Source organism: Candidatus Microthrix subdominans (genome assembly GCA_016719385.1).
In the GTDB taxonomy this organism is placed as follows: domain Bacteria; phylum Actinomycetota; class Acidimicrobiia; order Acidimicrobiales; family Microtrichaceae; genus Microthrix; species Microthrix subdominans.
In genome coordinates, this window is the sequence record JADJZA010000007.1 from 288,358 (window position 1) to 346,028 (window position 57,671).

General features: G+C 67.5%; 47 protein-coding genes, 1 tRNA gene and 2 pseudogenes (1 of these 50 running past the window's edge). 28 read left to right on the forward strand and 22 right to left on the reverse strand.

Annotated elements, in window-relative coordinates; genetic code table 11:
* The 6 genes and pseudogenes from IPN02_11440 to IPN02_11465 all read left to right on the forward strand — a co-directional run.
* A pseudogene (locus tag IPN02_11440) lies at positions 1-242 on the forward strand (rod shape-determining protein) (it extends 742 nt beyond the left edge of the window).
* A gap of 274 nt (positions 243-516) precedes the next feature.
* Positions 517-1,275, forward strand: coding sequence for an ABC transporter ATP-binding protein (locus tag IPN02_11445; GenBank protein MBK9297423.1), 759 nt, complete (start codon positions 517-519; stop codon positions 1,273-1,275).
* Positions 1,272-1,985, forward strand: coding sequence for an ABC transporter ATP-binding protein (locus tag IPN02_11450; protein MBK9297424.1), 714 nt, complete (start codon positions 1,272-1,274; stop codon positions 1,983-1,985). Before IPN02_11445 ends, IPN02_11450 begins: the two co-directional genes overlap by 4 nt.
* A gap of 60 nt (positions 1,986-2,045) precedes the next feature.
* Positions 2,046-2,969 (forward strand): branched-chain amino acid ABC transporter permease, encoded by a 924-nt coding sequence (locus tag IPN02_11455; protein MBK9297425.1) that lies wholly within the window; start codon positions 2,046-2,048, stop codon positions 2,967-2,969.
* Entirely contained in the window at positions 2,966-4,183 is a 1,218-nt protein-coding gene (locus IPN02_11460; GenBank protein ID MBK9297426.1) for a branched-chain amino acid ABC transporter permease, read from the forward strand. The genes IPN02_11455 and IPN02_11460 overlap by 4 nt, the downstream gene beginning before the upstream one ends.
* Positions 4,180-5,520, forward strand: coding sequence for an ABC transporter substrate-binding protein (locus IPN02_11465; GenBank protein MBK9297427.1), 1,341 nt, complete (start codon positions 4,180-4,182; stop codon positions 5,518-5,520). The genes IPN02_11460 and IPN02_11465 overlap by 4 nt, the downstream gene beginning before the upstream one ends.
* Here IPN02_11465 and IPN02_11470 read toward each other — a convergent pair.
* Positions 5,517-6,188, reverse strand: a complete 672-nt coding sequence (locus IPN02_11470) for a HEAT repeat domain-containing protein (protein MBK9297428.1) — start codon at positions 6,186-6,188, stop codon at positions 5,517-5,519. The genes IPN02_11465 and IPN02_11470 overlap by 4 nt on opposite strands.
* A complete protein-coding gene (locus IPN02_11475) occupies positions 6,185-6,502 on the reverse strand; it encodes a hypothetical protein (GenBank protein MBK9297429.1) in 318 nt (105 codons plus the stop codon). The genes IPN02_11470 and IPN02_11475 overlap by 4 nt, the downstream gene beginning before the upstream one ends.
* Between IPN02_11475 and IPN02_11480 the strand changes: the two genes are divergently transcribed.
* The 3 genes from IPN02_11480 to IPN02_11490 all read left to right on the forward strand — a co-directional run bounded on the left by IPN02_11480 (position 6,501) and on the right by IPN02_11490 (position 13,398).
* The gene (locus IPN02_11480; protein MBK9297430.1) at positions 6,501-7,733 is read left to right on the forward strand and encodes a PDZ domain-containing protein; all 1,233 of its coding nucleotides are present in this window, start codon (positions 6,501-6,503) and stop codon (positions 7,731-7,733) included. The genes IPN02_11475 and IPN02_11480 overlap by 2 nt on opposite strands.
* 52 nt (positions 7,734-7,785) lie before the next feature.
* On the forward strand, positions 7,786-10,218 hold the full coding sequence (locus IPN02_11485; protein ID MBK9297431.1) for a hypothetical protein: 2,433 nt from the start codon (positions 7,786-7,788) through the stop codon (positions 10,216-10,218).
* Between the two features lie 282 nt (positions 10,219-10,500).
* Complete coding sequence (locus IPN02_11490; protein ID MBK9297432.1) at positions 10,501-13,398, forward strand: UPF0182 family protein; 2,898 nt, start codon at positions 10,501-10,503, stop codon at positions 13,396-13,398.
* Positions 13,399-13,649: 251 nt separating this feature from the next.
* Here IPN02_11490 and IPN02_11495 read toward each other — a convergent pair whose 3' ends face one another.
* A complete protein-coding gene (locus tag IPN02_11495) occupies positions 13,650-14,564 on the reverse strand; it encodes a DUF368 domain-containing protein (protein ID MBK9297433.1) in 915 nt (304 codons plus the stop codon).
* Positions 14,565-14,746: 182 nt separating this feature from the next.
* Between IPN02_11495 and IPN02_11500 the strand changes: the two genes are divergently transcribed.
* On the forward strand, positions 14,747-17,074 hold the full coding sequence (locus tag IPN02_11500) for a sodium-translocating pyrophosphatase (GenBank protein ID MBK9297434.1): 2,328 nt from the start codon (positions 14,747-14,749) through the stop codon (positions 17,072-17,074).
* Positions 17,075-17,115: 41 nt separating this feature from the next.
* Positions 17,116-18,102 carry a linear amide C-N hydrolase gene (locus tag IPN02_11505; protein ID MBK9297435.1) on the forward strand — a complete coding sequence of 329 codons (987 nt, stop codon included), beginning with the start codon at positions 17,116-17,118 and terminating at the stop codon, positions 18,100-18,102.
* 147 nt (positions 18,103-18,249) lie between these two features.
* Here IPN02_11505 and IPN02_11510 read toward each other — a convergent pair whose 3' ends face one another.
* Positions 18,250-19,917: a molybdopterin-dependent oxidoreductase gene (locus IPN02_11510; protein ID MBK9297436.1), complete on the reverse strand. Its 1,668-nt coding sequence runs from the start codon at positions 19,915-19,917 to the stop codon at positions 18,250-18,252.
* Positions 19,918-19,981: 64 nt separating this feature from the next.
* On the opposite strand from IPN02_11510, the gene IPN02_11515 reads away from it, so the two are divergent.
* Complete coding sequence (locus IPN02_11515) at positions 19,982-20,485, forward strand: hypothetical protein (protein ID MBK9297437.1); 504 nt, start codon at positions 19,982-19,984, stop codon at positions 20,483-20,485.
* Between the two features lie 67 nt (positions 20,486-20,552).
* Here the strand turns inward: IPN02_11515 and IPN02_11520 are convergent, their stop codons facing one another.
* Entirely contained in the window at positions 20,553-21,347 is a 795-nt protein-coding gene (locus tag IPN02_11520; GenBank protein ID MBK9297438.1) for an adenylate/guanylate cyclase domain-containing protein, read from the reverse strand.
* Positions 21,241-22,152 carry a hypothetical protein gene (locus IPN02_11525; protein ID MBK9297439.1) on the reverse strand — a complete coding sequence of 304 codons (912 nt, stop codon included), beginning with the start codon at positions 22,150-22,152 and terminating at the stop codon, positions 21,241-21,243. Before IPN02_11525 ends, IPN02_11520 begins: the two co-directional genes overlap by 107 nt.
* A 257-nt stretch (positions 22,153-22,409) precedes the next feature.
* Here IPN02_11525 and IPN02_11530 point away from each other — a divergent pair, with 257 nt between their 5' ends.
* Positions 22,410-24,002: a glucosaminidase domain-containing protein gene (locus IPN02_11530; GenBank protein ID MBK9297440.1), complete on the forward strand. Its 1,593-nt coding sequence runs from the start codon at positions 22,410-22,412 to the stop codon at positions 24,000-24,002.
* A 48-nt stretch (positions 24,003-24,050) separates the two neighbouring features.
* On the opposite strand, the gene IPN02_11535 is transcribed toward IPN02_11530, so the two are convergent.
* Positions 24,051-24,353, reverse strand: coding sequence for an antibiotic biosynthesis monooxygenase (locus IPN02_11535; protein ID MBK9297441.1), 303 nt, complete (start codon positions 24,351-24,353; stop codon positions 24,051-24,053).
* A 125-nt stretch (positions 24,354-24,478) separates the two neighbouring features.
* Complete coding sequence (locus tag IPN02_11540; GenBank protein ID MBK9297442.1) at positions 24,479-26,026, reverse strand: methionine--tRNA ligase; 1,548 nt, start codon at positions 26,024-26,026, stop codon at positions 24,479-24,481.
* A 127-nt stretch (positions 26,027-26,153) separates the two neighbouring features.
* Here IPN02_11540 and IPN02_11545 point away from each other — a divergent pair, with 127 nt between their 5' ends.
* Together IPN02_11545 and IPN02_11550 are read left to right on the forward strand one after the other, a co-directional pair.
* A complete protein-coding gene (locus tag IPN02_11545) occupies positions 26,154-27,149 on the forward strand; it encodes a TIGR03619 family F420-dependent LLM class oxidoreductase (protein ID MBK9297443.1) in 996 nt (331 codons plus the stop codon).
* 60 nt (positions 27,150-27,209) lie between these two features.
* On the forward strand, positions 27,210-28,703 hold the full coding sequence (locus tag IPN02_11550) for an aldehyde dehydrogenase family protein (protein MBK9297444.1): 1,494 nt from the start codon (positions 27,210-27,212) through the stop codon (positions 28,701-28,703).
* An 84-nt stretch (positions 28,704-28,787) separates the two neighbouring features.
* On the opposite strand, the gene IPN02_11555 is transcribed toward IPN02_11550, so the two are convergent.
* The 4 genes from IPN02_11555 to IPN02_11570 form a co-directional block, all read right to left on the reverse strand.
* Positions 28,788-29,714, reverse strand: coding sequence for a hypothetical protein (locus IPN02_11555; GenBank protein MBK9297445.1), 927 nt, complete (start codon positions 29,712-29,714; stop codon positions 28,788-28,790).
* Positions 29,711-30,100, reverse strand: a complete 390-nt coding sequence (locus IPN02_11560) for an acyltransferase family protein (protein MBK9297446.1) — start codon at positions 30,098-30,100, stop codon at positions 29,711-29,713. Before IPN02_11560 ends, IPN02_11555 begins: the two co-directional genes overlap by 4 nt.
* A 162-nt stretch (positions 30,101-30,262) precedes the next feature.
* The gene (locus IPN02_11565; GenBank protein ID MBK9297447.1) at positions 30,263-31,171 is read right to left on the reverse strand and encodes a methyltransferase domain-containing protein; all 909 of its coding nucleotides are present in this window, start codon (positions 31,169-31,171) and stop codon (positions 30,263-30,265) included.
* 71 nt (positions 31,172-31,242) lie between these two features.
* Entirely contained in the window at positions 31,243-32,661 is a 1,419-nt protein-coding gene (locus tag IPN02_11570; protein ID MBK9297448.1) for an NAD(P)/FAD-dependent oxidoreductase, read from the reverse strand.
* A gap of 51 nt (positions 32,662-32,712) precedes the next feature.
* Between IPN02_11570 and hxpB the strand changes: the two genes are divergently transcribed.
* Positions 32,713-33,399 (forward strand): hexitol phosphatase HxpB, encoded by a 687-nt coding sequence (gene hxpB / locus IPN02_11575; protein MBK9297449.1) that lies wholly within the window; start codon positions 32,713-32,715, stop codon positions 33,397-33,399.
* 64 nt (positions 33,400-33,463) lie between these two features.
* Here hxpB and IPN02_11580 read toward each other — a convergent pair whose 3' ends face one another.
* Positions 33,464-33,958, reverse strand: a complete 495-nt coding sequence (locus tag IPN02_11580) for a hypothetical protein (GenBank protein MBK9297450.1) — start codon at positions 33,956-33,958, stop codon at positions 33,464-33,466.
* An 89-nt stretch (positions 33,959-34,047) separates the two neighbouring features.
* A complete protein-coding gene (locus IPN02_11585) occupies positions 34,048-34,989 on the reverse strand; it encodes a crotonase/enoyl-CoA hydratase family protein (GenBank protein MBK9297451.1) in 942 nt (313 codons plus the stop codon).
* 271 nt (positions 34,990-35,260) lie between these two features.
* Between IPN02_11585 and IPN02_11590 the strand changes: the two genes are divergently transcribed.
* The 5 genes and pseudogenes from IPN02_11590 to IPN02_11610 all read left to right on the forward strand — a co-directional run bounded on the left by IPN02_11590 (position 35,261) and on the right by IPN02_11610 (position 39,304).
* A complete protein-coding gene (locus tag IPN02_11590; protein ID MBK9297452.1) occupies positions 35,261-36,256 on the forward strand; it encodes an isopenicillin N synthase family oxygenase in 996 nt (331 codons plus the stop codon).
* Positions 36,257-36,264: 8 nt separating this feature from the next.
* Positions 36,265-36,459, forward strand: coding sequence for a hypothetical protein (locus tag IPN02_11595; GenBank protein ID MBK9297453.1), 195 nt, complete (start codon positions 36,265-36,267; stop codon positions 36,457-36,459).
* Positions 36,460-36,524: 65 nt separating this feature from the next.
* Positions 36,525-36,764 (forward strand): ribbon-helix-helix protein, CopG family, encoded by a 240-nt coding sequence (locus tag IPN02_11600; protein ID MBK9297454.1) that lies wholly within the window; start codon positions 36,525-36,527, stop codon positions 36,762-36,764.
* A 429-nt stretch (positions 36,765-37,193) separates the two neighbouring features.
* Positions 37,194-37,270, forward strand: a tRNA-Met gene (locus IPN02_11605).
* Positions 37,271-37,698: 428 nt separating this feature from the next.
* Positions 37,699-39,304: pseudogene (locus tag IPN02_11610) on the forward strand (hypothetical protein).
* Positions 39,305-39,464: 160 nt separating this feature from the next.
* On the opposite strand, the gene IPN02_11615 reads toward IPN02_11610, so the two are convergent.
* Complete coding sequence (locus tag IPN02_11615) at positions 39,465-40,853, reverse strand: alpha/beta fold hydrolase (GenBank protein ID MBK9297455.1); 1,389 nt, start codon at positions 40,851-40,853, stop codon at positions 39,465-39,467.
* 75 nt (positions 40,854-40,928) lie between these two features.
* Positions 40,929-41,696, reverse strand: a complete 768-nt coding sequence (gene hdhA, locus IPN02_11620; protein MBK9297456.1) for a 7-alpha-hydroxysteroid dehydrogenase — start codon at positions 41,694-41,696, stop codon at positions 40,929-40,931.
* Between the two features lie 290 nt (positions 41,697-41,986).
* On the opposite strand from hdhA, the gene IPN02_11625 reads away from it, so the two are divergent.
* Positions 41,987-42,991 (forward strand): NAD(P)-dependent glycerol-3-phosphate dehydrogenase, encoded by a 1,005-nt coding sequence (locus tag IPN02_11625; GenBank protein ID MBK9297457.1) that lies wholly within the window; start codon positions 41,987-41,989, stop codon positions 42,989-42,991.
* Positions 42,992-43,050: 59 nt separating this feature from the next.
* Here the strand turns inward: IPN02_11625 and IPN02_11630 are convergent, their stop codons facing one another.
* Complete coding sequence (locus tag IPN02_11630; GenBank protein ID MBK9297458.1) at positions 43,051-43,869, reverse strand: SDR family oxidoreductase; 819 nt, start codon at positions 43,867-43,869, stop codon at positions 43,051-43,053.
* A gap of 116 nt (positions 43,870-43,985) precedes the next feature.
* On the opposite strand from IPN02_11630, the gene IPN02_11635 reads away from it, so the two are divergent.
* Positions 43,986-45,377, forward strand: a complete 1,392-nt coding sequence (locus IPN02_11635; GenBank protein ID MBK9297459.1) for an NAD(P)/FAD-dependent oxidoreductase — start codon at positions 43,986-43,988, stop codon at positions 45,375-45,377.
* A 78-nt stretch (positions 45,378-45,455) separates the two neighbouring features.
* On the opposite strand, the gene IPN02_11640 is transcribed toward IPN02_11635, so the two are convergent.
* The 4 genes from IPN02_11640 to IPN02_11655 form a co-directional block, all read right to left on the reverse strand.
* Positions 45,456-45,722, reverse strand: a complete 267-nt coding sequence (locus tag IPN02_11640) for a hypothetical protein (protein ID MBK9297460.1) — start codon at positions 45,720-45,722, stop codon at positions 45,456-45,458.
* 384 nt (positions 45,723-46,106) lie between these two features.
* On the reverse strand, positions 46,107-47,096 hold the full coding sequence (locus IPN02_11645; GenBank protein ID MBK9297461.1) for a ferredoxin--NADP reductase: 990 nt from the start codon (positions 47,094-47,096) through the stop codon (positions 46,107-46,109).
* A gap of 95 nt (positions 47,097-47,191) precedes the next feature.
* Positions 47,192-47,941, reverse strand: coding sequence for an SDR family oxidoreductase (locus tag IPN02_11650; GenBank protein MBK9297462.1), 750 nt, complete (start codon positions 47,939-47,941; stop codon positions 47,192-47,194).
* Between the two features lie 424 nt (positions 47,942-48,365).
* Entirely contained in the window at positions 48,366-49,790 is a 1,425-nt protein-coding gene (locus IPN02_11655; GenBank protein ID MBK9297463.1) for an amidase, read from the reverse strand.
* 163 nt (positions 49,791-49,953) lie between these two features.
* Here IPN02_11655 and IPN02_11660 point away from each other — a divergent pair, with 163 nt between their 5' ends.
* Entirely contained in the window at positions 49,954-51,027 is a 1,074-nt protein-coding gene (locus IPN02_11660; GenBank protein MBK9297464.1) for an aminoglycoside phosphotransferase family protein, read from the forward strand.
* An 87-nt stretch (positions 51,028-51,114) separates the two neighbouring features.
* The gene (locus IPN02_11665; protein MBK9297465.1) at positions 51,115-52,335 is read left to right on the forward strand and encodes a cytochrome P450; all 1,221 of its coding nucleotides are present in this window, start codon (positions 51,115-51,117) and stop codon (positions 52,333-52,335) included.
* Here IPN02_11665 and IPN02_11670 read toward each other — a convergent pair whose 3' ends face one another.
* The gene (locus IPN02_11670) at positions 52,336-54,255 is read right to left on the reverse strand and encodes a hypothetical protein (GenBank protein MBK9297466.1); all 1,920 of its coding nucleotides are present in this window, start codon (positions 54,253-54,255) and stop codon (positions 52,336-52,338) included.
* 270 nt (positions 54,256-54,525) lie between these two features.
* On the opposite strand from IPN02_11670, the gene IPN02_11675 reads away from it, so the two are divergent.
* From IPN02_11675 to IPN02_11685, 3 genes are all read left to right on the forward strand, one after another.
* The gene (locus IPN02_11675) at positions 54,526-55,437 is read left to right on the forward strand and encodes a hypothetical protein (protein MBK9297467.1); all 912 of its coding nucleotides are present in this window, start codon (positions 54,526-54,528) and stop codon (positions 55,435-55,437) included.
* A 162-nt stretch (positions 55,438-55,599) separates the two neighbouring features.
* Positions 55,600-56,430, forward strand: a complete 831-nt coding sequence (locus IPN02_11680; GenBank protein ID MBK9297468.1) for a patatin-like phospholipase family protein — start codon at positions 55,600-55,602, stop codon at positions 56,428-56,430.
* The gene (locus tag IPN02_11685; GenBank protein MBK9297469.1) at positions 56,427-57,455 is read left to right on the forward strand and encodes a 1-acyl-sn-glycerol-3-phosphate acyltransferase; all 1,029 of its coding nucleotides are present in this window, start codon (positions 56,427-56,429) and stop codon (positions 57,453-57,455) included. Before IPN02_11680 ends, IPN02_11685 begins: the two co-directional genes overlap by 4 nt.
* Positions 57,456-57,671 lie beyond the last annotated feature (216 nt).

A 57,671-nucleotide genomic window follows, 5' to 3' on the forward strand; every position in this document is an offset into this window, starting at 1 on the left:
AACCGGTCGGTGCCATGGTGGATTCGGTGATCACCTGCCTGGGGCAGGCGCCGCCGGAGCTTGCCCAGGACTTGATCACCCAAGGCCTGTACCTGGTGGGCGGTGGATCGATGCTGCGAGGCCTCGACCGTCGGTTGGCGCTGGAGACCGAGGTGCCGGTTCGTCAGGTGGCCGAGCCGCTGGAAACCGTCGTGCTGGGAGCCGGCCGGGTCATCGAAAGCTACGAGGCGCTGCAGGCGATGTTCGGACGCGGGGGGGTTGGGCGGGTCATTTCGGGTGGGGGGGGGGGGGGGGGTTTGGGGGGCCGGGGGGGGGGGCGGGGGGGGGGGGGGGTGGGGGGGGGGGGGGGGGGGTGGGCGCCCGGTGAGGGGTTTGAGCCGGGTCGTTTCGGTACGGCGGGCGTCGGAGGTTCATGGACGCCTGGCGGGGAGTTTGAGCCGGGTCGATCCTTCATGGTGATCGGGCGCTGAAGTAGGGTTCGCCCCACTGTTCCGGGGGAAGGGGAAGGGGGACGCTATGCCGCAGTTGGAAGCGAAGGATGTAACGCTGCGCTTCGGCGGTGTGGTCGCGCTCGATTCGCTGTCCTTTACCGCTGCGCCCGATTCGATCACGGCGTTGATCGGGCCGAACGGAGCCGGCAAAACCACCTTGTTCAACGTGGTGACCCGCCTCTATGAACCAAATTTAGGGTCGGTGCTGCTCGATGGGCAGGAGCTGCTGACGACCAAAGCTCACGACATCGCTCAGCTGGGCATCGCCCGAACCTTCCAGAACTTGGCGTTGGTACCGGGACTGACCGTGCTCGACAACGTGATGATCGGCGAACATTCCAGCACGACCGGCGGGTTTTTGATTTCGTTGGCAGGCCTGCAGTTTCTCGGTCGTGAACAGGCGGCCCGCCGGCGGGGCATGGAGCTGCTCGACCGCCTGGGGCTTGCCCAGTACGCGAAGTCGCCCGCAGCCGGGTTGCCCTTCGGCACCCTCAAGCGGATCGAGCTGGCCCGGGCATTGGCATCGAACCCCACCACGTTGCTGCTCGACGAGCCGGCGTCGGGCCTCACCCACTCCGAGGTGGACGAGTTGGGCGGCCTGATCCGATCGATCCGCGATGAGTTCAAGCTGACCGTGCTGCTCGTCGAGCACCACATGGGCATGGTGATGGAGATTTCGGATCGGGTGGTCGTGATGGAGTTCGGAAGGAAGATCGCCGAGGGCGACCCGGCGACGGTTCGGGCGGATCCGGTGGTCATCGAGGCCTACCTGGGGGCGTCGTGACCGATCCGCTGCTCGAAGTTCGTGACCTGACGGCCGCCTATGGGCCGGTGCAGGTGCTGTTCGGCCTGGATCTGGTGGTCAACCCGGGCGAGTTCGTCGTCATGCTCGGCGCCAACGGTGCCGGCAAGACGACCACGCTGCGGGCGTTGTCCGGCCTGGTTTCGGCCCACGGCACGATGAACTTCGACGGCTCATCGATCCTCGGCGACCGCGCCGATCAGGTGGCCAAGCTGGGCATCGCCCACGTGCCCCAAGGCCGGGGCACGCTGTCGGAGCTGACCGTCGAGGAGAACCTGGCCGTCGGGGCCTACCGGCGATCCGACAATGAGATCGACGACGATGTCGCCCGCTGGTTCGACACGTTTCCCCGCCTGGCAGAGCGCCGTCAGCAAACAGCCGGCTCGATGTCGGGCGGCGAGCAGCAGATGCTGGCGATCGCCCGGGCGATGATGTCTCGGCCCAGGCTGATCCTGTTGGATGAGCCCTCGCTGGGCCTGGCCCCTCTCATCACCAAGGAGGTGTTCGAGCGGCTCAGCGCCATCAACAAGGCCGAGGGCCTGGCGGTGCTGCTGGTCGAGCAGAACGCCAACCTGGCGCTCGAGGTGGCCGATCGGGCCTACGTGCTCGAGGCGGGGAAGATCACCGATCAGGGCACCGCTGCCCACCTCATGGCCAGCGAATCGGTCCAACGGGCCTACCTCGGAGTATAAGAACGATGAACCTGTTGTGTCCCACCGTTCCTCAGCTCGTGGCGGGAGTGTAGAGAACTCATGCACCTCCTCCTCGCGTTCGACACCGAGTTCTTCCTCCAGCGCGTCTTCGCCGGCCTCGAGTCGGGCGCGGTCTACGCCATGTTGGGCCTCGGCCTGGTCATCATCTACCGCAGCTCAGGTCTGCTGAACTTTGCCCAGGGCGAGATGGCCATGTTCAGCACGTACCTGGTGTGGGCGCTGGTGGGCAAGGACAATGGCGGCGGGCTCAACGTGTGGCTGGCCTTGGTGATCGCGATGGTGATCGCCTTCGTCGGTGCGGCGGCGATTCAGGCCCTGGTCATTCGCCCGCTTGGCGACCCCCACCTCAACCCGTTGGCGGTGGTGATCGTCACGATCGGGTTGTATTTGGCGATGCACGAGTTGCCGGCGCTTTTCTGGGACTCGGCCAACCACCGCCTGACCCCCCTGTTCGGCACCGGTTCGATCGACATCGCCGGCACTGCGCTGACCTATCGGGCGATCGGCGCGGTCGCGCTGCTGCTGATCCAGGCGGCGGCGTTCTGGGCGCTGCTGCGCTACACCAAGTTGGGTCTGGCGCTGCGGGCGGTGTCGACCAATGCCGAGTCGGCCAGCCTCAGCGGGATCCCCGTGCAACGCACGCTGATGTTCGGCTGGGGATTGGCCGTCAGCATCGGCGTGGTCGCCGGTGTCACGACGGTAGGGACAGCGATCTTCGACCCCAACTTCATGCTGGTCGTCATTATCTATGCCTTTGCGGGCGTCACCTTGGGCGGGTTCGACAGCCCGCTCGGCGCCGTGGTCGGTGGCCTGATCGTGGGCCTGATCACCGAAACCCTGCCGTACTACGTCGATGCCATCGGCGGTGAGTTCCAGCTGATGCCGGCATTCGTTCTCATCCTGGTCGTGCTGCTCGTGCGGCCCCAGGGATTGTTCGGCCGCAAGGAGGTGATCCGGGTATGAACGACTCCGATCCGATCACCGCCGCCGGAGCCCCGAAGGCCGCCGCCTCGTCCGGTTCACGCCCGGCGTCGGACGCAGCAGACCTCGACCGGCTGTTGGCGCCCGATCGCCGCAGCCAGCTGATCAAGGGCATCGTCGCCCTGGTGCTGGCGATCATCGTGTTGTCGCTGCCCTTCCAATACGCCGACTTCCAGCTCGACCGCTTCGCCAAGGTGATCGCGTTTGCGATCGCCGCCATGGGTCTCAACCTGTTGACCGGGTTCACCGGCCAGGTGTCGGTCGGCCACGCCGCGTTCTTCGGCGTCGGGGCCTACACCTCGGCCATCCTGGTCAACGACCACGGGTGGCCGCTGCTGGGGTCGGTCGTGATCGCCGGGCTGGCGGCACTCGTCGTCGGCGTCGTCGTCGGCCTGCCGGCGCTGCGCATTCGTGGCCTGTACCTCGCACTGGTCACGCTGTCGCTGGCCATGTTGTTCCCTCAGGTGGTGAAACGCCTTGCCTGGCTCACCGGGGGTTCGGAAGGCAAGCCGCTGCGTACCGGGGTCGACGTGGGCAACGGCGTGATCAAACTTCGCACCGTGCGCTTCGACGCGCCGTTCGGCAATCTGTCCTCCTCACAGTGGACCTTCTACGTCTACCTGGCGATTGGCGCCCTGGTGTTCCTCGTCTCGTCCAACCTGATCCGGTCGCGGATCGGGCGGGCGATGGTCGCCGTGCGCGACAACGAGATCGCCGCCACGTCCAACGGCATCAACCTGGCCTGGATCAAGGTGGTCACCTTCGGCCTGTCCGCTCTGCTGGCCGGGGTGGGCGGGGCAATGTACGCCCTGAACGAGGGCAACATCGTGCCGGACAAGTTCGGCGTCGAAGACTCGATCTACCTGCTGGTCGCCGTCGTCATCGGCGGCGCCGCCAGCCTGTGGGGCCCCGCGATCGGGGCGATCGCCATCGTGTTCCTGGCCGATCTGGTCCCCGAGAACCTGCAACCGGTCAGCCGTTTGATCCAGGGGGCGCTGCTGATCGCCCTGATCATCGCAGCGCCGGGTGGGATCACGGGGCTGGCCAAGCGGGCACGGGCTGCGGTGCAACGTCGGCTGAAGTCGTTGCGATCGTCGGCCTCCGACTCGTCGGAACCGACAACACCACCACCTGAGGAGCCGCTGAACACCCAGCGGTCCTCGCCAGAGATTTCCACCGAGGAGGAAACAGAATGACCAAACCACGTAACTGGCGACGTTCCCGGCTGCTGGCCGGCGCGTTGAGCCTCACGATGATCGCCGCAGCCTGCGGCGGACGCGACGATGGCGATAGCGCCAGCGATACCACCAGCGGCAGCGGCGGGGAGGAGGCCGCAGGGGGTGACTCGATCATCGACACCTCGATCTGCGCTGATTACCAGGCCACCGAAGGGGTCACCGACGACACGATCAAGCTGGGCACCTCGATGCCCCAGTCCGGCCCGTATGCCGTATTTGGCGGCATCCTCAACGGTCTCAAGGCCTACTACGACTACCAAAACTCCCAGGGTGGCATCGACGGCCGCAAGATCGAGCTGATCGCCTACGACGACGAGTACAAGCCGGACCGCACCTCCGACAACGTCAAGAAGCTGGTCGAGGAGGACAAGGTCTTCGCGCTGGTGTCGGTGCTCGGCACCCAGAACAACCTGGCAGTGCGGGACTACCTGGACGAGAACTGCGTGCCCAACCTGGGCGTCGCCACCGGCTCCCCGCAGTGGGGCGAAGCGGTGCAGTACCCGTGGCTGCAGGGTGGCATTCCCTCCTACGCGCTGGAGATGAAGCGGCTGGTCGACTACCTGGAAGAGGTGGAGCCCGACGCCAAGATCGCTCTGCTGCGCCAGAACGACGACTTCGGGGACGCCTACGAGAACTCCTTGGAGCTGTTGACCAAGGACAACGACATGGAGCTCGTCGCCACAGAGACCTACGACGCCCAGGCGTCGACGGACACCAAGGCTCAGGTGGACAAGCTGGCCCAGAGTGACGCCACCGTGTTCGTCAACGGCGCCTCCGGCTCGCAGTGCCCCAACACGCTGAAGTTCGTCCCCGACAACTGGGACGTGCTCACCTACGTGGGGATCACCTGCAACTCCAAGCTGGCCCTGTCGCTGGCAGGCGGCAAGGAAGAGGGCATCATCTCCACCCAGGCCACCCTCGACCCATCCAACACCGAGGACCAGAAGGACCCGGCGATGCAGGAGTTCCTCACCGAATCTGTGAAGCACGGCCTGACCGCGGACGAAGCCCAGCTGGGCGTTGCCGCTCTCGGCTGGAGCTTCGGCGCCATGACGACCGAATTGCTTGAGAAGTCCCCGGAGCTCACCCGTGAAGATGTGATGAAGACCGCCTGGTCGATGGACTCCGACGCGGTCGGGCTGATGTTGCCCAACTCGGGCCTCGTCACCGATGGCGGCAATGACCCGTGGCTGCTCGAGTCGCTGCGGATCGTGAAGCGCACCGACGGCCAGTGGGTCGAGGCGTCCCCGCTGAAGGACTACAACGGCGAGTCCAACGACTTCGTCGGCGGCTAGATCCCGCCTGGATCGTCGACCCCTGGATGCGGCTCCGCCGGTGGCGGAGCCGCATCCAGCAGGTCTTCGGCCCCCTGACGAACCTGCCAATCCCGGTCCTTGAGGGCTGCGACGAGGCGCCGTTCGACCTCCGGCCCCTCAAACGCTGCGAGCGCCAGCACCGCCCGACGTCTGACCGTCGCCACGTCGTCGTTGGCGGCGAGGACCGCGTCGGCCCCGGATGGATGTCCGATCGAACCCAACGCCGCCACAGCGGCCTCCCGAACCAGCTTGTCGGGGTGTTGCCCAGCGGCATCGGCCAGAGCGTCGACCGTGGCGCGAATCGACGGTGCGGCGGGGTCGCCTTCACCCAGCGCAGCCGCAGCGGCCTCGGCCACCAGGTGGTCGTCGCCGGCCAAGGCCTCCCGCAGCGCCTCGCTCAGCGCCTCGTCGCCGACAGCGGGATGGGCAGCGGCCAACCGTAACGAGCACAGCCGAACCCGCTGGTCGTCGTCGCTCAGCCCTTCGATCAGGTCGGCCGAGCCGAGCCTGTCGTGTCGACCCAATGCCAGTAACCGGGCGCTGCGCACCACGCCGGTGGGGTGCGTCGACGCGACGGGGGGATCGCCGAGGCCGTCCCAGCGCAACAGCTCGGCCCGCTGGGTATCGGCGTTTCGGCCGCCGCTCACCCGATGGTGCGGTCGGCGAACAGGCCGATCGTGAAGCCGATGACGCCGGCGACCACGGCCATCGCTGCCGCCAAACACGCAATCATCACGACGAGCAGTACTGCAGAGCGAACCCGGGAGCCCCATCCGTCCCCTCGACGCCGACCGGTCCAGAGTCCAAAGACTTCTCTCAGGGGCGGGACGGGGATGAAGCGCAACGTGGCTGCACCCGATCCCGAATCGGTGAGAGGCTTAGGCTTCACCCCGAACAGCAGGTAGCCCGCGACGAGTGCGGTCACCGCCACGGTTGCGAGCCCAACGATCAACATGAACATGACAGGCCCCAGCGTACCGCCCCCAGAGGGTGACCCCGGCGACGGTTCGCCGACCGTGGTCGAACCAGCCGATGCCGACGTGCAGCCCCGCCAAGGTCGGCGTGTGCCCCGCTGGGTGGGATGGGTTGTCGGCGTGGTGGTGCTGATGGTGATCGGTGGGGCGATCGGCGCCAGCGCTGCGATCCGGACCGACCAGGTGCTCTTCGAGCCCGGAAGCGTCCGCGGAACGGCCGGGCTGGTGGAGGTGTCCGGAACGAAGAGCTACCCGATGAAGGGCGATGTGCTCTTCGCCACCGTGTCGGTCCGCCAAGCGACGCTGTTCGATCGTGTGTTTCGGCGTCCCCTCGACGACACCCTGCGCTTCACCCCGATCGATGAGGTCTACCCGGACGGCGACAAGGCCGCTGTCGACGCAGCCAACGAATCGGCGATGGACGATTCCAAGACGGTCGCCAGCGTCGTGGCCCTGCAGCACCTCGGCCGCAAGGTGACCTTTACCGGCGACGGCGTTGCGATTGTCGAGGTGGCGCCCGAAATGCCGGCCGACGGCCTGTTGAAAGCCGGTGACCTGCTGGTCGGCGCCGATGGCCAGCGCTTGGAACTTACCGACGACCTGCACCGGATCCTCGAGGGAAAGAAGCCGGGCGATTCGGTGAAGCTCAGCGTGGTGCGCGGCGGCGCTCCGTCAAGCACCAGTCCCCACGGCGAGGATGGCAAGAAAACCGGTGGCAAGGACGACGGCAAGGACGACGGTGCTGACACCGACCCGCCCGCCGAGCAGTCGGCCGACGAGGAATCGGTGATCGTCCCGTTGGTCGCCGCCGACGATGGTCGTCCGGTGATGGGCGTGCAGGTGGCCGACTACAACCTCGATGTCGAGTTGCCGATCGACATCTCCTTCGACTCCGGCGAGGTCACCGGGCCGTCGGCCGGTCTCGCATGGACGCTGGCGATCGTCGACGAGCTGACCCCCGACGACCTGACGATGGGCCAGCGGGTGGCCGCCACCGGCACGATTGGGCCGGACGGTGCGGTGGGCCCCATCGGTGGCTTGCCCCAGAAGACCGCCGCGGTTCGACGGGCTGGGGCAGAGCTGTTCTTGGTCCCCGAGGGCCTGCCGAAGGAGGACCTCGTCCAGGCGAAGCAGATCGCCGGAGACGAGGTCGACCTGGTCGAGGTGGCCACCCTCGACGAGGCCATCGACGAAATCGAGGAGTTCGTCGGCGCCTGAGCCTTGAGGGCATCCACCGATGAGCCCATCGGTTGGTCGTACGATCGCTGGCATGGCTGAGCCCATGAGAACCCCAAGAGGGGGACAGATCGACGACCTCGAACAACGCGAGTTTTCGCGCGCCAGGAAGGGCTACGAGCCCTCCGAAGTACGCGCCACCCTCGTGCAAACTGCGGCTGAGCTGCGCCGCCTGCGCGCCGAACGCGGTCGTCTGAGCGACGAGCTGGCGGCAGCGCGCGCCGAAACCGAACGGGTCCGGCGTCAGGCGGAGTCGGCACCGGTCGTGTTGCCCGACGACGCTGAGCTGACGCGCGTGCTCGGCGAAGAGATGGTCAAGCTGCTCGACGATGCCCGCACCACCGCCGCCGGCATTGCCGAGCGCGCCGAGGAGGCTGCGCAAGGGGCCCGCTCCGCAGCAGAGGCCGAGGCGGCCGAGCGCTTGGAGGGGCTCGACGAGGAACTGGCCGAGCGCCGCGCCGAAGCCGAAGCTGACGAGCGCGAAATCTTGGAACGGGCCAACAACGTGCTCGCCGAGCGGACCGAGCTGGCGGACGAGGCCGCGGCCGAGCTGAAGGCGCAGGCCGAAGCCGAACTGGCCGAGGCCCGCCAAGCGGCCCGCGAACACATCGAGGCGGGTAAGGACGAGGGCCGCCGCCTGGTCGTCGAGGCCAAGACGTTCCGCGAGCGAATCCTGCGCGACCTTGCCGGTCGCCGAAAGCTGGCCCGCAAGCAGCTCGAGTCGATGCGGGCGGCCCAGGAACGGCTGCTCGGTGCGTTCACGGCGTGCGCGGTGGCGGTCGAGTCCGCCACCGGCGAGCTGCACACGGCCCTGCCTGAGGCCAAGATGGCGGCGGACGACGCCGCCAAACGAGTCACCGACGACATCGAGGATGTCGTCGTAGCGATGGAGGCGGCGATCGCCACCGGCGAACTGCCCGCTGTCGTGTTGGGAGAGATCGGGCGACCGGACCTGTCCGGGCGGACCGCGCTGACCTCCGCCGCTCTCCCCGTGCGCCATGATGAGGCCGAGCTCCCGAGCGGCGTCGCCGAGGCTGCGGACGACGACGGGACGATCGAGCCCCAGGACGAATCGGACGGCGTCGAGGCGTCGGCGAACGAGGACGACATCGACCACCCGACGGGTGCCGAGGACTCGGCCGGGTCGGCCGATGATGCGGAGACCGACGGGACTGCCAACGGCGAGCCCTTGGACGAGGTGACCACCGGCGAACACCCGATGGTCGGTTCCGAGCTCGAATGGACCTCCCTGGACGTGGCCGACCTCCTCGATGAGTCCGACGGCGCTGAAATGTCCGCGGCCGAGAGCCCATCGGCGCCGACCGGCCGGGAGCACCTCCGCCTCGTGGCCGGCTCGACGCCCCCACCGGCCGAGTCGGACGAAGAGCCGAATTCGGCTGAGCCTGCAGCGTCCGATGCGGAAGCAGCGGGTGGGGTAGGTCGTGCCGCTGACGCTGTGCAGACCGACGGCGGTGCGGTCGCCGTCGTCGATGACCCAGCCGACATCGAGGGCGCTGTCGGTGATATAGCCGACATCGAGGTGGGCGACACCGTTGAAGACGACATCGAGGCCGAAAGCGAGGAGCCGGCGGTCGTCGGCGACCTGTTCGCCCGCTTGCGGGCCGAGCGGGACCAGGCGGTCGCCCAGGCCCGAGAAACCTTGGGCGTGGACGACGCTGCCGATGCCGAGGCTGGGGGTGACCTCGACGGGCAGCTGACCGGCGACGATGACGAGGTGGACCCCCTTGAGGCCTTCGAACCCGCCGACGACGAGTCATCGTCAATCGTCGACGCAGAAGAGGCCGACGAGATCCTGGACCACCGCGACGACGCGATCGGTCCCATCGAACGGGGCGTTTCCCGACGGGTGAAGCGTCTGGTCGACGACGAACAGAACGAGCTGCTCGACGCGCTTCGCCGCAGCCGTCGCAACATCACCGTGAGCGGCCTGTTGCCCGACACGGACGAGCAGGTGGGTGCCCTGATGGAGTTGCTCGGCGCCGACCTGACCGACGCTGTGGCCGCCGGTGCCGCCTCGGTCGCCGCCCGCTCGGGTACGCCGGTGGCGCTGGGCAGGGCCAACCTCGAGCGTTTGGCAGGTCAGCTGGAGACGGCGATCGCTGCCCGCCTCGTCAACCCTTGGCGGGACGAGGTCGCGACGATGATCTCCGCCGAGCCCGACCGGGGACAGCTGTCCGAGCGACTGCGCAGCGCCTATCGGGAGCGCAAGACGGTGGCCCTTCCCGAGCTCGCATCCGGGGTGGTCGTCGTCGCCTACAACGTCGGTGTCGCCGCGGCCGCCAAGCCCGGCCCCGGGCTGGACTGGGTGCTCGACCACGGTGGCGAGCCCGCCGAGGCACACCTGGCCCGCATCCGGGGCGGGGATCCGGCCGGTCTGATCGAGGTGCTGTCAGCGCCGGAGGTACCCGTCGGGTGCCGCTGCATGCTGGTCACCCGTCCCGGCTGAGCCAACCCACCCCGCCAAGCCGTGGTCGATCGAGACACGTCGGTCGCCACGGCCGACGGCCGACGGCTCACGGCTTCGGCCCACGGCCCACGGCCCACGGCCCACGGCCCACGGCCCGGTGAAGCTGAGAGTCGCGGGTACGGGGCGCGCCCTGACCGAGATCCGCCCGGGCGTCTTGTAACCTCCGCCCATATGCGAATGCCCCGGGATATGCCCCGCCCTTCGTCGCGCGGCGGGCGTTCACCGTCGGTCGGTTTCAGGAAGACGCTCATCATCTCGGTGGTGGGCTTGATTGCGATCCTCGTGATTTTGCGCATCGCGGCTGAGGTGCACTTGGAGTACCTCTGGTACGACTCGCTGCTTCAGCCGGACACATGGCTGACGGCGACCGGAGCGAAGTTCTTTCTCGGCATCGTCTTCTCGCTCGTCTTCTTCTTGGCATGCTTGTCCAGCTTGACGGTGGCCGACCGGGTCTCGCGGCGCCAGGAGCTGTTGGGCGCAGACGAGTTCATCCTGCGCTATCACGAGCTGATCGGCACTCGACACCGCATCGTGCGGGTGGTTGCGGCACTGGTGCTGGCGTTGGCCGCCGGCCTGCCGGCCATCAACCAGTGGGATCAGTGGCTGTTGTTCCTCAACGGTTCGACCGTCGGCGTGACCGACCCCCAGTTCGGCTACGACCTTGGCTTCTACTTCTTCACCCTGCCGTTCCTGGAGTACGTACTCACCTGGCTGTTTGCAGCCTTGATCACGATCGCGTTGGCCACCGGCGGCGTGTACTACCTCAACGGCTCGCTGCGCCCCCGTGGCGCCCGAAAGGCCGGGTTTGGAACGCCTGCGGTCAAGGCGCACCTGTCGGTGCTGTTGGCGGCGCTCGCCCTGGTGAAAGCCGCCGAATACTTCTTCGTGGCGCGGCCTTCGCTCACCTTCGCCGAGGGCCGGGTCTTCGATGGCGCCGGATACACCGCGATCAACGCCCAGTTGCCGGCCACGCTGCTGCTCACGATGGTGTCGCTGTTCTGCGCTGGCCTCTTCATCGCCAACGTGAAGCGTCGTGGTTGGGGGTTGCCCGTGGTGGCCCTCTCGCTGTGGTTGGCGGTCGCGGTGCTCGGCGCCGGCGCTCTACCCGCCTTCGTGCAGCGCTTTCAGGTCGATCCCCAGAAGGCCGCACGGGAGATCGACTTCATCAAACGCAACCAGTCAGCCACCGAAGCGGCCTACGGGCTCGACACGCTGAAGACGGCCGATTTCGATTACACCGAGAACGTCACCGCGGCCGATGCTGAGAAGGCCTCCCCGGTGATCGAGCGGGTGCCCGTCCTCGATCCCGTGCTGATCGGCGACACATTCCGGGCCCAGCAGTCCAAGAAGCCCCAGTTCTCGATGGGCCAGGTGTTTCTTGACCGCTACGAGATCGAGGGGTCGTCGCAACCTGCCGTGTTGTCGGTCCGCGACCTGTCGCGCAAAGACCTACCCGGCCGCTCGTGGGAACAGGAACACCTCGTCTACACCGCCGGCGAAGGGGTAGCGCTGGCCGCCGCCGACCGCGTGGCCGCCGACGGTCGACCCGACTACCTGATCGAGGACCTGCCGGTCCGAACCTCCGACGAGTTCAAGCTGACCAAACCCCAGGTGTACTTCGGGCGGGGGCTGGCCGACTGGTACGCGATCGCCGGGACCTCGCGAGAGGACGGCGAGAAGTTCGACGGTTCGACCGGCATCAAGCTGGGCACCTTCTGGCGCCAGCTGGAGACGTCGCTGCGCTTCGGTGCGATCGATCCGCTGATCTCCTCGTCGGTCGACGAGAACTCCCGGCTGCTGATGCGCCGCGACCCCAACGAGCGACTGTCGGCCCTGGCCCCGTTCGTGTCCTGGTCTTCCGAAGCTCTCCCCGTCGTCTCCGAAGGCCGGGTGAAGTACCTCCAGATGGGCTACACGACCGTCTCCACCTACCCCTACGCTCAGTTCTCGCCCACCGACGACCTGCCGGAAGGCTCGGACCTGCGGTCGCGTCGGTTCAACTCGTTGCGGGCTGCGGTGGTCGCCACGATCGACGGCTACGACGGCTCGGTGAAGATCTATCGCATCGACCGCGAGTTCTCCGAGGGTGCCGCCATCGACGAGGATCCGATCATCGCCGCATGGGAGCGAGCGATGCCCCAGTTGTTCACGCCGCTCGACAAATTGCCGGAGGACCTCCGCACTCATCTGCAGTATCCCGACGAACTGTTGCGTGTGCAGTCGCGTATGTACGGCCGCTACCACGTGAAGGACCCCGAGACCTTTTACGACGGCTCGGAAAACTGGGTGGTCGCCCGCAACCCCGGGGATGCGGTGGCCGAGGCGTCTGGGGCGGGTTCGGGACCGATCCCTCCCACCCAGCTGATGCTGGACCGCGACGGCGCTCCCGGCTTCGTACGCACCCGGCCGCTGACGCCGGGCACCGAGGACGCGGCCCGCGCCGACCTGGCCGCCTATCTGGTCGGTGATTCCGACCCGGACCGCTTCGGCGACCTGACCTCGTACCGGATGACCACGGTTGAAGCCGACGGGAAACGCCGTGAGGGCGCCGAGGTGGAGAACCCAACCAGAGCCCAGGTGGCGATCAACAACGACGCCCGGATCTCCCAGAAGATCACGCTGCTGAACCAGAGTGGGTCCAACGTTCGCTTCGGCGCCATGATGCTCGTTCCCGTCGGCAACAGTGTCTTCTACATCCGGCCGCTCTACGTCGTCGGCAAGGGCGAGGACAGCTCGCCGGCGCTCAACCAGGTGGTCGTCGTGTGGAAGGGTTCGGCCTTCCTGGGCGACACCGCCGAAGAAGGTGTGCTCAACGCCATCCGCGGCAACAAGGTCGATGCGCCCGAGGCCACCGGCAGCACGCCCGACCCGGGGGCTGAGACACCGACGCCGACGACCACCCCAGAGGGTTCGACGCCACCCGCCGACGATGCCACCGCGGCCGAACTCGTGTCCGACGCGATCCGGACGATGGACGAGGCGGAGAAGGCCAAGGGTGGGGAGGGCGGCCTGGCCGAATACGAGAAGAAGAACGCCGAGGCGAAAAATCTGCTCGACCGGGCGGCAAAGCTGCTCGACCGACAGCCCGCCGATGGCGCACCGGCCTCGACGACCGTCGCTCCCTCGACCACCACGCCCACCTCGCCCGAGCCCGGGTAGCCACCCACCCGCAACTCGGGAGTTGAGAGCGCGGTCTGGCGGTCGTGTGGGCTCCCGAGTTCGGTAGTTTGTGTCTCACCACTCGGTAGTCGGGAGTTGAGAGCGCGGTCTGGCGGTCGTGTGGGCTCCCGAGTTCGGCAGCGTGTGTCTCACCACTCGGTAGTCGGGAGTTGAGAGCGCGGTCTGGCGGTCGTGTGGGCTCCCGAGTTGGCGGGCTCGTCCGAGTTGGCGAGCTCGCCGGCCGCCGTGTCTTAGCGGGCGGCGGTGCGCGCTTCGGATTCGGCGTCGAGCTCCTCGTCGTGATGCTCCTCGCCGGCGAGCATGCTCATCGCCACGACGGCGACCCCACCGATGATCGCCAGCAGGATCGGCACCCAGACGTCGCCGGACGGCATCGTCATCTCGTTGGTCTCGGTTCCGTTCGGCCAGGGCCACAGCACGCGGAGCGAACCGAGCATCAGGCCGGTCAACCCGGCGAGCACCAGCTGGTGATAGTTGTGCAGTGCCCAATGCAGGAAGGTGGAGAAGCCGGCCAGGCCGAGCACCGCACCCAGGCCAAACACGACGATGAGCGCCAGGTCGCGGTCGGAGACCGCCCCGAGGATGGTGTCGTAGAGGCCGAGCATCAGCAGTAGGAACGAGCCGGAGATGCCGGGGAGGATCATGGCGCAGATGGCGATGGCCCCGGCAATAAACACGTACCACAGCGCCGGATCGCTCACCGGGCCGGAACGCAGCCCGAGCACGAAGAACGCCACGACGGCGACGACGACCAGGGTGACCGCCCGAGCGGGGTCCAACTTGAGGCGTTGGGCGGTGACCACGATCGAGCCGACGACCAGGCCGAAGAAGGCGGCGGCCATGCGCACCGGGTAGTCCTCCAACAGGCGCTCGATCGTGTGGGACAGGGCGATGATCGCCACGCCGATGCCGAGCAGCAACGGAAGAAGAAAGGCCCAATCGACCGCCTTGAACTTCTCCACCGCCCCGGAGAAGTCACCCTTCACCGCAGCGCCGAGCACCGCAGCGCCCTCGCGCACCGTGTCGATCAGGTGCGTGTAGATGCCGAGAACCAGGGCGATCGTCCCGCCTGACACGCCGGGAACGATGTCGGCCGCGCCCATGAGGAACCCTCGTACGACCTGCATCGGAGCTTGTTTCAGCATCCGAGCACGGTAGTGGTTGGCCCCCGATGAGAGGGAGTTGACCCTGCGACGGCAGGCCGGGTCTTTTGACGTCGCAGGGGGCGAGCGGCTTCCATGTCCGGGTCCTGTGCAATCCGGCACGCGTGAGCAACGCGCGTGGCCTGCCAACTGGGGAGGCGCCCGAGCGCTTCCCGGAGGAACTCATGACCAACCTGTTCGCTTCTGAAGGCGGCTACCAACTCTTTGTGCTTGGCGGCGCCGAATGGTTTTGGCTGGTGTTCTCGATGGTGGTGGCGCTGCTGGCGCTGGTCGTCGGCGTGGTGAGCATGAAGGGGGTGCTGGCCAAGCCGACCGGCACCGCTGAGATGGAGGAGATCGCCGGCGCCGTGCAGGAGGGGGCGATGGCCTACATCACCCGCCAGTTCCGCACGATCGGCATCATCGTGGTTCCGCTGGCGGTGATCGTGTTCCTCACGTCCAGCAAGGTGATCGATGAAGGCAGCGGCGAGGGCCTGAACTTCGCCCAGTCGGGGGGCTTTCGCACCCTCGCGTTTCTCGTGGGTGGGCTGGCGTCCGCCTCGATCGGGTTCCTCGGCATGTGGCTGTCCACCCGAGCGAACATTCGCACCGCCACCGCCGCCAAGGCCCACGACATGAACGGTGCCATGCAGGTGGCGTTCCGCGCCGGAGGCACGGTCGGGCTGTTCACCGCCGGCTTCGGGCTTTTGGGCGCAACCGCAATCGTGATGTTGTTCCAGAACACCGCCTCGTCGATCCTGATCGGCTTCGGTTTCGGCGGTTCGCTGTTGGCCCTCTTCCTGCGGGTCGGTGGCGGCATCTTCACCAAGGCCGCCGATGTTGGCGCCGACCTGGTGGGCAAGGTCGAGGCGGGCATCCCCGAGGACGACCCCCGCAACCCGGCCACCATCGCCGACAACGTGGGCGACAACGTGGGTGACTGCGCCGGCATGGCGGCCGACCTGTTCGAGAGCTTTGGCGTCATCCTGGTCGCCTCGATCATCCTGGGTATCACCGCCTTCAACTCGGTGGGCATCGGCGTCGGTGGCGCCGCCAAGGGCATCATCTTCCCCCTGGCGATCATGGCGATCGGGCTGTTGGCCTCGGCCGTGTCGATCTTCTCGGTCAAGGCCCGCCCGGGCGAGACCAATGCCCTGCCCCCGATCAACCGCGGCGTGCTGTTGGCGTCGGTGATCACCCTGGTGGGCGCAGCGATCGTCGCGTTCGGCTACGTGGGCAACCCCGAGGGCTCCACGATGTCCAATTTGGGCCTGCGACTCTTCCTGGCGATCGTCGCCGGCGTCGTGCTGGGCCAGGTGGCCAGCCGCATCACCCAGTACTACACGTCCACCTCGTTCAAGCCGGTGCGTGACATCGCCGACGCCGGACGAACCGGTCCGGCCACCGTCGTGCTGTCGGGCATCTCCTCGGGCATGGAGTCGGCCGTGTGGGCCGTCGTCGCCGTTGGCGGAGCCATCCTGGTGTCGATCGGCATCGGTGGAGGTGACATCAAGTTCTCGCTCTACCTGGTGGCCCTGGCCGGCGTGGGCATGCTGGCGACCACCGGCATCATCGTGGCCGAGGACACCTTCGGTCCCATTGCCGACAACGCCCAGGGCATCGCCGAGATGGCCGGCGAGTTCGAGGGCGAGACCGAGGTGATCCTCGATGGGCTCGACACGGTTGGCAACACGACCAAGGCCGTCACCAAGGGCTACGCCATCGCGTCGGCGGTCATCGCCGCAGTGGCGCTGTTCGCCGCCTTCCGCGAGATCATCGCCGAGGAACTCTTCAACGGCGACTTCGCCGCCGCAGTGATCAACATCGCCGACCCGAAGATCTTCGTCGGAGCTCTGCTGGGCGGCGCCGTCGTCTTCTTGTTCTCGTCGCTGTCGATCCTGGCGGTCAGCCGCACCGCCGGGGTGGTCGTCGAGGAGGTCCGCCGCCAGTTCCGGCAGAAGCCCGGCATCATGAAGGGCACCGAGCGCCCCGACTACGGCCCGGTCATCGACATCTGCACCTCTGCGGCGCTGCGTGAGCTGGCCACCCCGGCGCTGCTCGCCGTGCTGTTGCCGGTCGCCGTCGGCTTCGGCCTGGGCGCCGAGGCGCTCGGTGGCTACCTGGCCGCTGCGATCGTCATCGGTGCGTTGATGGCCAACTTCCTGTCCAACGCCGGTGGTGCGTGGGACAACGCCAAGAAGTACGTGGAGGACGGCAACGTCGGCGGCAAGGGCTCCGACGTCCACACCGCCGTCGTCATCGGCGACACGGTGGGCGACCCGTTCAAGGACACCGCCGGCCCGGCGATCAACCCGCTGCTCAAGGTGATGAACCTGGTGGCGCTGCTGGTGCTGCCCGCCGTGTTCTCCCTGGCGGACAACGATGCCGCCCGTGCGATCATCACCGTGGTCGCCGCGGCCGTGCTGATCGGTGCCGTGGTGTTCTCCAAGGGCCAGGGCTCGGCCATCGCCGACGAGCCGGCAGTCGAGCGGACCGACTCGGCCCCGCTCTAGGCCCGCCAACCGACGTCTAACGTGTAGCGAAAGGCTCCAACATGTGCACCAAGGTCCTTTGGCATGACCCGTCCGGTCCGGTCCTCGTCGGCCGCAACATGGACTACCACCGCGACACCGGCACGAACCTGTGGTCGCTGCCGAAGGGCCTGGAGCGCAACGACGGGGTGGGTGGCTCGCTGAGTTGGACCGCCGTGTACGGCAGCGTGGTCGCAGCGGCCTACGACATGATGACCGTCGATGGCATGAACGAGGCGGGCCTGTCCGGGCACATTCTCTGGCTGACCGAATCTCACTACGGCGACCACGACCCGGAGCGCCCGGCGCTGTCGATGGCGGTGTGGCTGCAGTACTTCCTCGACAACTTCGCCACCGTCGCCGAGGCGGCGGCGTGGATTGCCGAGACCAAGGTGCAGGTCGTCCCGTTGAGTGATCCGGCCACCGGCGAGGTGCCGGCCGTGCACTTGGCGCTCAGCGACTCGACGGGCGACTCGGCGGTGATCGAGTACACCGACGACGAAGCGACCGTGTGGCACAGCCCCGACTACAAGGTGATGACCAACTCGCCGACCTACGACCAGCAGCTCGAGCTGCTGGCCACGATCGAGGGCTTCGGCGGCGATGCCCCGCTGCCGGGTTCAACCCTGGCGGCCGATCGCTTCGCCCGGGCAAACTACTACGTGGGCCGGCTGCCGACCCCGACCGGCCAGGTCGATGCGATCGCCTCAATCCTGAGCGTGATCCGCAACGCTGCCCAGCCGTTCCGCATTCCGGATCCGGATCAACCCCACGCATCCCAGACCCTGTGGCAGACGGTCGCGGACCTGACCAACAAGCGCTACGTGTTTACCTCGACCACCCGACCCAACGTCGTGTGGGTGGATTTCGCCGACCTGGACCTCACCGAGGGCGCCTCGGCGGGACGGCTCGACCTGATGGGCGACACCGCGCTGCAGGGCGGTCTGGCCGGCAACGTCGGAAAGCGTTTCGAGGAGCGGGCACCCCTGGAGTTCCTCAGCCTGGCCTGACAGCCAGCGGAACGCGTCACTCCACCCCCTTCACAACTGGCAAGGGAACGGCGCCCCACCTTCGAACCGGGGAGCCGAGAGCGCGCTCTGGCGGTCGTTTGGGCTCCCCGGTTCGTCGCCTCTCCGGTTCGTACCTGCTTCTGAACGTCAGCGGACGGTGACGACGACGGCGTGCCAACCGGTGGCGCCGTCGGGGTCCGGGCGGCTGGGCTGAGCGGTTTGGGTGACGCCGTCGCCGTCGGTGGCCCGCACGGTGAGGGTGTGTCGGCCGGGTGTGGCATCCCAGTCCAACCACCACTGACGCCAGGTGGCCTCGGACAGCTCGGGCCCCAGCGTGGCTGCGCGCCACGGGCCGCCGTCGACGCGCACCTCCACCTTGGACAGGGCCCGGATCCCGGCCCAGGCGACCCCGGCGATTGTGGCCGCCCCTGCGTTGACCGTGGAGCCTTCGGCTGGCACATCGATGCGGCTCTGGGTCTTGATCGGCGCCTCCTTCGACCAACCTCGCGGAACCCAGTAGCCGGTGAAGTCCTCCCACGTGGTCAGCTCGATCGTCTCGAGCCACTTACACGCGGAGACGTACCCGTAGAGCCCCGGGATGACGAGACGGGCCGGAAACCCGTGGATGAGGGGAAGCGGCTCGCCGTTCATGCCGACCGCGATGATCGCCGGCGGGGTTGGGTCTCCCGGGGGCCGATCGAGCGTCTCGATCGGGAAACCGCAGCTCCAGCCGTCGGTCGAGGTGGCGCCCACCTGGGTGGTGCCGTCGGGAATGCCGGCCTCGGCAAGGAGCGGTGCCAGCTCGACCCCCTGCCATCGAGCGTTGCCCACCAGGGAACCGCCCACCTCGTTGGAGACACAGCTCAGCGTGCAGTCGATTTCGATCTGCTCGCGAGCCAGCAGATCGGCGTAGCTGAGGGTGAGCGGACCGCGGCTGCCGCCGCCGATCGTCAGCTGCCACGTTGCTGGGTCGACGCTGGGCACGGTGAACGCAGTGTCGATGCGGTAGAAGCCGTCGTTGGGGGTGATCAGCGGCGAGAGGCCGGGCGTGGCGCCACCGCCGGAGCCCGCATTGGGCAGGGCCTCGAGCTGTTCGTCGACCGCGGGGAGCTTCACCTGTCGACGTGCGGCGGCGGCCTGGCTTTTTCCGCCGACAAACCGGATCGCCCCTGCGAGAGCCAACTGGGCGATCGCCACCATGCCGAGGCCCCTGACCAGGGTGCGCCGCCCAACGATCGAGGTGGGCGGGGGAGTGTCGGCCCCGGTGGCCGGCTCGTCGGCCGGCATGTCGTCGTCGGTTGCGGCCGCGGTCTCCGCGCCGAAGAGCATCCACAGGGCGACCGCCGACACGGCCCCGCCGACGATGGCCCCCAGCCCGGCGCCTGGCCCGCCGGTGCGCCCGGACCAGGCGGCGGAGGCACCGACGAGTGCCACCGCTGCGGCGCCCGCCGACGCCCAGGCGGCCTGGCGACGACCGCAGGCGGCGAGCCGGCCCAGTCCCGCCGAGATTGCGGCCAGGATCAGCAGGGTTCCCACGATCGTGGCGGGCTTGTCCAGGGTCCCCAGCGTCGAGATCGCCCACTCCCGCACACCGGTCGGGCTGAGGTCGACTACCCGATCGGCAATCGCCAGCAGCGGCGAGCTGATCGGTCCGATCAGTGCGGCCAGCAGCTCAGCGGTGCCGAGCCCGACCGCCCCGGCGAGGACGCCGGCGGTCGCCGGGTTGGCGACCGGAACCGCCCGGCGGGCGTCGGCCGAGTGGCCGTCCGACCGGGGGGTGGGGACGGTGGTGGGGTTGTGATAGGACCTCGACATCGCGCTTCACCCTTACACCCCGAACCGGCGCAGCGTCGCCGCGCGGCTGCGGCCGCTCTCAGCAGTGCGCCAAACCGGCGCTTTGCTGTTGCTGCCCGTCGCCGTCTCGATGGCCCTGTCCGGGTGCTCGAGCGGACCATCGATGGCGCAATGGGCCAAAGAAGCCGACCGGGTGTGTGCCGAGATCAACGCCGAGGTTGAGGCGCTGCCCAAACCCGGTAACGATCTGGCCACCTTCGATGCCTATATCGGGCGGATCCGGCAGTTGCTGACCACCGAGCAAACCAAGATTGCCGACCTCGACGGGCCGGACGGCGAAACGCCCACATCGATGGCCGAGTACCTCGATCGACAACTCGAGCTGGTCGCCGACCTCGAGGAGGCGGCCGGCGATGGGGACGGGATGCGGGTGCGCTCCCTGCTCGACCAGTCGGCGCGCGAGCTGGGGCCGATGGGCAGGGCCACCGCCAAGGCGACCGGTGTGACCGAGTGCGCCACGACGGGTCCGGTTGGCGGCTCGGCCGACACCACCGCCGCGCCGACGTCGAGCACCACGCCCGCCGGGTGACGCCCGATCGGTCGGGCAGCCCTGTTCGGCCGGTGTCGGGTTCGATCCGACGGGCAGGGCGGCCCGGTCAGCACCCCGGGGTGCCGTCGGAGCCACCCAGGAGCAACTCGTAGACCTCGGTCTCCTGCGTTCGCCCCCGCAGCTGAACGGTTTCTCGCAGCGCGTAGCACCCGCTGTCGAGCGCCCGTCGGCTGGCCGGATTCGCCCCCCCGTCGGCGGCCGCGATCGAGCCAGCGTCGGCGAGCACCCCCGACTCGCTGTGCTTGGCCCCCTCGCACAGGCGGGCGGCGATGTTCACCACGTCGCCGATCACGGTGTACTCGTGACGGTCCGGGGTGCCCACGTAGCCGGCGAGCGCTGTTCCTGTCGCCACGCCTACCCCGGCGCGGGGCGAGCCGGGGAGCTTGGCGAGGGCGCTCGGAAGCTCGGCGGCGGCGCCGAGGGCCCGAGCACCGTGGTCGGCCTGCGGGACGGGAGCCCCGAAGATGCACAGCGCAGCGTCGCCCTCGAACTTGTTGATCCACCCTCCGTGGGCGGTCACGACATCGGCGATCGCGCCAAAAAACCGGTTGAGCATCTTGACCACCTCGCGCGGGGCATGGGCCTCGCTGTAGGCGGTGAAACCGTCCAGGTCGACGAACAGCACGCTGAGCTGGCGCTCCTCGCCGCCCAAGTCGTGCTGATGGTCCATCGCCCAGCGGGCCACGTCACGGCCGACGTGACGTCCGAACAGGTCGTGGAGCACGGCTCGTTCCTCAAGGCCCTCGGTCATCGAGTTGAAGCCGGCCGCCAGGCGTCCCAGGTCGCCGCCGTCGTCGAGGGGTACCCGCACATCGAAGTTGCCCTCGCCCACCTCGCCCATCGCGGCGCACCCGCTCGATGCGCCGACCAGTGGAGGAAGCGGCCCCCCACATCACTGCTCCGCCCGCTCCCAGCCCGACGCCGAGCAGCGCCGCCAGCCGCCAGTGAGGCATCGCACGGCCGGTCGGGGACGTGAGTAATGCCAAGCCCACCGCGAGCAGCGGCAGCCCGCTGCCCAGTAGCCAGAATAGCCAAATGCGCCGCTCGACGTCCCTCTGGCGCCGGCCGAGAACCTGGCCGGCCTGAGCCAGGTCGATCAGGGGGCGGATCGGCCGGTCGAGCAGCAGGTAGATGGAGGTGCTGGTCACCAGGCCGACCACGGCGATGCCGATGCCCACCCGGGGCGAGTGGTTCAACCAGGCGAAGATCAACCCGGCCAAGGCCCACCACAAGTAGTTCTGCACCGACAGCGTCAGCGCCAGCCGCAGCACCAGACCTCGTCGGAAGCGACCGGGGAGGCGGCCCCGCTCGGCCCACCGCACCGCCAGGTTCATCAGCACGTTCTGAATGAGGAATGCGATCAACGTGACGACGATCAGGTAGGCGAGAAACACTCGCTCGTTCAGTGCGTCGTCGCGGGGGCGGCCAGCGTCGTTCCAAGGGAACAGGAAGCGGAGGTAGACCCACACCAGCATCCCGCCGACGACGTTGGCGGCCGCAAAGCGGATGCGGATTGCCCATCGCAGTCCGTCCGCCTGTTGGGCAGCTTGGACACCCCGAAGGTGTTGGGGCGCACGGGCCTCGGTGAGCTGAACCGTCGCGCCGCGGACCGGCGAGGCGTCGTCGAGCGTGTTGTCGGAGGTCACGGCACCTCCCGGCGTCGGGTTGGTCCCTGGTTTGGTGAGGTTCGGCATGCTCTGGCCCCCGCTTCTATCGTATCGGCGGGCCGAACCCAGGCGGTGGGGAACGCCTTGGCACACGCCAACCGGGCCCTCGACCGGACGTGACCGCCAACGTCCCCTATCCTGTCCCGATCGCCATGTCTTCTCCCCGCCGCGCATGGTCGGCCGCTCCATCTCGCGTCCGGTCATCCCTTGGTGCCGTCATCTCCTCCCGAACCTTGATGAACACGGGTCGTCCGTTGCGACGGTCGGCGCCCCGGCGCCCGCTCAGGACGCTGGCTCAGGCGACGGCTGCGGTCGTGTTGTTCGCCGTGGGTGTCGTCGCGTCGCCCGCAGGGGCCGCCCCCGCCCAGGACGACGTCGCACCGACCTCGGACCCGCCCGTCGCCACGGCGGCGACCGCTGTTCCCGCTCCCGCCGACACCCCTCCGGCGACGAACGATCCCGCCCAGAACGACCCAGCGGCCGATCCACCCTCCCCCTACGCCACCGCTTCGCCGACCGTGGTCCCTGGCACCGAGCCGAGCGACACCGGGCCGAGCGGTTCGGGATCGGGCGATGCGGGCCCCTCGAGCAGCCAGCCGTTGTTGTTGCAGCAGGCGGTCGACAAGGCCAAGGGCGAGGTCAGTCGGCTCACCTCGGCCCTGACGGCGGCGGAACAGGCCGATGTTGTCGCGCGCGAGGCGGCGGCCAAGCGGGACGGAGAACTCGCCGAGGAGGCCAAAGCGGAGGGCGAGCGGGCCAAGAAGGCCCGGGCCCTTGCCGGTGAGGCGCGCACGGACTCCGAGAAGCTGGCCGTGCGGCTCAAGAGCGCCGACGTCGACCGGGTCGACGCCAACGAGGGACTGCTGAAGACGGCCGGCAAACTGCGGACCTATTCGGTGGCCGCCTTCGTCTCCAACAGTGCGCCCGCCGGCCTGGATGGAATCTCCGACGACGCCGAGCTGCTGTCGTCGCGGCGGCGCGAGCTGCTGCGCAGTTCGGGTCGGGCGCACGTGTCGCGGACCAAGGAAGCCGAGATGTATGTCGCGGCCGCCGAGGTGCAGGTAGACGAGCTTGCCAACCAACGGGCCGGCAAGGTCGCCGAGGAACAAACGCAGCTTGAGATTGAGTCGGGCCACCTCGGACGGGTGGAGGCACTCGTGGAGGAGCGGGCCGCGGCCGAGCAGGCCGAGCTGGCCCGTCGCCAGAGCGCCGCTCAGGAACGCTTGACCGTGCGCAAGGACTTGGAGCGGGCCGGTACCGTCTCCGAGCGGTTCGTTGCGTTGGCCCTTGACCAGACGACATCGATCAACGGCGAGCCGTTGTTGGCCGCTGAGGACCTGTCCCGCTGGTTCGTCGCCGACGGGCGGCGGGCCAACACCACCGTGCCGATCGAGGAGCTCGCCCGGCTGTTCATCGAGGAGGGCCGCAGCGAGTCGATCCGCGGCGATATCGCCTTCGCCCAGTCGATTCTGGAGACAGGCTCCTTCAGCTACCCGAGCTTTGGTCAGGTCCGCGGCACCGACAACAACTTCGCCGGCATCGGGGCCTGCGACTCCTGTTCCAATGGCTTCGGGTTTCCCGATGCCCGAACCGGTGCCCGAGCCCAGATGCAGCTGCTGAAGATCTATGCCAATCCCGGCTTGACGTCGTCGCAGTTCGCCAACCCAAAGGTCCGCTGGGACCCCGAAAAGTTGGGTGTGCGGGGCTGTTGTTCCACCTGGAAGGACCTGGCGGGCGTGTGGGCGACCAACACGAGCTACTTCGGTCAGATCCAGACGGTGTGGAACGAGATCGTCACCTGGGTGGCCAAGGACTACGTCGCCTCGTAGTTGCCGGTGTGGTCTCGACGTCGGGTGGCCGAAGCCGCCCGGCGCGGATCACATGAATTTGGTCTTGTTCGAGGCCTGGTAGCTGTTCAGGTCGATGCCGGTGACGCCGAAGTCTCCGATGGCGCCCATGAAGGCGGCCATGTGGTCGGTGCTCATGTGGGCGTCGACAGCGTCCTGATCGGCCCATTCTTCGAAGATTCGGTAACTGCCGTCCTCGAAGGGATCGGCGTAGAAGCCGTAGCTCACGTTGCCGGCCTCGGCGCGGGTGGCCGTGACCAGTGGTGCCAGCGCTTCGTGAAACGCAGCGGTCTTGGCCGGGTCGAGGCTGACGGTGCCGGAGACGATGATCATGGGTGCCCTCCTTGAGATGCGCGCACCACGGCGGCGGCGCCGAGCGCCGAAGCTAGCGGAGCGGCTGCGTCGGTGGGCCCGCCAGGGGTGAGGGAATCGCAGCAGCCCGGGTGGGCCGACCGGGTTCAGCTGGTGGTGAGCCGAGGGAAGAGCGGGGTGCCCTTGTCGACGGGCACGCCGCCCGGGTAGCCACCCCAGGCCAGGCCGTCGGGGACGCGCACGTCGGTGGGGCGGTTGGGCTGGCCCTCGGCGTCGGTCAGGCCGATGCGGCGCCACAGCTCGTCGGTCGAATCGATGAGCGCCGGCGAGGCCAGCACGGCGACGATTCGCAGCACCTCGAGCGCATCGCCCAGCACCCGGTCGACCGCCGGGCCGGGCTCGGCCTTCCACGGCTCGTTGTTCTCCAGGTGGGCGTTGGCCTCGCGCACCAGCCGCCAGGTGGCCTCGAGGGCTTTGGGTGGCGAGGTCTCGGCCCACTCCCGGACCGCCTCGGCGACGACCTCGGCGGCGATGGGGGCCAGTGGGCTGTCCGGGTCGGGGGCCGGACCGACACCATCACACTTCTTGGCGACCACGGTGGCCACCCTGGCGGCCAGGTTGCCCAGGTTGTTGGCCAGGTCGGTGTTGTAGCGGACGACCATGCCCTCGTAGCTGAAGTCGCCGTCGGGCCCGAAGGGCTGTCCGCGCAGAAACTGGTAGCGAAAGCCGTCCACGCCAAAGTCCTCGACCAGTTCGGCAGGGGTGATCTGGTTGAGCGACGTCTTCGACATCTTCTCGCCGCCGACCAGCAGGTAGCCGTGCACGTTGAGCTGCCGGGGCGGTGCCTCGCCGGCGGCCATCAGCATGGCGGGCCAGTACACGCAGTGGAACCGCAGGATGTCCTTGGCCAGCAGATGGTTGACCGACGGCCACCAGTCCTCGAAGCGCTGGCGATCCGAGTTGTAGCCGATGGCGGTCACGTAGTTGATCAGCGCGTCGTACCAGACGTAGAACACGTGACCCTCGGCCCACGGCACGGGGATGCCCCATTGAACGGCCGATCGGCTGACCGAGATGTCCTGAAGGCCGCCACGGATCAGGCCGAGCGCCTCGTTGCGCTTGCCCTCGGGCTGCACGGCGTTCGGGTTGGTCTCGTACCAGTCGAGCAGCGGCTGGGCGAACGCCGACAGGCGAAAGAACCAGTTCTCCTCGGACAGCCACTCGACCGGCTTGCGGTGGATCTCGCACAGCGGCGTGTCGCCGCCCGAGGGGTCCTCGACGAGGTCGTCGTCGTTGTAGTAGGCCTCGCAGGGCACGCAGTACCAGCCCTCGTAGGTGCCCGAGTAGATGTGGCCGTTGTCGTGGATCCGCTGCATGAAGGCCTGGACGGTGTCGATCTGTCGGGGCTCGGTGGTGCGGATGAAGTCGTCGAAGCTGATCTGCAGCAGGTCCCAGGCCTGGCGGTAGCGGTCGGCGTTCAACTCGGCGTGCTCGGCGGGCGTGCGGCCAGCTGCTTCGGCCGCCCTCGCCACCTTCTGGCCGTGCTCATCGGTGCCGGTGAGGAAGAACACCTCGTCGCCGATCAAACGGTGCCAACGGGCCAGCGCATCGGCGGTGAGCGTGGTGTACGCGTGGCCGATGTGGGGGGCGTCATTGACGTAATAGATCGGGGTCGTGACGTAGTAGCGGCTCACACGCCGAGGTTACCGACACTGCCCCGACGTCCCGAATTGGCTTGGGGCGGCGGGAGCGAAAGGAGGCCCGGTAGTATCTGACGGGCCGTCAGAAACTCGGCGGGACCGATCGAAGGGGAGAGAGGCGATGTCGAGCATCATTGGGGAGGGGGAGCAGCTGCGGGGGATCCAGTTGCCGATCCAATCCAAAAGCCCGACGTTCGCCCAGCCCTGGGAGGCCCAGGCCGGTCCGGGCGATCTGGCCCGCATCGCCGCCGCTGCCGACGAGTCCCGCCTCGGGTACGTGGCGGTGTGTGACCACGTGGCGGTGCCGACCGATGTCGACATCAGCTCCACCTGGTACGACACGGTGGCCACGCTCGCATGGCTGGGCGCCCGCTGCCCCAACCTGTGGCTGCTCAGCCACGTGTACGTGCTCGCCTACCGTCACCCGCTCGTTGCCGCCAAGGGCTTCGCCACCCTCGATGCGCTGACCGGAGGCCGGGCGATCATGGGCGTCGGTGCAGGCCACGTTAGGGGTGAGTTCGAGGCGCTCGACGCCGACTTCGACGGTCGCGGTCCGGCGTTGGAGGAGGCGATCGGCGTGCTGCGCACCGCGTTCGAGGCGGCCAACCCGGGCGACGTCGATGCCGGATTCACCCTGGCCGGCGAACGCTGGAGCGCCGACCAGGTGCGGGTCGGCCCGCCCCCGACGCGCCCGGGGGGCCCGCCGATCTGGGTGGGTGGCTCGTCGCCGGCGGCGGTGCGCCGCGCCGCCCAGCTGGGCGACGGCTGGCTGCCCCAGGGCCCGCCGGAGGGCGGCATGCGGGCGGCGATCGAGCGGATCGGCCAGCTGCGCGAAGCGGCCGGTCGAGCGGACGAAGGCTTCGCCGTCGGGGTGCTGTGCGAGCCGGTCCGGCTGGGCGACCCGGTGACCGACCAGCCCTCGTACGCGCTCGGCGGCTCGGCCGATCATGTCGCCGAGCGGCTTGGCCGTTACGCCGAGCGCGGTATCAACCAGCTGCAGCTGAGCTTTCTGGCCACCTCGGTCGGGGACTACTGCGACCAGTTGCTCCGCTTTGGTGCCGAGGTGGCCCCCCACTTGCCGCCCCAACCGGCCCCGCCGGCCGATCCGATCCGCTGAGCCGAACCTTTCAAGCCAACCACCCGAGCCCGACCTCCCCGAGAAACGGACACCCTCATCATGACGAGCGACCAGCCCGCAGCGGACGCACCCAACCCCGATCACGAGTGGAAACTGATCATCGGCGGCGACCGGCCAGCCGGCGGAGCCGGCACCTATGACGTGATCAACCCGGCGACTGAGGAGGTGGTCGGGCGAGCCCCGGAGGCGACGACCGCCCAGGCCGCCGACGCCGCCGCTGCGGCGGCCGAGGCCTTTGACGCCTGGTCGCGGACCACCCCCGAGCATCGCTGCGAGCTGCTCAACCGGGCCGCCGAGCTGCTCGACGCCCACGCCGACGAGCTGGTGCCGCTGGTGCAGGCCGAAACCGGCGCCACCATGCGGGTGGCAAAGTCGATGCAGGTCCCGCAGGCCGCCGCCCGCTTCCGTCGCTACGCGGAGGGGGCCAAGGAACCGACGGTCACCCCGCTTCGCCCCCAGACCGTGCCGGCCACCGCGCTGGCGCCCGGAGGCGTGATCTCCGCCATCGCCAACCGGGCACCGGTCGGCGTGGTCACCGCCATCTCGTCGTACAACTTCCCGGTCGTCAACATGGCCGGCAAGGTGGCGCCCGCACTGGCGATGGGCAACACGGTCATCATGAAGCCCGCCCCGCAGGACCCGCTGGGCGTGATCCGCATGGCCGAACTGCTCGTCGAAGCCGGCTTTCCGCCCGGCGTCGTCAACTGCGTCGTGTCCGAGGACGTTGCCCCGTCCGAGGTGCTGACGACCCACGACGCCGTCGACATGGTGAGCTTCACCGGCTCGACAGCGGTCGGCCAACGCATCGCCGAGGTGGCCGGCTCCCGCATGAAGCGGTTGCTGTTGGAGCTGGGCGGCAAGGGTGCCTGCGTCGTGCTCGACGACGCCGACCTCAAGGCGGCGATCGGCGGCATCGGCTCGGTGTGGGGCTTCCACTCCGGCCAGATCTGTACCAGCCCCACCCGCGTGATCGCCCAGCGTGGCATCTACGACCAGCTGGTGGCCGGGCTGACCAAGACGGCCGCCTACATGCCGGTTGGCGATCCCCTCGAGCGGGGCACGGTGGTCGGGCCGGTGATTTCGGCTGCCCATCGCGAGCGGGTGGAGGGATACGTCGAGATGGGTCGCAGCGAGGGCGCCACGATCGCCGCCGGTGGCGAGCGTCCCGACATGGAGCGCGGCTTCTACGTTGCGCCCACGCTGTTGGCTGACGCCACCAACGACATGACGCCCGTGCGGGAAGAGATCTTCGGCCCGGTCGTGGCCGTCGTCCCCGTCGACGATGCGGAGGAGGCGCTGGCGGTGGCCAACGACTCCGACTTCGGGCTGTACAGCTACGTGTTTACCGCCGATACCGGCGTGGCGATGGACATGGCCAAGCGCATGCGATCGGGCAACGTCGGCCTCAACACGCTGCAGCGCAACCACGACGCACCCTTCGGTGGTTTCAAGCAGTCCGGCGTGGGCCGCGACGGTGGCTCCTACGGGCTGGACGCTTACGGCGAGCTGCAGTCGATTGTCTGGTCGAGCTGACCGGATCACCGCTGTTCGGCGGTTGTGGGCACGCAACGCAATCAGCTCGGTCGATCTGCGTGCCTACAACCAGATCCGTTGCCTTCAGGCGGGCTGCTCATCGAGTTCGATCGGTCCGGTGTGCTCGGCCGTTGACGCGGGTGCGAGCCAGCGGATGAGCACGGCCAGCACGGCGATGGCGATCGCTGCCCGGCCGACCGGCTGGAGCCCCTCGACGACCAGGTAGCCGATCGCTCCAACCCCGGCGACGGCACCCAACGCTGCGGCCCAGGTGTGAATTCCGGTCAGCTTGGGTGCCAGCAGGGACCGCACCTCCACCGGTGCGGCCTTGGCAAGGATCGGGAACAGGATCGCAATCAGCACCCCAAACCACAGGGGTCGGGTGGCCCACCACAGCGCGGTGCCTGGCGTGGGTTGGGCGACGCCGACCGACGCGCCGAGGGCCACGGCACACACTGCGATCGCCAAAGCGGTGAGGTGCCACAGATACAGGGTCATGCCGCCGGCGCCGACCTTGACGACCGGCCGCCAGTAACGGTCGTCGTCGAGGAGGCGCCGCAGCCGACCCCAACAGCCGAGGATCAGTCCCAGTTGCGCGCACCCGAGCGCCACCAGGGCCACGCTGGGCGGCGCCATGTTGGACACCTCGCCGGCAACGCCGACCATCGAGATGCTGTACGGCCCGATCCCAACCATCAGGACCAACGCCGTGTAACCGCCGGCGACGAGCAGCCACCAGCGATGCCGGTTGGCGACCAGACGCTCCCAGCTCATTCCGGCCTGGGCGAGCGCCGCCCACACGAACACGAAGTTGAGTCCGGCCAGCGCGGTGTCGTGGTCGCCGAAGCGGATCACGTCGATGAGCACGGCGGCGGCCAGCCACGGCGCAGCGGCCCACCACCCCAGCCGAGCCTGAAGGCGGACAAGCAGCGGTGTGATTGCGGTGACGACGAGGTAGACGCCCAGAAACCACAGCGGCTTGGAGACCAGGCGGTGCCCGGCATGGATCATGCGTCGTTCCAAATCGGCTGCGCAGCGACGACGATCAGCAACCACACGGCCAGCATGGGAAGGGTGGGGGCCAGCAGACGTCGCAGCCGGGTGGCGATCCAGTCCGCCCAGCGACCGCCTTCGTGCTGGGTGCGTTGCCAGGACACCGCGTTGGCGAAACCCCCGACGATGAAGAACAGTGGCATCACCTGCAACACCCAGGTGAGCCACTGGGTCCATGGACGCAGCTCCAACATGTTGGAGATCTGCAGGCGGTAGGCCCCGTCGCCGGTCGACTCGGTGCCGATCGCCGCCATCAGCCAATGGCCCGCCACGACGACCACCAGTGCACCGGCACGCACCGCATCGACCACGCGGTCCCGCTGGCCGAGGTCGGGGTTGGCCACGGGGTTCGCCGTATCCGCCGGGTTGACGATTGCCGGCGGACACCTCCGTGAGGATGCCGAGGGGTCGCTCGAATGGCTCATCAGCTCATCATGATGTGCGGTCAGCCTCGATCTCCTGACCGGGATCCCCCAGATACCGCTGGGGGATCCCCCAACGACGTGTCATGGACGCGTGGCGGTGACCAGGTGAGCTGCTGCCCCATAGCGAACCCCCGTGCCGTCGTGGTGCGGGCTGAGCGCCTCGGTCAGGGCCTCGCGAACCGGCTGGAGCAGCGTCGGATTGGCTTCGATCACCGGTGCCATCGCCGAGCCGGAGGTGAGGAACTCCACCGCCGAGCCGATCGGCCCAGGCCCGCCCAGGTAGATGCCGTCGGTCAGCGTCCGGGCCGAGGCGTCGGCCCACCCCGATCGCTCGAGGATGGCGACCGGTTGGTCGGGATCGGCCATCGAGAACGGTCCGGGAGCATCGGTCGGCTCGGGCTTCTGCGGACCGGTGACCGACTCGAGGAAGGGTTGTGCTGCGGCGCGCGGCTCGGTGAACCAGGGGTTGAGGTCCGGCGCGGCCCAGCAGATGAAGGCCAGCCGAGCGCCTGGTGCGGCGGCGGCCGCCAGGTTGGCGAAGGCGGCGTCCGGGTTGGAGAAGAACATGACCCCGAAGCGGCTGGTGATCACGTCGTAGGGGCGTCCACCGTTCAGTGCGGTCAAGTCGGCCACCTGTGCGTCCGCAACCTGGAAGGTCGGTCGGTGGTCTCGTCCGAGCCCGGAGGCGTCGGCGGCGGCTCGTGCCCCGGCGATCATCGCCGCCGACAGATCGACGCCGACCGCTGCACCCGCTGCACCGACGGCGGCCGCGAGCGCCCTCGTGGTGAAACCGGTGCCGCAGCCCACGTCCAGGGCCGACTCGCCGGCGACCGGGGCGAGCTCGGCGACCAGCGCCTCGCTGTAGCCCCGCAGTTGGCCGTCGTAGGCGACGCTTCGCCGCACCCAGGATTGGCCGCGGCTGCCGGCCCAGAACTCCTGCATGGGGGCGTTGCCGGGATCGATCGTGGGTGGGGCAGCTCGGTCGGCCATGGCGCCAGTAGATCACGTCGACCCCGGTGTGTTGGAGCCCAGCCGATCGACGCCGCTGCTCCGCCGGAGGCCTACTTCTCCGGCGGGTGGATGCCGCCGCTGTCGCTGCGGAAGGCGGGCGTCACCTGCTCGGGCCCCACCTCGGCCTCGGGGATGATTCGGCTTGCTCGATCGTAGGTCACGTAGTTCCACGCCCAGTTGACCAACACGTTGGCACGGTTACGAAACCCGACCAGTTGCACCAGATGAAGGGCCAGCCAGGCCAGCCAGCCGAGCAGTCCCGAGAGGCGGATGCCGCCGGGCAGTTGGGCGACCGCCGAGGCCCGACCGATCGTGGCCATCGTGCCCTTGTCGGTGTAGCTGAAGGCCTCGGTCGCCTCGCCGTTGAGCCGCCGACCGATCATTGCTGCGGCGTGCTCGCCGCCCTGCATGGCCACCGGCGCCAGCTGGGGAAGGACCGAGCCGTCGTCGCCGTCGTGGGCAGAGGCGACGTCGCCGATGGCGAATATCTCCGGGTGCTCAGCGACCGACAGGTCGGCCCGCACCGGGATTCGTCCGCTCGGCCCGTCCGCCAACCCAAGCGCGTCGCCGAGCGGGCTGGCCCGTACCCCGGCCGCCCAGATCTTGGTGTGGGCGGGGATGGTCGCGCCCTTCCCGAGCAACGGACCGCTGAGCACCACCTCTTCGGCTCGCATCTCGTCGACGGTCGTGCCCAGCAGCACCTCGACCCCGCGTTGTTCCAACGTGGCCTTGGCCTTGGCGCCCAGCTTGGGGTGAAAGGACGCCAGCAGCGAGTCGCCCATCTCCACGAGCACCACCCGGGCCCGCCGGAGGTCCAAGCGGGGAAAGTCGTGGGCGAGCACGCGATCGATCAGCTCGGCCATGCCGCCGGCCAGCTCGACACCGGTGGGGCCACCACCGGTGATCACGACGTTGATCAGTCCGTCCTCGATCAACTCCGGCCTGGCGTCGGCCTCCTCGAAGCAGCTGAGCACCTGGGCCCGCACCGCCAGTGCATCTCGGAGCGATTTCAGACCAAAGGCATGCTGGGCCACGCCGGGGATACCGAACGTGTCGCTCACCGCACCGGCGGCGAGCACCAGATGGTCGTAGCCCAATGACGAGCCGTCGGCCAGGTCGAGCCGGTGTTCGTCGAGATCGCCCCCGATCACCCGGCCCATGCGCACCGACGCGTTGGCCTGGCGGTGAAAGATGCCCCGCGTGGCGTAGGTGACGTCGTCGCCGCCCAGGCCGGCGGTGGCCACCTGGTACAACAACGGCTGAAAGGTGTGGTGGTTGTGGGCGTCGACGATGGTGACGTCCACCGGGGCGTCGGCAAGCGCACGAGCGGCGGCCAGGCCCCCGAAGCCGGCGCCGACGATCACGACGTGATGGCGGTGGAGCCCGGGGCGATGCGCCCGGGGCTTGCGAAGCGAGGTAGGGCGGTTCACACGTTCAACATACGTCCGGCCCGGACAGGGGCACACCATGAGGCCACGGCACGTACGGCCTGCGCAGTTCGGCCCGTTACGGTCGACGCCATGGTCCCCTCAACACCTCCTTCGGCCGTCATCTTCGACCTCGACGGGGTGCTGATCGATTCCGAACCTGTCTGGGAGGCGGCCGAAGCCGAGGTGTTTGCCTCGGTGGGGGTGCACCTCGACGCCTCCGACACGGCGTCGACCACAGGCCTTCGCGTGGACGAGGTGGTGGCGCACTGGCTGGCCCGACGCCCCTGGGACGTCACTGCACCCGATGCGTCAGCGGAGGCGGTCGCCGCGACGCTCGTCGACGCAATGGTGGCGCACGCCCAAGACGATCCCACCGAGGTGCCCGGCGCGGTCGATGCCGTCGACCGACTGGCGAAGTCCGGTCGGCGCATGGCCGTGTGCTCGTCGTCGCCGCAACGGCTCATCGAGGCGTCGCTGGGTGGCTTGGGGCTCGGCGATCGTTTCGAGCTGGTGCATTCGGCCGAACACGAGCCGGCCGGCAAGCCCCACCCGGCCTGTTACCTGAGCACCGCCTCGATGCTCGGCGTGGCGCCGAGCGACTGCGTGGCCATCGAGGACTCGGTCAACGGCGCCATCGCCGCTGCCGCCGCCGGGCACGTCGTGGTCGCGCTGCCCGTATCGGAGCTCCGCAACGATCCGCGCTTCGACTTTTGCGCCCGGGTGCTCGACGGTCACCACCAGCTGGACGAGCAGCTGCTCGGCACCTTGTTGGCCTGACCGTGCGGCGTCAGGTGCTGCGGAACTAGCGCAGGGTGGGGGTCGCTGAAGAACAGCCGATCCTTCAACGCCGGATCTCGATCAACAGCACCCAGGCGGAGAGCACGGAGCCGATGATGATCAGGATCATTCCTGCCGCGATCCAATAGAGGCCCGAAGCATTCGAGGCAATGAGCAGGATGGAGCCGACCGCCAACGGGACGAGTTGCACAGCCGCGACGGCGGATCTGGCCACCAGGGTGGCGACGGGTCGCTTCGATTCGGATGTCATGCGCATGATGGCGGTGACGTGCTGGACGGTCGCCAAGAGGGTTCCGACCAAGATCTCGATGCCGAGCGTCGGGGCCGGTTCCCCTGGGATCAGACCGACACCGGCCACGACCACGACCAAGATCAACGAACCGATGGCTGCAGCCGCCCGGGCAGGCAACGAATGATCGGCGAGGATCTCTGTGAGGCTGACCGAGATGCCGACCATGACCAGCCCAGCGAGTGCCGCCCCGGCGCCACCGATGGCGACGTAGAAATCGCCCCAACCGGCCGTCAGGGAAGCTTCCATACCTCAAGCCTACGATCGAGACGGCAGCCGCGGAAGGGTAAGTCCGCCGGTGAATTCGGGCTCGCTTCAGGCTTTTGCCTACTCCCTGGTCAGGTGAAGCGGGGCTCGTCCCACCACGGGTACCAGTCGGGCAGATCGGAGGGCACCGACTGGGTCCAGGTCGGTGGCCGCTTCTCGAGGAACGACATGATGCCTTCGGCAACGTCGGGGCCTCGGCCCTGGGCGACGACGGCGCGGCTATCGATGCGGTGGGCCTCCATCGGATGGGAGGCGCCCAGGCCCCGCCACATCATCTGGCGGGTGAGGGTGGCCGATACCGGCGCCGAGCCGGAGATGAATCCCTTGGCCAGCGCCCGGGCATCGGCGATCAATGTTTCGGGTTCGTGCAGCGACCGCACCAGCCCGCCTTCGAGCGCTGTTTCGGCGGAGATCAGCTGGGCGGTGTAGCACCACTCGAGTGCCGTCGAGATTCCCACAATTCTGGGCAAAAACCACGACGAGGTGGCTTCGGGCACCAGGCCTCGGCTGTTGAACACGAACCCAAACCTGGCGTTGGGCACGGCGAGGCGGATGTCGGCCGGCAGGCACATCGTCACGCCGATGCCCACGGCGTCACCGCTGATGGCCGCGATCACCGGCTTGGTGCAGCGGAACAGGCGCAGCACCACGATGCCGCCGGTGTCGCGTATGGCGTCGGGATCGTCGCCGCGCATGTCGTCGATTCCGCCGTAGAACCGGGCGACCGGATCGTCGGTGGCCGAGTCGTCGGTGCCGAAGACCGAGTCGGCCCTGGCCTCGTAGTCGAATGTTGCGGTGCCGGCCGATAGGTCGGCCCCGGCGCAGAACGCCTTGCCCTCGCCGGTGATGATCAGGGCGCGCACACCGTCGTCGCCGTCAACCAGGTCGAGGGCCGACATGATCTCTGCCGCCATCAGTTGGGTAAACGCGTTCAACCGATCTGGTCGGTGCAAGGTCAGCGTGGCGATCTGGTCGGTCACCTCGTAGCGGATGGTCTCAAATTCGGTCCCCATCGCCGCAGTCTGCCAGAGGCGATCATTCGTGACGTGGGTGCGGGGAAAGCTGCGGTAGGGAGAGAGGGGCCCCCGCTGCCCTCTGAGCTGGCGGAAGCTCGAGTGAGGCTTGGCGGATTGAGCGGGGGCCCCTCTGCACCCTCGACTATCCACCTGTCACGGCCTCTAAACCTCGAGTCCCAGGTTTTTCGGTTCTGGGTGACGCCCTCGGAGGCGGTGGCGACGTGCGCCAGGCCGGGGGAGACTGGCCGCTCGCCACCGGAGGATGCCCATGACCGACGAGATTCTCGACGTTGACCTGCTCGCATTCGAGTCCGGCGATGCCGCCGCACGGCGAGCGGTGGTCGACGGAGTGATGCGGTCCCTCGAGACCGGCTTCGTGTACACCACCCACGATCTGGGCGAGGACTTCCTCGACGAGGCCTACGGGTACCTCGCTGAGTTCTTCGGCCGGGATGCCGAGGAGAAGGACCGGTTTCGGGCGCCGGGGTCGATGGGCCAGACCGGCTACACGGGGTTGCTGGTCGAGACGGCTGCGGTCTCGGACACGCCCGACTGGAAGGAGATGTTGAACTGGGGCGAGAACGTGCCCGAGGGTCATCCGCTGCGGCGCCGCTATCCACACCGCTACGCCGATCAGGTGTTGCCGGAGGCGGCCGTGCCGGGTATCACCGAGGTGCTGATCACGTTCCATCGGCGCATGGCCGAGCTTCAGCGGCGGCTTCTTCGCATCATCGCCCTGGGGCTCGGTGCGGCGGAGGGGTTCTTCGACGAGCTGGTCCTGGACGGGTCGACGCTCACACGGGCCATCCACTACCCGGCGATGAACCTGGCGCCGGGCGCCGACCATCTGTGGGCAGGCCCTCACGCCGACATCAACCTGATCACGGCGCTGCCCCGCGCCACTTCCAAGGGGTTGCAAGTGCAGGTGGGGGAGCGGTGGGCCGATGCTGCGCCGCCGGACGGCCACGCCATCATCAACACCGGCATCATGTTGGAGCGGCTTTCCAACGGCCGCATCCCGGTCGGCTGGCACCGGGTGGCCGCCGATCCCGCCGACTCGGGCGAGCGTTACTCGGTCGTGCAGTTTTGTCATCCCACGCCGTGGACCATTCTGGCGCCGCTCGAGTCGTGCATCACGCCGGACAACCCGCAGCGCTACTCGGGCATCGAGGCGGGCGACCTGCTCGACCAGGTGCTGTGGCAGATCAACCTGGTTGAGGACGGCCGCCGAGTGGCTGAGGATACGGAAGCAAGCTGTTATTGAGGCTGACGGTGACCGACGCCGACAGTGTCGGACGGGCCATGGAGGCGGGTGGAGCGCAGGTGATCGTCCCGATCGAGGCCCGGTACTACGGCCCGCGTGAGGGTCGCCTGCGCGATCCCTTCGGGCACCTGTGGATCGTCAGCCAGGGATGCGAGGGTCTCTCCAAGGAAGAAGTCCAGAAACGCATCGACCGGAGCAGCTAATCCGTCAGGGCCGATTGGAGGAGCTACGAGCATTCGTGTAGTTAGATTCGTGATACGTTGACGGTATGGCGCAAGCGATCTCAGTGCGGCTCGACGACGACGCAGAACGGGCGTTGCGGCTGCTTCAGCAGACCGGAAGCTCTCGTTCGGAGGCGATTCGGTCGGCACTGATCGACGCTGCGAATCGGCAGCGCCGTAGCTCGGAACTCGCGGCCGAGTCGGCTGCGCTCGAGGCCGATGAGAAGGATCGACGGGAAATGCTCGCCGTGGCCGAAATGATGGACTCGCTGCGTGCTCCGCGGTGACGTGTACCGGTTCCTGGTCCCGAAAGGAACCGGGCATGAGCAGCGGGGCAATCGCTACGGCGTCCTGGTTCAAGCGAACGAACTTCTGCCTCGGTCGGTCGTGCTCATGGCGCCGACCTCGCTGAGCGCTCGTCCTGCCTCCTACCGTCCCGAGGTCCAATGCGCGGAGAGCCGACCCCAGTTCTTGGCGCGCAGATGGCGGCCGTCGACGTTGCTCGCCTTGGCGAGTTGGAAGGTCATCTGGGGCCGGAGGAACTCTGGGGTGTGGACGAGGCGATCGCGACCGTCGTTGGACTTCGGGGACGCTCACGGTGACGCTGGCCGGATGAACCGAACGCCATGGTGGAGGCTGAGCCCGATGCGTCCGTAGCGATGCGTGGCAAATCGGTTTGTTGCGGAGAGCATCTCCCGGTATCATGTACAACACGCCGCGGGGTGGAGCAGTCTGGTAGCTCGTCGGGCTCATAACCCGAAGGTCGCAGGTTCAAATCCTGCCCCCGCCACCATCGTTAAGTAGTGCAACAGCAGGCCGTAGGGCCTGCTGTTGTGGTTTTCGGCAGGCCCGATTCGGACGCTGTCTGCCAGATTCCCGAAATCGAGTCGCTGGACGGCTGCCTGAAAACCCGACGAGTGGCACAGAGCGTCGAGTAGACGCCTGCTGAGACAGCTTCGACGGCGCCGAAGCGTTCTATCGGCCGTCGGCTCGGCTACATCGGTCGGCCACTCTTCAACAGACCCGCAGCGGCCCGAAAGGCGGAGCGGCGACGCGCCGTCGATCGCAGGCCAGCGACGACCACGGGTTCACCATTGACGAGGCCGAGGTCATCTACTGGGGCGTGTGCCCCGAATGTCGGGCGACCGGCGCCGACGCGACCTGAGCCCGACCACCCACCCGACCCGATCGCACCCATCCCGAGTACTCAAGGAGCACCAAATGAACGACGACACCGGCGCCACCGCCACCACCGACGAGGCGGTAGCGCCCTCTGCCCAGTGTCCCGTGTTGGGCGACTCGCACATCGCGATGGGTTCGATGGCGAACCAGCATTGGTGGCCGGAGCAGCTGAACCTGCGTCCGCTGGGGAAGAACTCGCCGTCGATCGATCCGATGGGCGCCGACTTCGACTACGCGACTGAGTTCTCCCGCTTGGACCTGGGCGCAGTGAAGGCCGACCTGGCTGCGTTGATGACGGACTCACAGGAGTGGTGGCCCGCCGACTACGGCCACTACGGGCCGCTGTTCATCCGCATGGCGTGGCACAGCTCCGGCACCTACCGCATTCACGACGGTCGCGGCGGAGCGGGCACCGGCACGCAGCGTTTCGCCCCGCTGAACAGCTGGCCCGACAATGCGAACCTGGACAAGGCCCGTCGGCTGCTGTGGCCGGTGAAGCAGACCTACGGCCGGGCGCTGTCGTGGGCCGACCTGATGATCCTGGCCGGCAACGTCGCACTCGAGACGATGGGTTTCGAGACCTTCGGTTTCGGCGGCGGACGCGCGGATGTGTGGGAACCCGAGGAGGACCTCTACTGGGGCCCCGAGGACACCTGGCTGGCCGACGAGCGTTACGAGGGCGACCGCGCGAGCTGGCCGATCCGCTCGGTGCGGTGCAGATGGCGCTCATCTACGTGAACCCCGAGGGCCCAAACGGCGAGCCCAGCGCGCTGGGTGGTACAAGCTCACCCATCGCGACATGGGGCCCGTGTCGCGCTACCTGGGCCCCGAGGTGCCCGGCGAGGAGTTGATCTGGCAGGACCCGGTGCCGACGGTCGACCACGACCTGGTCGACGCGCCGGCCATCGCGCCGCTGAAGGACACGATCCTCGCGTCCGACCTGACCGTCTCGCAGTTGGTGTCGACCGCCTGGGCATCGGCGTCGACCTATCGCGACAGCGACAAGCGCGGCGGCGCCAACGGCGCTCGTATCCGTCTGGCACCGCAGAAGGACTGGGACGCGAATGACCCGGCACAGCTGGCGTCGGTGCTCACCACGCTCGAGCGCATCCAGTCCGACTTCAACGCCGCGCAGACCGGCTCGATGCAGGTCTCGCTGGCCGATCTGATCGTCCTCGGAGGCTGCGCAGCGTTCGAGCATGCCGCTGCTGGCGCCGGCCAGAACGTGACCGTGCCGTTCTCACCCGGGCGCACCGACGCAACGGCGGAACAGACCGACGTCGCCGCGCTCGCCGTCCTGGAGCCGATCGCCGACGGTTTCCGCAACTACTCCCGTGCTGGCGACAAGCGCCGGCCGGAGGAGTTGTTGATCGACTGGGCAAGCCAGCTGACGTTGACCGCGCCCGAGGCCACCGTGCTCATCGGCGGGTTGCGCGCACTCGGGGTGAGCGCTGGCGGCGCTGGTCACGGGGTGCTCACCGAGCGACCCGGCGCCCTCACCAACGACTACTTCGTGCACCTGCTTGACATGGGCACCGATTGGGCGGTGTCGGGTGCCGAGCACGTCTATGAGGGCCGTGCCCGCGCCAGCGGCGAGCCACGCTGGACCGGTACCGCTGTCGACCTCGTGTTCGGACGACTCTGACCGGCATGCCATCGCTGATGGCCTATCCCGACTCCTCGCCGACACCTGCACCCTCTACCTCAAGACCCACCTATTGACCCAGCGCTTGCAGGTCCACGAGAAGACCGCCTGGATGCTGCGCAGCATGCTGGAGTAGCGGGCCAGGAGCGGCAACAATCGATCACTCGACCGGATGGTCTGTGAACACCACACTGATGACGCTGGTGTCCGACGGCCAGTTCGGGACGTTCAGGGTCCGGGGGCGCGACCGGTCGCCCCGAGCGATGCTGGTGACCGAGATGGTGCCGGTCCCTTCCGGGGAGGCCGGCATGAAGAGGTCGACCCCTTGCTGGAACGGCTGCTCCGAGAAGTAGGGGAGTGGGCCGAGCGTGGTTTCACCCGGGGTGGCCGCATCGTCGTGAATGTGCAGACCGATCGCATCGTCGGAGTCGAACCCGGCGATCACGTCGGTCGGGTCACTGCCATCGACACTGATCTCCAGCACGTCGGTCTGGTCGCCCGGCAGGTCGCCGTCGTCGGATCCGTACCACTCGCGCATTCGGATGGCGATGATCGAGGAGTGGTCGGCGTCAGCGTTGGTGTTGACGCGGGTGGAACCGTCGGGAGCCGACGACAGCAGGCGAACCAGTTGGCTGCTGCGCTCATAGGGCTGCAGGTACACGTGGTGCACGACCTCAGATCCAGGCTGGGACAGCGCGTACTCGTAGTGCGCCCCGGCGGTGGTGTCCACCGGTCCGAATGCTCCGTCGTCGCTCAACTCGAACGATGCGTGCGGTTCGGTGCCGACGCGGGCCCCGGTGTCGGCGTCGATCTCCCAGATCTCCAGGGTCGCGCCGGCGCGTCCGGTATTGGCGGGGAAGTTCACCGCCCGGCCCTCGAGCACGACCGGCTCGGAATGCGGTTCGAGATCCGTGACTGCCGGTGGTTCGCCGACGAGGAACTCGTACTGCATCGCGAACGACTCGGGCGACGTGGCGGTCTCCACGTGCGCCTGACCGGGGAGGGCGTCCTGGTTGGGGGTGATGCAAGGAACGACGTCGACGCAGCTGCCACCGTCGATGGCCACGTACTTCGCGACCTTCGCGGCACGTGTCGGATCACCGAGGTAGGCGCTCGACACGATCGTGCCCCTCGAGTGGCCGACCAGGTACACCTGTTCCGCACCGGTGGCCGCAAGGGTCTCATCGATGAGTTGGTCGACGCCGTCTGCGTAGGCCCCGATGTCCATGCCGGCACCGTCGTGGTCGTAGGCCACGATCCGCTCCGACGGGTAGCCGTTTGCGGCGAACCGCATGGCCTGTGTCTCGTACTGCTGTGCCGAACCGGCGAACCCGTGCACGAACACAATGGGCAGGGACACATCCTCGGGCAGCTGCGGAACCGTCGAGGATGTGGTCTCAGTCGACGCCGCTGGGTCGGCGACGGCCCCGTCCTCGGCAGAGGAGGAACACGCTGCACCGAGGGCGGCCACTAGACCGAGGACGATCGCGAGGACGGTTGTGCCAACCCTGCGCTGCCGGGCCGGGACTCCGTCATCGGAACGGTACATACGGCAACGGTACCGGGTGTGGCGATGGCAACCACCCACCGTCGGGCGTCGGTGATCAGGCCGGATCCTGCTCGCTCAGTCGAGTTCCTGGTGCCCGCCGCCGGACACGGTGATGATCTGCCCACTGATCCAGGCCGCGGCCGGAGAACACAGAAAGAGTGCTGCGTTGGCGATGTCGGAGGGCAGGCCCAAGCGCTTGATCGGGGTGTGGGTGAGCATCTGCGCTTCGACCTCGTCGTTGAGCACGCTCTCCAACGCCTCGGTGCGGGTCGCACCCGGCGCCACACCGTTGACGCGGATGTTGTGGGGGCCGAGATCGAATGCGATGTTGCGGATCAGGTGGTTGGCTGCCGCTTTGGACGACCCGTAGGAAGCCATCCGCTGGTTGGTGTTCTCCGCGGCCATCGACGTGATGGCGAGGATGGCTCCGCCGCCGGCGTCCTCCATCAGCGGTGCTGCAAGTTGGGCCAGCTGGAACAGCGAGAACACGTTGAGTTCGTAGGCCCGCCGAAAGTCCGCCATGTCCATGTCGAACGGCTTGGGTCCGCCACCGCCCGCATTGCTCACCAGCGTGGTCAACGAGCCGAAGCGCTCGTTGGCGGTGTCGACGAGGCGTGCCAGATCGTCGGGCTCAGTCACGTCGCAGGCGACAGCAACGGCCCTGCCACCCGACCGCTGGATCTCGTTGGCCGCCTCGTCGGCGTCGTCAGGACGCAGGTCGCTGACGACGACCGCAGCACCCGCTCCTGCGAACGTCCGAGCGATCGCCCGTCCGATCCCGGCGCCTCCGCCCGTGACGATCGCGACCTGTCCTTCGAGACGGAAATGATCTGGGTCGTACATGGCGGATCCTTTCGTGGCGGACACGATGACCTGTGCGTCTGCCAGGTTCGTTAGCCCAGTTGCGACGACACCACAGGGTGTCGTGGCTTCACGCCTTGATCGAGGGCCCAATACAAAGCCGACCCTACAATTCCAGAAACGTCAGCGTCTCTGAGCGAGGGAGTTTGTGGGCCGCCGCTGGCTTGAGCTCGCTGCCCGCGAGCCAGGGAGGGAACCCCCCGGTCATGGTGATGTGGGCCCCTGTTGGGTGCGATCGTGAACGAGTACGGTGACCTCGGGGGAGGTGCGACATGAACGTTGCTGTACTGGGTGCCGGAGCGTGGGGAACGACCGTGGCGTCATTGCTGGCGGTGGGTAATGACACCACGGTCTGGTCTCACGAAGCCGAAGTGGTGGACGAGATCACGCTTCACCAGCGCAACCCGATGTATCTCCCGGATATCGAACTGTGTCCGTCTTTGCGGGCGACCGCCGACCTACAGACCGCGTTGCAGGCTGCCGACATGGTCGTGTTCGCCGTGCCGTCGCGCTACTTCCGTGCTGTTGTCGAACGGGCACGCCCCGATGTGCCGACCGATGCCGACCTGGTCTCCGTGACCAAAGGCATCGAACTCGAGACGGGGTTCCGCATGAGCGAAGTCCTCATCGATGTGCTGGACCACGACCCCGACCGGGTGTGCGTGTTGTCGGGTCCGAACCTCGCCAAGGAGGTCGCTCTCGGCCAGCCGTCGGCAACGGTGCTTGCTTGCAGCGACGCTGCGCGCGCGGAACGGTTGCGGCAGGCGTTCACGACCGAGTCGTTCCGAGCATTCACCAACAGCGATGTGATCGGCTGTGAGGTCGCCGGCGCGGTCAAGAACGTGATCGCGATTGCAGCAGGGATCGGGGACGGGCTCGGCTACGGCTGGAACACCAAGGCGGCGTTGATCACCCGTGGCTTGGCCGAGATCGCGCGCCTGGGTGTCGCTATGGGGGCCCAGCCGATCACGTTCCTGGGACTCGCCGGCAACGGCGACCTGACTGCAACTTGTAGCAGCCCGCAGAGCCGTAATCAGCACCTCGGTGAGGAACTCGGGAGGGGCCGTTCTCTGAGCGACATCACCGCCGACATGCTGACGGTCGCCGAAGGTGTCAGCAGCACTCCGGCCATCGCCGCCCTCGCGCAACGCCTCGGGGTGCCCATGCCGATCACGCGGAAGGTCGAAGCTGTCCTGAACGGCTCGATCTCGGCAAGAGCGGCGGTCGACCAACTCATGCAGTTCGAGCCGGGCGCCGAGTTGGAGGACATCCACTGATCGTCGGTGCCAACGCGTTGAGGAGACCGATTCGATGACGGGACCGTGCCCGGGCCGATTCAGCCTCCGAAGGTGGCGCTGAGGTCCTGTCCCGCCACCGAACCGCCGTCGGCGACAAACTCGGCGCCGGTGCAGTACGACGACTCGTCCGATGCCAGGAACAGCGCCAGCCGAGCGATCTCGATCGGGCGGCCCATCCGACGGATGGGTTGGGTCGCGCCCTGTGCGTCGGATGCGGCCAGGGTGGGGTTCGGTTCGGCCTCACCGGGTTCGGGTGGTTCCACCATCGCCGAGACGTCGGTGACGCCGACCATCGGAGTGGTGACCCCGCCGGGGTGCAGCGAGTTGACCCGCACCCCGCTCGGTCCGAACTCGATCGCGGCGGATCGGCTGAACCCGCGCAGCCCCCATTTGGACGCGACGTACGAGCTGATCATCGACATGCCGAGCAGTCCGCCGGTGGAGGAGACGTTGACGATCGAACCGCGACCGGCGTCCGCCATGGCCGCGCCGACGATCTTGACGCCCAGGATCGGGCCGAGCAGGTTGACGTCGAGCACGTGGCGCAACTGCTCGACGTCGAGGTCGCGGATCGGTGACGGCACGAGCACGCCCGCGTTGTTCACCAGCACGTCGGGGCACCCGAACTCGTCGGTGGTGACCGCCAACAGGTCGACCCAGCCAGCCTCGTCGGTCACGTCGAGTGGCACAAAGCGGGCGGCGTCGCCGATGTCGGCCGCAACTGCTGCGCCCTCCTCGGCGAGCACGTCGGCGAGCACCACCCGAGCACCCTCGGCTGCGAACAGCCGCGCCTCGGCCTCGCCCATGCCACGGGCCGCACCGGTGATGATGGCCACCTTGCCGTCAAGTCGTCCCATCGGACCTCCCCTTCGTTCGCTTGCCCGACGATAGCCCTCGGCAAAAGCTCGGGTCGCCGCAGTCTCGGGGCGACCATCGGGGTGCCGCCGGCGAGGGCGGCATCTACGGTGTTTTGGTGCCAGCACCACTTCAACACGTCGATGTTGTGGTGGTTGGGGCGGGTACTGCTGGCGCCAATGTTGCCGGCCAGTTCGCCTCGCGAGGCCGGTCGGTGCGGTTGGTCGACCGACGGCCAGCCAACCTTGGCGGGGCGCAGTGGCACAACGCCGTGCTGCCCTGGCAGTTCGAAGCCGCCCAAGTCGAGCCGCCGGTCCGGCCCGAGGGGTTGGGGCCCCAGCCGTCAGCGGCTCACTTTTTCGGGCCCGACCATCGTGACGCGTTTACGGTCAACGACTCCCCCGTGGTGAGAGCGGACATGGTGGCGCTGGGACGCCGGCTGCGCGAGCGGGCCTGCAACGCCGGCGTCGAACTGCTCGACGAGTCGGAGATCACCTCCGTTGACGTTGATAGCGACGGGCGGATGCGGGCCATCGAGATCGATCGGGACCGAGATCGCGGCGGCGGTGCGCTGCGCCTTGAGGCCGAGCTGTTCGTGGACGCGTCGGGGCGACAGGGCGTGTTGCGGGAGTCCTCTCCGGCGTTGCGGCCGTGGTGCCCGGAGGTGAGCGCCGAGGAGTTATGTTCGGCAGGCGATCACGATGTGCGCATCGATGATGCGGATGGCGCCGGCCGGTTCCTCGCCCGCCATGGTGCCCAACCGGGCGAGACCGTGACGGTCCTCGGTCCGGATGGTGGATGGTCGACCCACGCCGTCACGGTCTCGGCGGACCTGGTCACCGCCACCGTGTTGGTGGGTTGCGTCGCCTCCGGCCCCAGCCGCACCGCCCCCCACCAGATGGCTCAAGTCCGGACCGACCTGCCGTGGCTGGGCGACGTGATTTCCGGGGGCTTCGGGGTGATTCCGTTACGCCGTCCCTTCGCCCGCTTCGCGTCTGGCGGGCTCGCTCTGGTGGGCGACGCAGCCTGTCAGGTTTTCCCCGCACATGGTTCCGGCATCGGCCTGGGCCTGATCGCCGGCACCCTGCTGGCTGAGACCGTCGCCGACGCTGACGACTGCGGCGACGAATCGACCCTGTGGAGCTATCAATCCCGCTACCAGCAGCGTTATGGCGGCACGCTTGCGGCGTTCGATGCGTTCCGTCGCATGACCACGGTGCTGGGCACCGATGGCGTGGCCCGGATGGTTCACGCCGGTCTGCTCAACGAGGAGCTGACCCGAAGCGGACTGGATCAGCGATGGCAGGTCCCTGGCCTTGCAGATACGTTGCGGAGTTTCCAGCGTCTGGCCCGGGTTTCATCGGTGGCTGCGACCATGGTGCCCTGGTTGGCTCGGGCCGCTGCGCTTCACAAGATCGGACCCCAGTATCCCGATCAGGTCGACCTGGCCGCATTGGCGCGATGGGACGGCCGGGTGCGCCGATTGCTCGGCGCCCTCCCCACGCCGTAGCCCTGGCACCGGTTGTCACTGTCTGCCAGAGCGGTGGCGCAGGCAAGGGTGATTCGCCAGCCCAAGGTCACGAAGTGGTTATGGCTCAACAGCGGGGGTCACGTCCGGCTGGCGGACGAGACGGTCCTGCGTAAGGTCCTTGAGTAACGCCTCAAAGGCGCCTTCGGGGGCGGGGCCAAAGATCCCTTCGAGATGCTGGCTCACCTCTGCAACGGTGCGTGGAACGTTGAGGTACGCAAGTACTTCGGTCGGCACCGCCGTCAGCCGCAGACAGCGGTCGTGCGTGAGAGCCAGGCACTCGTCATCGGCGAACAGCAGGTCGAGGATGTCTCCGCGCTCAAGCATCCGATGTCCTCCACCAGGGCACCCACGCGGTCGGTGTTGCACACCGCCCCGGTGTGAAACATCAGCAGCTCACCGGCCCGGCGGCCGATGAAGTCGCGGGTGATCACCTGGGTCAGGCTGGTCATCAAAGTTTCTGGACCTACAACCCGTCCCGGCCTCTCGACGCTTTCCACTGCGTTCGGGCCAGCGCCGAGACAACGACTCCAAGCCGTTCGGAAGACGGCCGGGTCGATTTCCTCACCGAGATCGACGACGACCGATGTCCCGAGGCCTGACACTTCGACCAACCCGGTCACACTCTTCCTCTCTGGTATCCGATCACGAGTGGCGCCGTGTGGGGCAGTGACGAATGACGCACTTCAAACAGCTTTGATTGGCTTGGCCCTACCAGAACTCTTCGAAGTGGATGTTGCCCGGATCCTTGCGCTTGTCGAGCTTGAACCCGCGCTCGACGAGGATCTCGGACACGCCGGTCTTGCTGGGGAACACCGGTTCGTCACCGGTCTCGTCGGGCAGCCCGATCATGTCGGGGTTGCCGCAGACAAAGACGTGTGTGTTGGCCGGGTCCAGTTCAAACCCCAGCTTGTCCGGGGTGAAGTCGGTGCGAATCACGTCCTGGATGTAGCGCTTCTCCACGTCGGGCTCCCGGGTGGGGATCGGCAGGTAGGTGAAGTTGTTGAAGCGCTTCTCGAGCGCACGCATCTTGTCCACGTAGACCAGGTCCGACCAGTGCCGTGCGGTCACCACCGACACGATCGGTCCGGAGTGGCCCGTTCGCAACAGTTCGACGATCATCGCCATCTGAGGAGCCTCGCCGGTGCCGGTCGACAGGAATACCAGCGGTGCGGTCGGGTCATCGACTGCGCTGGCGTCGTAGCGCCCGGCCATCTTGCGGCCCATGAACAGGCGGTCGCCCACGTTCTTCATCGCCAGCCTCGGTGTCAGGCCGGGCACGAAGTCGCCTTCGGGGCTCACGAGCACCGCGTAGATCTCGATGTCCTCCAGGTTCTCGCAGCGGGCAAGGTCGGCCACGCCATGATCGGTGTGGTAATCGTCGCTGGTGAAAATGGGGCTGGAGACCGAATAGGAACGACGGGCCAGCTTGGACCACTGGGTGTCGATGTCGGCCTCGATGGCATCGTCGATCCGGGGTTCCCAGTAGCCGAGGCCCAGCGACGTGTACTGCCCGGGGATGAACGAGACCGGCCCATCGTCCGGTTTCACGCCGAAGATCCACACCTCGTGGGTGAGCCGGTCGAAGTAGCTGATCGTCGCGTTGTAGTAGGAGTCGGCCAACTGCTGGTTGAGGTCCGGAATGGTGTTCCGTGCCTGTTCGAAGGTGACGGAGGTATCAATCGACGCTGGTAGTGCCATCTACCGATTCTGGCAGGGCGTGGCGAAACGTTCGAAATGGCTCACCATCCGGCCGGCATTTCCGGTGGCCGAGACCCCGTGGCTGTGTCCCATCGTCAGGTCGTGTTGGAGCCACCGTTGATCTGGATGGTCTGACCCGTCATCCATGCAGCTTCGTTTGACGCGAGATAGACGCAGGCGTGGCCCACATCGTCGGGTTCGCCCGTCCTCCCGACCGGGATCCGTCGGGCCAGGAAAGCGGTGATCTCCGGGTCGGGGTTGCCCATCAGACCGATGGCGAGCGTGTTGGCGGTGACCCCCTTCGACGCGCTCTCCACCGCCAGGTGGCGCATGAAGCTGATCGCCCCACCCTTTCCCGCGGCATAGGTCGACACCCCGAAATCGAGTCCTGTGACAGCGGCGCCGGAGGAGATGGTGATGATCCGGCCCCACCCGCGATCCTCCATCCCGTTGATCACGGCCCGGCAACAGTGCAGGACGCCGAAGAGGTTCACGTCGATCGGACCCCGCCACGACGCTGGGTCCGTGTCTCGAAACGACATGGGAACCAGTTCCTCGGCCCCACCGCTGCCGGCATTGTTGACCAGGATGTCGACCGGGCCCAGTGCCAGCTCGGCTTGGGCCACGCCTCGAGTCACCTGCTCGTGATCGGTCACGTCGAAGCCCACCGCCACCGCCCGCCCCCCGTCGGCAGTGATCCGCTCGACCGTGTGGGTCGCCCGGTCGGGGCGCAGGTCGTTCACGGCGATCGCAGCACCTTGGCCGGCCAGAAGTCGGGCGATGCCCGCCCCCACGTTCTGGCCGGCGCCGGTCACCAGGGCCACCCGGCCGTCGAGGTTGAACACTCTCGCTCCCTTCACACCTGGCCAGTCCAGCGACCGCTTCTGGTCGCAGATGCGGTTCGGGGTCCCCAGGTCCGTCAGGTGATTGTATCTTGGCCGAACCGTCGGACAGCGGGGGCGGGGACGGTGGTGGTGCATGCCCCACATGGTCATCGTCCCGGCGATTCTCGGTGCGAAGATTGTGCCGGGTTACACCGCCTACCGGGAACACCATGTCCAGGCAGGGGAGACACTCCGGGGAATCGCCGCTGCCGAGTGCGGGAACGGGAACCTCTTTACCGCTTGTTCGCAGCCAATCCCCACACCATCACCAACCCCAATCAGATCGCTGTGGGCCAGGTCATTCGCGTACCCCAAGCCTGAGTGGCACGTCTCCCCACCCGAGAAGGCCAGAGCGACGCTCGTCCAGATCAGCCGCAGACCCTCGTCAGGCGAAGTCGGACAGCTTCGGGAAGCTGCGGGCCTCCTCAACCTGAAGAGCGAGTTCCAACAAGAGCCGTTCCTGTCCGACCCGGGCGGCCAAATGGACTCCCACTGGCAGCATGAGGTCGAGGTCGAGCGCAACGGGGAGGCTGATGCCCGGTGCTCCGACAACGTTGTGGAGCGGCGTATAGGCGGCCCATCGCATCAGGCGGTCCATGTGAGTTTGGTAGTCGAGATCTTTGCCGAGGTAGGCCAGGGTTGGTGCGGGGTCGGACACGGTTGGCGAGAGCACCACGTCGCACGCCCCAAATTGCCGGTGGTAGAGCTCGGGCGCTGCCTTGAGCCGCCGAATCGCTCCCGGGATGCGATGAACATTTCGACGGGCGTGGTTGGCGAGTCCCCGAGTGAATGACGTCAGCTTCGTCGAGTCGAAGGCGGGATTGATGAGCTTCTTACCGCCCACGGCGAGGGCGCCGGCAAGGAATGCCCAATACAGCACGAAGTCATCACCGAACGCCTGGGTGGTCGCCTCGCTCGCCTCGTCGATCACGGTCACGTGGTGACCGAGTTGTTCCAGCAGCGAGGCAGTGTCGGCGACAGCGTCCACAACCGACGACGCTGGGGTTCGGTTCACCGGACTGGTCGACAACACCCCGATGCGCAGCGGCCGGTCGAGCGGTCGATCGACCAGGCCCACGGGCGGTAACGCAGGCTGGGGGAAGTACCGTTCAGCGGCTGCCAGGAACGCGCACTGATCGCCAACGCTGCGAGAGAGCACACCGTAGGCCGAGATCTTCACGGGCAACCGGGCGACATCGTTCTCATGGGGGAGTCGGCCTCGGCTGGGCTTGAGGCCGACCAAACCACATGCGGCGGCAGGAATGCGGATCGAACCACCACCGTCGCCTCCGTGTGCCATGGGCACCACTCCGGCTGCGACCAGGGCAGCAGCCCCGCTCGAGGATCCGCCGGCGATGTGGTCACGATTCCACGGATTGCGAGTCGGTGGTCCGTGATGAAAGTCCGAAGACGACGTCAATCCGAACTCCGGCAGGGTGGTGGTGCCAAGGCTGATCGTCCCCACCGATTCGAACACTTTGGTGATCGGCGACGATGAGACGGACGGCCCGGCACCATCGAGCGCTTGCGAACCGAGACCGAGAGGGAGCCCGGCCACTGCTGTCTGGTCCTTCATAGCGGTGGGCAGGCCGGCGAATCGCCCTGTGACCTGCCCGCTCGCCCGCTGGCGCGCTCGGTCGAAATCGGTCGTGGCAAAGGCCGCAATCAGCGGCTCCGCCCGTTCGGCCCGCTCGATGGCGGCATCGACCGCTTCGGCAGCGGAGATTTCGCCCGATGAGATCCGGTCGGCAACTCCAACGGCGTCGTCATCGCCGAGGGCATCATCCGCGCCCATCCAGACACGGCTGATGTTGGGCTGGTCAGCGGGGGTTTCAGGCATGGTTTCCTCGATGGTCCGGCAGCAGTCGGTCTATCGTCCCACGGCCGCATCATCAGCCCGTTGCCAACGTCTACCTTCTCGGGATGGACGCCCTGAACTCTTTGCTCACCCGGCGGCGTAGGGCGGTTTGGTCGTGAGCGGCGGTGTGCAGCACGGCGCCGTGGCGCCGAGCGAGCCGATCACGGCATCGCGGGTCACCGAGCTGCTGCAAGGTGCCGGCCACGACGTGGTCGTCGAGACGATCACGATCGAGGCGGTCGGCACCGGACAGATGGGCGCGAGCTACCGGATCGGGCTTGGCATTGCTGGGGACCGGGGTGAGCTGCCCGGCACCCTCGTGGCCAAGATCGCCGCCGGACCGACCGACAAGCGGGAGATGGCGGCCGGCAGCTATCGGACCGAGGTGGACTTCTACCGGAACATCGCATCGACGGTTGCGGTGCGGGTGCCTCGGTGCTGGGCGTCGTGGACCAACGACGACTGCACCGACTTCGTCCTGCTGCTCGAGGACCTGGCGCCGCGCCGGCAAGGCGATCAGATCCTGGGCTGCAGCGCCGAACAGGCCAGAGCGGCTGCGGTGAACGTTGCCGGGCTGCACGGACCCCGCTGGTGCGACCCGACCCTGGTCGGACCAGGCGGGCTGAACGTCTTGGATCCGGACGGCGCGGCGATGCTCGGCGAGGTGATGACGCCGATGAACGAGATGTTCTTCGACTACTTCGGTGACCGGCTGGCTGTCGAGCATCGGGCTGTGTTCGAGCGGGTCCCGGCGGTGGCGGGCGCCTGGCTGCTGGGTCGTCCGGAACGGCATGGGCCGGTTCACGGCGACTACCGGCTCGACAACCTGATGTTCGCCCCGGACGGCAGCGACGTGGCTGCGGTCGACTGGCAGACGATCAGCTTTGGCCTTCCCGCCCGGGATCTGGCGTTTCTGTGCTCGACCGGCCTCGAACCGGAGTTGCGGCGCAGTTGCGAGGAGTCGGTGGTGTCGGCCTACCACGAGGCGCTGCGGAGCTACGGGGTCGATCGCTACTCGCTGGAGGAGTGTCGTGATGACTACGCCTACGCCATGCTTCAAGGCCTGTTGATCGTGGTGTTCGGCTGGGCGGTGGCCGACAAGACCCCCCGGGGCGATGCGATGTTCCTCGCCATGGCCGAGCGGACGTGCGCGGCCATCGACGACCACGATCCGTTTGCACGCCTCTGACGCTGCGAAGCCATCACAGCCAACCGTCTGCGTGACGCTCGCGGCGGTTGCAGAGCAACAGCCGTTGTTACCAACAAGGGTGGTTACATGAACCTGCGCTACGACCCGCTGGACCCCGAGTTCCTCGAAAACCCGTACCCCACGTACGCCAAGCTGCGCGATGACGATCCCGTCCACTACCACCGGGCGACCGACAAGGTTCCGGGCTTCTGGGCCTTGTCCCGATTCGCTGACATCTGGGACGCGGTGCGATCACAGAAGCACTTCTCGTCGGCTCAGGGCTTGACCTTCTACCCCGACGAGATCAGCCAGCTTGGGCTCCCGCCCAACCTGGTGATGCTCGATCCACCCGTCCACACCCAGCTGCGGGCGCTGATCGGGCGCGGCTTCACTGCCAGACGGGTCGCCGAGCTTGAGGGCATCATCCGCAGCTTTGTGCGCCGGCGGCTCGTTCACCTGGGCGAACGTGCGGCCGACGGCGAGCCGGTGGATCTGCACCAGGAGTTCGCCAGCACGATCCCGACATACGTCCTGGCCGAGCTCTTCGGTGTCGCCGAGGAGGACCGCCTGCGCTTCGGGCCGTGGGTGCAGGCGCTCACAGCGATCCAGAACGACGGCCTTCGGATCGGCCAGATCGACGGCAAGGGCGCGGTGGCCGAGATGCTCGGGTACTTCAGCGAGCAGATCGAGGCGCGCCGAAGCCAACCGGCCGACGACCTGATCGGGGCCTTGGTCGCCGCCGAGATCGACGGGGAGCGCCTCAGCGACCGGGACATTCTCGGCTTCTGCTTTGTGGTGGTCGCTGGTGGCAGCGACACGACCGCGTCGTTGATCTCCCACGGCGTTGCGCTGCTGAGCGAACGGCCCGACCAGCGGGCGGTGCTCATCGACGATCCGGCCGTGATCGGCGGTGCGATCATCGAGTTCCTCCGCCTCGAGTCCTCCGTGCAGGGGTTGTGCCGAACAACTATTCAGGACGTCACCATCCACGACACCACGATCCCCGCTGGGGAGAAGGTGATGATGCTCTACGGCTCGGACAACCGCGACCAGCGGGAGTTCGGCGATGATGCCGACCGGCTCGATGTGCGCCGAGCGATCCCCCGCCACCTGGCCTTCAGCAGCGGCCCGCACTTCTGCATCGGCAGCCATCTGGCCCGGCTCCAGGCTCGGGTTGCCTGTGAGGAACTGCTGGCGCTGCATCCGGAGGTAACCGTCGACATCGACGCGGGTCAACGTCACCGCTCACCGTTCGTGCGCGCCTTCGTGAGCCTTCCCGCCGACGGGTTGTCTGCGCCTTCCGTCTGATCAGGACGCTGTGGCGACAGGATTGGCGAACTGCTCGGCGAACAGGCAGCGGTCGCGGCAGCGGAGATCGTCCGGATCGTAAAACTTGTGTACCCAGAGGTCGGTGGTGCCTAGGTGCCAGCCGATCCTGGCGGCGGCTTCGACCGGCCTGGCCGTGTTGATCTTTTGGGAAGATCCGTGCGTGCTGAAGCCATCGAGGAAGTTGAAGTGGTCGACGAGTTCGATCGCCTCGATCGCAAATGCGGTGGCCACGTCGGGGTCGTTGATTTCGATGAGGTTGTCCCCGTTGACCTGTTCTCCGCGCAGCGCCAGGTTGGACGATCCGCAGTACACGACCGGCGCCTCACCGTTAAAGCCACACACCACGAACTTGTGGTGGATCTGGTGGCCGGCCACGCGTGGAACCTGGCTGAAGGGAGGGGGTAGCCGAACCGCGGTGGGTTTGCCGGTGACCAGCACTCCGCCGGGTTGTCCGGGCCGGTACAGCTTGATGCCGTCCGGGTTGTCCGAGATGCCGTAGCTGAAACAGGCCGGGTCAGCATGCAGTTCGTTGAGGGCGAAGTAGACGGGGTTGCCCGCCCGCCGCTCGTCGTCGCTCGCTGGCGGCGATCCCTTCTTTCGTCGGGTGTTCAGCTCCATGACGGCGAAGAGAACGCTTCGGCCCGATGCGGGCGTCGCCGTCGTCTCCCGGTCGAGGCGGCCGAGGAGCCTGCCGAGGATCGAAGTGGCGTTCTCGTTGGAATGGGGTGAGAAGTGGATCGTGGTGCTGGGGACGTGTGCGGTGACGAACGAGACGGCCGACTGGTCGAGCCCAGTTTCGATCCAGGACCGTCGGGTGACGTCGCCCTCCCACGAAGCGTCAAACACGGTCCGGTAGGTCTTGGCCACCTTTGGGTCGTCGAACACCAGCACGTGGTTGGAGTTGACGTAGAGGCCGGTGGTGGAGAAATTGGTCGAGCCGGTCAGCACCTTCCGGGCTCTGTTCTTGCGCGAAGCGATCAGCACTTTGTTGTGGCTGTAGCGCCCGAAGTGACCCCGCTTGAGCTGGCTCCCGGGTAGCGCGGCGAACCGCTCCGCAAACTCGTCCTCGGGCTTGCGTCCGCCCGACGCTGGAGGCTTCGCGTCGTGGTGCAGCGCAGCATTGTCGAGGATGATGCGGGTGCGGGCGGCCAGCGTGGGGTCGAGAAGGCGCGTGAGGATCGCCGGCTCGTTCAGATCGTAGGCAAACACGTCGAGCGTCATGTCCGGGTCGACTCGAACCTCGTCCAACAGCTCGAGGATGAGCGGCCGTGCGGTGAAGCCGAGCCAGCGGTGCTCGTCCTCGAAGGTGAAGCTGGTGCCGTTGGTGGCGACACCGGCTATCTGCGAGGTGTCCCACACGAGCTCCGGGTTGTGGGGCTCAAACGTCGCTTTGGGGCCGAAGTGGTCTGCGTACGCTTGGGATTGGACGAACCCCCGGGTGAAGCCGACCCGCAGGCGGCCCTTGCGGAACGGTGCCACGTCGATCGCCAGGCTGGCTCCCAGGGCACGATCGATCGGCGCCATCGACCGGTCGACAAAATAGCGGGGCGTCACGGTGTAGGTGTACCGGCCGAGGTTGGGCTGAAGTCCTTGGTGCACCAGGCCGGGATGGTGCACCCACCGAAAGGTGTGAAACGGCGAGTTGATCGATGCCCTGGTCGGTTGCGCAGGATCCTGGGCATGTGCAGATGGATCGGCGAAGGTGAGGCGGTTGTACAGGAAGTACGCCGCACCGCCAGGCGGTTGGGCGCTGATCGTAAATCCCGCGAGCCCCGTTGTCGCCCCCTCGTCGAGGTCCCAGGAGAGCAACGTCTTGGCGTCACCCTGGCGGGCGCTGAGGCGGAAAGGCCCGGTGGTAGCGGTGCTCACTGACATGGTGGCGACCTCCGAAGCCAACATCGCACGGATACAGGGAGCTTGCAACCGAATGATGCAGCTACTCGATGGTCGCCGGGACAGCGGTGGCTCTGGGCAATTTCTTTGCGGACTCCAGGGACAGAAATTTGTCCCGGGACATATTTCCCGGATCTTCGGGACACCGGACCGATGCTGACGGGACGCTGTGCTCGTGACGATGTAGCTGCACCAAACCAGCAAAGGACCGTCATGATGAATTCACCCAGCCCCAGTCGTCCCTCAGCCCCCAGAAGTACCGGCCGGCTTCGCTGGTTGGCCCTTTTGGCCTCAGCCTTTCTATTGATTGGTTTCACCGCCTGCTCCTCCGACTCCGATGCTTCTGCCAAGTCCTCGACGACCGAGAAGGATGCCGTTGACGCCACTCCCGCGAAATCCGGCGGAGGGGCCGATATCGCCAACGCCATTACGATCACGGCTCCGGGGATGTCATATGACGTCTCCGGCGACCTTCGCCCCGGTGTGGCAGCCATCACCTTCAAAAACACCGACGACGAGTCTCACATGATGGTGGTCGCCCGACTGAACGATGGCGTTACCCGCGACCAATTCGAAAAGGCCCTTGAGTCGCCCGATGAGAGCGCGGTCAACAGCCTGTTGGCTGACCCGCAGGATACGGGGTACGGCACGCCGGCCGAACTGGGACCAGGCCAGCAGAGCACCGTCATCACCCAGAACCTGAAGGAGGGCAACTACGCAACCATCTGCTTCTTCACCACCGACGACGGAACTCCGCACTTCGCCATGGGAATGATCGGTGAGTTCAAGGTGACCGGAGAACCCTCCACGGATGAAAGGCCCGACAGCGACGGCACCATCACCATCGACGACAAGGCGATCACGATGCCCGACGGCTTCGAGGGCAAGGGCACGTTCGCAGTGGAGAACACCGGGGCCAAGGTCCACAACATCCAGCTCGTGAAGCTGGATGACGGAGCGACGATCGAGGGCTACCTCAAAGCGGTCAATGAGACGATGTCCAACGGCAAGTCGGTGGATAACGCCAAGGGTGGATTGCTGATGGGCGGGGTCGACGTGGTCGAACCCGGTCAGATGGTGTGGTTGGTACTGGACCTTCCCGCTGGCAACTACGGCTACCTGTCCACCGAGGATGCGCAGGACTCTCCGAAGCCTCCTACGCAGATCGGCGAGTTCACCGTCAGCTGAGTGAGTGACGAACGAGAGCGTCGGGCATTCCCTCGGCTCTGCCGAGGGAATGCCCGCGTACTCCAGCCGGCCGCCGACGCCATCGTCGGTCAGCCGCCGACGCCGCAGGTCTCGCTGCCCGGAAACGGTGTGTCTCCGCGAGGCGCAGTGTAGAAAGAGGCGATGCCATCCGCTACCGCATTTGTCCTGGGCGGCGGCGGCGACCTCGGTGCCCACCAGGTGGGGATGCTCGGAGCGCTGATCGAAGTCGGCATCACCCCCGACTTGGTGGTGGGCACCTCGATCGGGTCGATCAACGGGGCGATAATCGCTGCCGACCCGTCCGGCCGGAGCGTCGAGGCGCTGACCGAGCTGTGGACGACGCTCGACCGCTCGGGGGTGTTTGGGGGCTCGATCTTTTCCAAGGTTGCCACCTTCGCCCGGTCGGGAACCCACCTGAGCGACAACCGGGTGCTGCGGGAGCTCCTCGAAGAGATCCTGCCCGTGCGCCGCATCGACGACCTTGCGGTCAACTTCGAATGCGTCGCAGCAAGCATCGAGCACGCTACGGCCCACTACTTCTCTACCGGACCGTTGGTCGAGGCCATCCTGGCCTCGTCTGCCGTGCCGGGCATGTTTCCCCCGGTCGAGATCGACGGCGAGCACTTCCTCGACGGTGGGCTCGTCTCGTCGATTCCGCTCGACCGGGCGATCGCCCACGGTGCGACCACCATCTACGTGCTGCAGGTGGGGCGGGTGGAGGCACCGTTGGCGCCGCCGTCCAACCCGTGGGAGGTCGCCATGGTGGCCTTTGAGATCTCCCGCCGACACCGCTTCACCGAGTCGATGCGCAACCTTCCGGACAACATTGCCGTGCACGTCCTGCCGACCGGCGACCCGAAGACGTTCAACGACGTCAGCCAGTACCGGCGGGGAAACTCGGAGTCGATCGAGCGCCGGATCGATCAGTCCTATGCGGCCTCGATCGACTACCTGAACTCGATCGAACCGTGAAGCTGCCGCCGCGCTGGCTGCGCCGCATCGTCCTTTGGCCGCTGCCGCTGCTGGCATTCATCCTCTACATCACGACAGTGCCGCTGTTCGTCATCGCCGCCCTGGTCGTCTCGTATCGGCTGCCCGGAAAGTGGCGGGCACTCCGGCTGCTCGGCCTGGCCACCTGTTACCTGTTCGTCGAGGTGGCGGTGACCATCTCCGCCTTGGCGCTGTGGTTGGCGTCGGGGTTCGGTTGGAAGCTGTCCTCGGAGGCGTTCGTCAGCGCTCACTACCGGCTGCTGCGTTGGACCCTGCGGCTTCTCGTATACACGGGAAGTCGACTGTTCTCGCTGAGTATCGACCAGGACGGAACGGCGCTGCCCACCGATTCTGGCGATGGCAGGATCAGCGATGCGCCGCTGATCGTCCTCAGCCGCCACGCTGGCCCCGCCGACTCGTTTCTGCTGCTCCACGAGGTCATGTCCTGGGCGGGGCGCCGTCCCCGGATCGTCGCCAAGGCGACGCTCCAGCTGGACCCGGTGTTCGACATCCTGCTCAACCGGCTTCCCAACCGGTTTATCGAGACAAACCCGGCCCCGGGCAGCGACGCGGTGTCAGCTATTGCAGAGCTGGCGACAGGAATGACCAACCGGGATGCCTTTGTCATCTTCCCCGAGGGTGGCAACTTCACCGAGGGCCGCCGGGTTCGTGCCATCGAGCGGCTGCGCAGCGACGGTCACGAGGAAGCCGCTCGCCGAGCAGAGTCGATGACCTACCTCCTGGCGCCCCGCCCGGCGGGCACCCTGGCAGCCATCAGCGCCTGCCCCGACGCCGACGTTGTTCTGGTTGCCCACACCGGCCTCGATGAGATCTTCACGGTCCCGGATCTGTGGGCGTCCCTGCCCGAGGACAAGACGCTGCACCTGGCATGGCGAGTGCTTCCGGCAGCTGACGTTCCCGCTGGCTCGGCCGAGCGCATCGACCTGCTGTTCCGGGCGTGGGAGGGCATCGATAAGTGGATCGGCGACCATCGAGCCACGGAGTAGCACCACGACCGCTCCATGGCCGGAGGGGTGTGGGGGCACACCAACCCTGCGTTGGCGGTGTCGGTCGCACCTCTACCTATTCGAACGTGCAACCGGGCTCGACGGAAGCCTCAGTCCGAGTGCCCATCTCTCACGCGCCGCATCCCGCTGACCGGCGAGGTCGGGCTCGATCTGTGCCTGGATCGGCGGTCCGTCGATTGCGCAATGGAAACGCTG

Coding starts and splice junctions, on each gene's coding strand:
- IPN02_11445 (MBK9297423.1), top strand. CDS start 517: ATGCCGCAGTTGGAAGCGAAGGATGTAACGCTGCGCTTCGGCGGTGTG.
- IPN02_11455 (MBK9297425.1), top strand. CDS start 2,046: ATGCACCTCCTCCTCGCGTTCGACACCGAGTTCTTCCTCCAGCGCGTC.
- IPN02_11460 (MBK9297426.1), top strand. CDS start 2,966: ATGAACGACTCCGATCCGATCACCGCCGCCGGAGCCCCGAAGGCCGCC.
- IPN02_11465 (MBK9297427.1), top strand. CDS start 4,180: ATGACCAAACCACGTAACTGGCGACGTTCCCGGCTGCTGGCCGGCGCG.
- IPN02_11480 (MBK9297430.1), top strand. CDS start 6,501: ATGACAGGCCCCAGCGTACCGCCCCCAGAGGGTGACCCCGGCGACGGT.
- IPN02_11475 (MBK9297429.1), bottom strand. CDS start 6,502: ATGTTCATGTTGATCGTTGGGCTCGCAACCGTGGCGGTGACCGCACTC.
- IPN02_11485 (MBK9297431.1), top strand. CDS start 7,786: ATGGCTGAGCCCATGAGAACCCCAAGAGGGGGACAGATCGACGACCTC.
- IPN02_11495 (MBK9297433.1), bottom strand. CDS start 14,564: ATGCTGAAACAAGCTCCGATGCAGGTCGTACGAGGGTTCCTCATGGGC.
- IPN02_11500 (MBK9297434.1), top strand. CDS start 14,747: ATGACCAACCTGTTCGCTTCTGAAGGCGGCTACCAACTCTTTGTGCTT.
- IPN02_11505 (MBK9297435.1), top strand. CDS start 17,116: ATGTGCACCAAGGTCCTTTGGCATGACCCGTCCGGTCCGGTCCTCGTC.
- IPN02_11510 (MBK9297436.1), bottom strand. CDS start 19,917: ATGTCGAGGTCCTATCACAACCCCACCACCGTCCCCACCCCCCGGTCG.
- IPN02_11520 (MBK9297438.1), bottom strand. CDS start 21,347: ATGGGCGAGGTGGGCGAGGGCAACTTCGATGTGCGGGTACCCCTCGAC.
- IPN02_11530 (MBK9297440.1), top strand. CDS start 22,410: ATGAACACGGGTCGTCCGTTGCGACGGTCGGCGCCCCGGCGCCCGCTC.
- IPN02_11535 (MBK9297441.1), bottom strand. CDS start 24,353: ATGATCATCGTCTCCGGCACCGTCAGCCTCGACCCGGCCAAGACCGCT.
- IPN02_11545 (MBK9297443.1), top strand. CDS start 26,154: ATGTCGAGCATCATTGGGGAGGGGGAGCAGCTGCGGGGGATCCAGTTG.
- IPN02_11550 (MBK9297444.1), top strand. CDS start 27,210: ATGACGAGCGACCAGCCCGCAGCGGACGCACCCAACCCCGATCACGAG.
- IPN02_11555 (MBK9297445.1), bottom strand. CDS start 29,714: ATGATCCATGCCGGGCACCGCCTGGTCTCCAAGCCGCTGTGGTTTCTG.
- IPN02_11565 (MBK9297447.1), bottom strand. CDS start 31,171: ATGGCCGACCGAGCTGCCCCACCCACGATCGATCCCGGCAACGCCCCC.
- IPN02_11570 (MBK9297448.1), bottom strand. CDS start 32,661: ATGGTGTGCCCCTGTCCGGGCCGGACGTATGTTGAACGTGTGAACCGC.
- hxpB (MBK9297449.1), top strand. CDS start 32,713: ATGGTCCCCTCAACACCTCCTTCGGCCGTCATCTTCGACCTCGACGGG.
- IPN02_11580 (MBK9297450.1), bottom strand. CDS start 33,958: ATGGAAGCTTCCCTGACGGCCGGTTGGGGCGATTTCTACGTCGCCATC.
- IPN02_11585 (MBK9297451.1), bottom strand. CDS start 34,989: ATGGGGACCGAATTTGAGACCATCCGCTACGAGGTGACCGACCAGATC.
- IPN02_11590 (MBK9297452.1), top strand. CDS start 35,261: ATGACCGACGAGATTCTCGACGTTGACCTGCTCGCATTCGAGTCCGGC.
- IPN02_11600 (MBK9297454.1), top strand. CDS start 36,525: ATGGCGCAAGCGATCTCAGTGCGGCTCGACGACGACGCAGAACGGGCG.
- IPN02_11615 (MBK9297455.1), bottom strand. CDS start 40,853: ATGTACCGTTCCGATGACGGAGTCCCGGCCCGGCAGCGCAGGGTTGGC.
- hdhA (MBK9297456.1), bottom strand. CDS start 41,696: ATGTACGACCCAGATCATTTCCGTCTCGAAGGACAGGTCGCGATCGTC.
- IPN02_11625 (MBK9297457.1), top strand. CDS start 41,987: ATGAACGTTGCTGTACTGGGTGCCGGAGCGTGGGGAACGACCGTGGCG.
- IPN02_11630 (MBK9297458.1), bottom strand. CDS start 43,869: ATGGGACGACTTGACGGCAAGGTGGCCATCATCACCGGTGCGGCCCGT.
- IPN02_11640 (MBK9297460.1), bottom strand. CDS start 45,722: ATGCTTGAGCGCGGAGACATCCTCGACCTGCTGTTCGCCGATGACGAG.
- IPN02_11645 (MBK9297461.1), bottom strand. CDS start 47,096: ATGGCACTACCAGCGTCGATTGATACCTCCGTCACCTTCGAACAGGCA.
- IPN02_11665 (MBK9297465.1), top strand. CDS start 51,115: ATGAACCTGCGCTACGACCCGCTGGACCCCGAGTTCCTCGAAAACCCG.
- IPN02_11670 (MBK9297466.1), bottom strand. CDS start 54,255: ATGTTGGCTTCGGAGGTCGCCACCATGTCAGTGAGCACCGCTACCACC.
- IPN02_11680 (MBK9297468.1), top strand. CDS start 55,600: ATGCCATCCGCTACCGCATTTGTCCTGGGCGGCGGCGGCGACCTCGGT.